This window comes from Acetivibrio cellulolyticus CD2, from assembly GCF_000179595.2.
Lineage (GTDB): Bacteria > Bacillota > Clostridia > Acetivibrionales > Acetivibrionaceae > Acetivibrio > Acetivibrio cellulolyticus.
In genome coordinates this window covers 416,946-474,616 of sequence record NZ_JH556657.1, presented here as the reverse complement: position 1 = coordinate 474,616, position 57,671 = coordinate 416,946, and the positions used below count along the sequence as shown (strand labels likewise).

The 57,671-nt window shown below is 36.0% G+C and carries 53 protein-coding genes, 1 pseudogene, 2 CRISPR repeat arrays and 1 other annotated feature (1 of these 57 only partly in view); of the genes and pseudogenes, 9 read left to right on the top strand and 45 right to left on the bottom strand.

The window, feature by feature from the left end; genetic code table 11:
- Together ACECE_RS0214115 and ACECE_RS0214110 are read left to right on the top strand one after the other, a co-directional pair.
- Positions 1-2, top strand: partial view of a D-alanyl-D-alanine carboxypeptidase family protein gene (locus ACECE_RS0214115; protein WP_010248343.1) — a 2-nt sliver only. The gene continues 1,288 nt to the left of window position 1, outside the view; a 2-nt sliver of its 1,290-nt coding sequence is all that appears in the window; its start codon lies beyond the left edge, outside the window; the stop codon is cut by the window's left edge — 2 of its three bases fall inside, at positions 1-2.
- A 151-nt stretch (positions 3-153) separates the two neighbouring features.
- The gene (locus tag ACECE_RS0214110) at positions 154-1,887 is read left to right on the top strand and encodes an AMP-dependent synthetase/ligase (protein WP_010248341.1); all 1,734 of its coding nucleotides are present in this window, start codon (positions 154-156) and stop codon (positions 1,885-1,887) included.
- A gap of 172 nt (positions 1,888-2,059) precedes the next feature.
- On the opposite strand, the gene rsfS is transcribed toward ACECE_RS0214110, so the two are convergent.
- The 19 genes from rsfS to ACECE_RS0214015 all read right to left on the bottom strand — a co-directional run bounded on the left by rsfS (position 2,060) and on the right by ACECE_RS0214015 (position 23,189).
- The gene (gene rsfS, locus ACECE_RS0214105) at positions 2,060-2,437 is read right to left on the bottom strand and encodes a ribosome silencing factor (RefSeq protein WP_010248338.1); all 378 of its coding nucleotides are present in this window, start codon (positions 2,435-2,437) and stop codon (positions 2,060-2,062) included.
- A 4-nt stretch (positions 2,438-2,441) separates the two neighbouring features.
- Entirely contained in the window at positions 2,442-3,011 is a 570-nt protein-coding gene (locus tag ACECE_RS0214100) for a LytR C-terminal domain-containing protein (protein ID WP_010248335.1), read from the bottom strand.
- Positions 3,012-3,121: 110 nt separating this feature from the next.
- On the bottom strand, positions 3,122-3,688 hold the full coding sequence (gene yqeK / locus ACECE_RS0214095; RefSeq protein WP_010248332.1) for a bis(5'-nucleosyl)-tetraphosphatase (symmetrical) YqeK: 567 nt from the start codon (positions 3,686-3,688) through the stop codon (positions 3,122-3,124).
- 55 nt (positions 3,689-3,743) lie between these two features.
- Positions 3,744-4,364, bottom strand: a complete 621-nt coding sequence (gene nadD, locus ACECE_RS0214090; protein WP_010248330.1) for a nicotinate-nucleotide adenylyltransferase — start codon at positions 4,362-4,364, stop codon at positions 3,744-3,746.
- A gap of 7 nt (positions 4,365-4,371) precedes the next feature.
- A complete protein-coding gene (locus ACECE_RS0214085) occupies positions 4,372-5,334 on the bottom strand; it encodes an ROK family protein (protein ID WP_010248328.1) in 963 nt (320 codons plus the stop codon).
- An 83-nt stretch (positions 5,335-5,417) separates the two neighbouring features.
- A complete protein-coding gene (locus ACECE_RS0214080; RefSeq protein WP_010248325.1) occupies positions 5,418-7,694 on the bottom strand; it encodes a glycoside hydrolase family 3 C-terminal domain-containing protein in 2,277 nt (758 codons plus the stop codon).
- A 263-nt stretch (positions 7,695-7,957) separates the two neighbouring features.
- Complete coding sequence (gene purD / locus ACECE_RS0214075; RefSeq protein ID WP_010248322.1) at positions 7,958-9,217, bottom strand: phosphoribosylamine--glycine ligase; 1,260 nt, start codon at positions 9,215-9,217, stop codon at positions 7,958-7,960.
- A gap of 180 nt (positions 9,218-9,397) precedes the next feature.
- A complete protein-coding gene (gene purH, locus ACECE_RS0214070; RefSeq protein WP_010248319.1) occupies positions 9,398-10,942 on the bottom strand; it encodes a bifunctional phosphoribosylaminoimidazolecarboxamide formyltransferase/IMP cyclohydrolase in 1,545 nt (514 codons plus the stop codon).
- A gap of 19 nt (positions 10,943-10,961) precedes the next feature.
- Positions 10,962-11,588, bottom strand: a complete 627-nt coding sequence (gene purN / locus ACECE_RS0214065) for a phosphoribosylglycinamide formyltransferase (protein WP_010248317.1) — start codon at positions 11,586-11,588, stop codon at positions 10,962-10,964.
- Positions 11,582-12,604 carry a phosphoribosylformylglycinamidine cyclo-ligase gene (purM, locus tag ACECE_RS0214060; protein ID WP_010248315.1) on the bottom strand — a complete coding sequence of 341 codons (1,023 nt, stop codon included), beginning with the start codon at positions 12,602-12,604 and terminating at the stop codon, positions 11,582-11,584. The genes purN and purM overlap by 7 nt, the downstream gene beginning before the upstream one ends.
- Before the next feature lie 95 nt (positions 12,605-12,699).
- The gene (gene purF / locus ACECE_RS0214055; RefSeq protein WP_010248312.1) at positions 12,700-14,142 is read right to left on the bottom strand and encodes an amidophosphoribosyltransferase; all 1,443 of its coding nucleotides are present in this window, start codon (positions 14,140-14,142) and stop codon (positions 12,700-12,702) included.
- Between the two features lie 37 nt (positions 14,143-14,179).
- Positions 14,180-14,695: a 5-(carboxyamino)imidazole ribonucleotide mutase gene (gene purE, locus ACECE_RS0214050; protein WP_010248310.1), complete on the bottom strand. Its 516-nt coding sequence runs from the start codon at positions 14,693-14,695 to the stop codon at positions 14,180-14,182.
- 40 nt (positions 14,696-14,735) lie between these two features.
- Entirely contained in the window at positions 14,736-16,133 is a 1,398-nt protein-coding gene (locus ACECE_RS0214045; RefSeq protein ID WP_010248309.1) for an NCS2 family permease, read from the bottom strand.
- Positions 16,134-16,363: 230 nt separating this feature from the next.
- Positions 16,364-17,359, bottom strand: a complete 996-nt coding sequence (locus ACECE_RS0214040) for an AEC family transporter (RefSeq protein WP_010248307.1) — start codon at positions 17,357-17,359, stop codon at positions 16,364-16,366.
- A 258-nt stretch (positions 17,360-17,617) separates the two neighbouring features.
- Positions 17,618-19,153 (bottom strand): glutamine-hydrolyzing GMP synthase, encoded by a 1,536-nt coding sequence (guaA, locus tag ACECE_RS0214035; protein WP_010248306.1) that lies wholly within the window; start codon positions 19,151-19,153, stop codon positions 17,618-17,620.
- Between the two features lie 108 nt (positions 19,154-19,261).
- Complete coding sequence (locus ACECE_RS0214030; protein WP_010248304.1) at positions 19,262-20,197, bottom strand: TIGR01212 family radical SAM protein; 936 nt, start codon at positions 20,195-20,197, stop codon at positions 19,262-19,264.
- A gap of 17 nt (positions 20,198-20,214) precedes the next feature.
- Positions 20,215-21,528 (bottom strand): nickel pincer cofactor biosynthesis protein LarC, encoded by a 1,314-nt coding sequence (larC, locus tag ACECE_RS0214025; RefSeq protein WP_010248302.1) that lies wholly within the window; start codon positions 21,526-21,528, stop codon positions 20,215-20,217.
- 20 nt (positions 21,529-21,548) lie between these two features.
- Positions 21,549-22,295, bottom strand: a complete 747-nt coding sequence (larB, locus tag ACECE_RS0214020) for a nickel pincer cofactor biosynthesis protein LarB (protein WP_010248300.1) — start codon at positions 22,293-22,295, stop codon at positions 21,549-21,551.
- 18 nt (positions 22,296-22,313) lie between these two features.
- A complete protein-coding gene (locus ACECE_RS0214015) occupies positions 22,314-23,189 on the bottom strand; it encodes a Rossmann-like and DUF2520 domain-containing protein (RefSeq protein WP_010248297.1) in 876 nt (291 codons plus the stop codon).
- Positions 23,190-23,564: 375 nt separating this feature from the next.
- Here ACECE_RS0214015 and ACECE_RS0214010 point away from each other — a divergent pair, with 375 nt between their 5' ends.
- Entirely contained in the window at positions 23,565-26,561 is a 2,997-nt protein-coding gene (locus ACECE_RS0214010) for a hypothetical protein (RefSeq protein WP_010248295.1), read from the top strand.
- Between the two features lie 78 nt (positions 26,562-26,639).
- On the opposite strand, the gene prfB is transcribed toward ACECE_RS0214010, so the two are convergent.
- Both prfB and ACECE_RS0214000 read right to left on the bottom strand, forming a co-directional pair.
- Positions 26,640-27,750, bottom strand: a protein-coding gene (gene prfB / locus ACECE_RS0214005) for a peptide chain release factor 2 (RefSeq protein WP_205410185.1) whose coding sequence is annotated in 2 segments (ribosomal slippage) — positions 26,640-27,674 and positions 27,676-27,750 — 1,110 coding nt in all. Because the reading frame shifts where the segments join, the coding sequence is not laid out codon by codon here.
- A gap of 244 nt (positions 27,751-27,994) precedes the next feature.
- Positions 27,995-28,666 carry a helix-turn-helix domain-containing protein gene (locus ACECE_RS0214000; protein ID WP_010248289.1) on the bottom strand — a complete coding sequence of 224 codons (672 nt, stop codon included), beginning with the start codon at positions 28,664-28,666 and terminating at the stop codon, positions 27,995-27,997.
- 258 nt (positions 28,667-28,924) lie between these two features.
- Between ACECE_RS0214000 and ACECE_RS27570 the strand changes: the two genes are divergently transcribed.
- Complete coding sequence (locus tag ACECE_RS27570) at positions 28,925-29,077, top strand: aspartyl-phosphate phosphatase Spo0E family protein (protein WP_010248284.1); 153 nt, start codon at positions 28,925-28,927, stop codon at positions 29,075-29,077.
- Positions 29,078-29,163: 86 nt separating this feature from the next.
- On the opposite strand, the gene ACECE_RS0213990 is transcribed toward ACECE_RS27570, so the two are convergent.
- From ACECE_RS0213990 to ACECE_RS32085, 8 genes are all read right to left on the bottom strand, one after another.
- Complete coding sequence (locus ACECE_RS0213990) at positions 29,164-29,982, bottom strand: Cof-type HAD-IIB family hydrolase (RefSeq protein ID WP_010248281.1); 819 nt, start codon at positions 29,980-29,982, stop codon at positions 29,164-29,166.
- Between the two features lie 12 nt (positions 29,983-29,994).
- The gene (locus tag ACECE_RS0213985) at positions 29,995-31,161 is read right to left on the bottom strand and encodes an aminotransferase class I/II-fold pyridoxal phosphate-dependent enzyme (protein WP_010248278.1); all 1,167 of its coding nucleotides are present in this window, start codon (positions 31,159-31,161) and stop codon (positions 29,995-29,997) included.
- Positions 31,158-31,637 (bottom strand): Lrp/AsnC family transcriptional regulator, encoded by a 480-nt coding sequence (locus ACECE_RS0213980; protein WP_010248275.1) that lies wholly within the window; start codon positions 31,635-31,637, stop codon positions 31,158-31,160. The genes ACECE_RS0213985 and ACECE_RS0213980 overlap by 4 nt, the downstream gene beginning before the upstream one ends.
- Before the next feature lie 142 nt (positions 31,638-31,779).
- Positions 31,780-32,067 (bottom strand) — a binding site (T-box leader).
- Positions 32,068-32,154: 87 nt separating this feature from the next.
- Positions 32,155-32,721 (bottom strand): membrane protein, encoded by a 567-nt coding sequence (locus ACECE_RS0213970; protein WP_010248272.1) that lies wholly within the window; start codon positions 32,719-32,721, stop codon positions 32,155-32,157.
- A 273-nt stretch (positions 32,722-32,994) separates the two neighbouring features.
- Entirely contained in the window at positions 32,995-33,324 is a 330-nt protein-coding gene (trxA, locus tag ACECE_RS0213965; RefSeq protein WP_010248269.1) for a thioredoxin, read from the bottom strand.
- A 116-nt stretch (positions 33,325-33,440) separates the two neighbouring features.
- Complete coding sequence (locus ACECE_RS0213960; RefSeq protein WP_051033560.1) at positions 33,441-33,743, bottom strand: metal-sensitive transcriptional regulator; 303 nt, start codon at positions 33,741-33,743, stop codon at positions 33,441-33,443.
- A 180-nt stretch (positions 33,744-33,923) separates the two neighbouring features.
- Positions 33,924-34,325 carry a putative ABC transporter permease gene (locus ACECE_RS0213955; RefSeq protein WP_026073843.1) on the bottom strand — a complete coding sequence of 134 codons (402 nt, stop codon included), beginning with the start codon at positions 34,323-34,325 and terminating at the stop codon, positions 33,924-33,926.
- Between the two features lie 82 nt (positions 34,326-34,407).
- Complete coding sequence (locus ACECE_RS32085; protein WP_268871017.1) at positions 34,408-34,542, bottom strand: hypothetical protein; 135 nt, start codon at positions 34,540-34,542, stop codon at positions 34,408-34,410.
- A gap of 219 nt (positions 34,543-34,761) precedes the next feature.
- Between ACECE_RS32085 and ACECE_RS0213945 the strand changes: the two genes are divergently transcribed.
- Together ACECE_RS0213945 and glgP are read left to right on the top strand one after the other, a co-directional pair.
- Positions 34,762-35,316 carry a DUF3267 domain-containing protein gene (locus ACECE_RS0213945; protein ID WP_010248261.1) on the top strand — a complete coding sequence of 185 codons (555 nt, stop codon included), beginning with the start codon at positions 34,762-34,764 and terminating at the stop codon, positions 35,314-35,316.
- Positions 35,317-35,584: 268 nt separating this feature from the next.
- Positions 35,585-38,152: an alpha-glucan family phosphorylase gene (glgP, locus tag ACECE_RS0213940; RefSeq protein ID WP_010248257.1), complete on the top strand. Its 2,568-nt coding sequence runs from the start codon at positions 35,585-35,587 to the stop codon at positions 38,150-38,152.
- A gap of 186 nt (positions 38,153-38,338) precedes the next feature.
- Here glgP and ACECE_RS27565 read toward each other — a convergent pair whose 3' ends face one another.
- A complete protein-coding gene (locus ACECE_RS27565) occupies positions 38,339-39,373 on the bottom strand; it encodes an endonuclease Q family protein (RefSeq protein WP_010248255.1) in 1,035 nt (344 codons plus the stop codon).
- A 431-nt stretch (positions 39,374-39,804) separates the two neighbouring features.
- Here ACECE_RS27565 and tnpA point away from each other — a divergent pair, with 431 nt between their 5' ends.
- From tnpA to tnpC, 3 genes are all read left to right on the top strand, one after another.
- Positions 39,805-40,125 carry an IS66 family insertion sequence element accessory protein TnpA gene (tnpA, locus tag ACECE_RS27560; RefSeq protein WP_010243567.1) on the top strand — a complete coding sequence of 107 codons (321 nt, stop codon included), beginning with the start codon at positions 39,805-39,807 and terminating at the stop codon, positions 40,123-40,125.
- A complete protein-coding gene (gene tnpB / locus ACECE_RS0213925; RefSeq protein ID WP_010243264.1) occupies positions 40,119-40,493 on the top strand; it encodes an IS66 family insertion sequence element accessory protein TnpB in 375 nt (124 codons plus the stop codon). Before tnpA ends, tnpB begins: the two co-directional genes overlap by 7 nt.
- A gap of 139 nt (positions 40,494-40,632) precedes the next feature.
- A complete protein-coding gene (gene tnpC / locus ACECE_RS0213920) occupies positions 40,633-42,258 on the top strand; it encodes an IS66 family transposase (protein ID WP_010248253.1) in 1,626 nt (541 codons plus the stop codon).
- A gap of 114 nt (positions 42,259-42,372) precedes the next feature.
- Here tnpC and ACECE_RS0213915 read toward each other — a convergent pair whose 3' ends face one another.
- From ACECE_RS0213915 to ACECE_RS31500, 15 genes and pseudogenes are all read right to left on the bottom strand, one after another.
- Positions 42,373-43,548, bottom strand: coding sequence for an endonuclease Q family protein (locus tag ACECE_RS0213915; protein ID WP_010248251.1), 1,176 nt, complete (start codon positions 43,546-43,548; stop codon positions 42,373-42,375).
- 610 nt (positions 43,549-44,158) lie between these two features.
- Positions 44,159-44,407 (bottom strand): ATP-binding protein, encoded by a 249-nt coding sequence (locus tag ACECE_RS0213900; RefSeq protein ID WP_083878631.1) that lies wholly within the window; start codon positions 44,405-44,407, stop codon positions 44,159-44,161.
- A 109-nt stretch (positions 44,408-44,516) separates the two neighbouring features.
- Positions 44,517-45,074: a CRISPR direct-repeat array (repeat unit 30 nt; unit sequence GTTTCAATTCCTTATTTGTTAGGTCACAAC).
- A 446-nt stretch (positions 45,075-45,520) separates the two neighbouring features.
- Positions 45,521-46,252 (bottom strand): DUF6602 domain-containing protein, encoded by a 732-nt coding sequence (locus ACECE_RS0213895; RefSeq protein ID WP_010248244.1) that lies wholly within the window; start codon positions 46,250-46,252, stop codon positions 45,521-45,523.
- 167 nt (positions 46,253-46,419) lie between these two features.
- Positions 46,420-47,504: a CRISPR direct-repeat array (repeat unit 30 nt; unit sequence GTTTCAATTCCTTATATGTTAGGTCATAAC).
- Between the two features lie 196 nt (positions 47,505-47,700).
- Positions 47,701-48,570, bottom strand: coding sequence for a CRISPR system precrRNA processing endoribonuclease RAMP protein Cas6 (cas6, locus tag ACECE_RS0213890; protein ID WP_162862546.1), 870 nt, complete (start codon positions 48,568-48,570; stop codon positions 47,701-47,703).
- Positions 48,571-48,667: 97 nt separating this feature from the next.
- Entirely contained in the window at positions 48,668-49,183 is a 516-nt protein-coding gene (locus ACECE_RS0213885; RefSeq protein WP_010248241.1) for an SAVED domain-containing protein, read from the bottom strand.
- A gap of 28 nt (positions 49,184-49,211) precedes the next feature.
- A complete protein-coding gene (locus ACECE_RS0213880; RefSeq protein ID WP_010248238.1) occupies positions 49,212-49,733 on the bottom strand; it encodes a hypothetical protein in 522 nt (173 codons plus the stop codon).
- Between the two features lie 4 nt (positions 49,734-49,737).
- Complete coding sequence (locus ACECE_RS0213875) at positions 49,738-50,589, bottom strand: RAMP superfamily CRISPR-associated protein (RefSeq protein WP_010248236.1); 852 nt, start codon at positions 50,587-50,589, stop codon at positions 49,738-49,740.
- Entirely contained in the window at positions 50,573-51,379 is an 807-nt protein-coding gene (csx7, locus tag ACECE_RS0213870; RefSeq protein ID WP_010248233.1) for a type III CRISPR-associated RAMP protein Csx7, read from the bottom strand. Before csx7 (ACECE_RS0213870) ends, ACECE_RS0213875 begins: the two co-directional genes overlap by 17 nt.
- A 10-nt stretch (positions 51,380-51,389) precedes the next feature.
- Entirely contained in the window at positions 51,390-52,154 is a 765-nt protein-coding gene (gene csx7, locus ACECE_RS0213865) for a type III CRISPR-associated RAMP protein Csx7 (protein ID WP_010248230.1), read from the bottom strand.
- Positions 52,154-52,624, bottom strand: a complete 471-nt coding sequence (locus ACECE_RS0213860; RefSeq protein WP_010248226.1) for a hypothetical protein — start codon at positions 52,622-52,624, stop codon at positions 52,154-52,156. Before ACECE_RS0213860 ends, csx7 (ACECE_RS0213865) begins: the two co-directional genes overlap by 1 nt.
- Complete coding sequence (locus tag ACECE_RS0213855) at positions 52,625-53,797, bottom strand: hypothetical protein (protein ID WP_010248224.1); 1,173 nt, start codon at positions 53,795-53,797, stop codon at positions 52,625-52,627. It abuts the gene before it with no gap.
- Positions 53,790-54,353, bottom strand: coding sequence for an RAMP superfamily CRISPR-associated protein (locus ACECE_RS0213850; protein WP_010248222.1), 564 nt, complete (start codon positions 54,351-54,353; stop codon positions 53,790-53,792). Before ACECE_RS0213850 ends, ACECE_RS0213855 begins: the two co-directional genes overlap by 8 nt.
- Positions 54,353-56,314: a Cas10/Cmr2 second palm domain-containing protein gene (locus ACECE_RS0213845; RefSeq protein WP_010248219.1), complete on the bottom strand. Its 1,962-nt coding sequence runs from the start codon at positions 56,312-56,314 to the stop codon at positions 54,353-54,355. The genes ACECE_RS0213850 and ACECE_RS0213845 overlap by 1 nt, the downstream gene beginning before the upstream one ends.
- A gap of 848 nt (positions 56,315-57,162) precedes the next feature.
- Complete coding sequence (locus tag ACECE_RS30210; protein WP_040428546.1) at positions 57,163-57,357, bottom strand: ATP-binding protein; 195 nt, start codon at positions 57,355-57,357, stop codon at positions 57,163-57,165.
- Between the two features lie 133 nt (positions 57,358-57,490).
- A pseudogene (locus ACECE_RS31500) lies at positions 57,491-57,671 on the bottom strand (site-specific integrase); the annotation flags it as partial.

Below are 57,671 nucleotides of genomic sequence, written 5' to 3'. Positions count from 1 at the left end.
AAATGAGGACTTTTGCAAAAATAATTTGACAAGATTGAATGTTATATATAATAAAAAACTTATATATATATTATATGTATACCACATTTTTGGCTTTTAAGATCTTTTATATATTTAGCCCTTAGATTATGTTGGAAAAAGTGAGGTTATAGAATGCAAACAACAAAAAAAATTGAAGTAAGACCCATAAAAAACCTTAAGGATATGATTGAACAGAGTAGTCGCCTTTATGGTACTAAAAATGCTTTTTATGTTAAATCAAATGATCAAAGCTATGAGGGAATAACTTTCAATGAGTTTAAGAATGACTTGGACTCTCTAGGCACTGCACTCCTAAATCTTGGTCTTAAGGATAAATTTATCGCTCTGATTAGTGAAAATCGGTATGAATGGTGCTTAACTTATCTTTCTACTGCAAATGGTGTTGGAATAATAGTACCCCTTGATAAGGAACTTCCTCATAGTGAGCTTGAAAACCTCTTAAATAGGTCAAATGCCTGTGCTGTTGTTTATTCTAACAAATATCATAACCTGTTAAAAGAAATATCCTTTAATCTACCCGGGCTAAAGTATTTTATTAATATGGACGCTGAAGATCATACTGATGACAGCTTTCTTTCCCTAAAAGCACTTATTGCAGAAGGAAAAAACCAATTAGAAAAAGGAAATTCTGGATACATAAACTCTAAAATTGATGAAAAAGCTATGAGTTTCCTCATTTTTACTTCAGGTACAACAGACCTTGCCAAAGGCGTTATGCTTTCTCACAAAAATATATGTTCAGACCTTATGTCTGTTACTTCATCAATATACTTTGACAGTACCGATTCGGTTTTATCTATATTGCCGCTTCACCATACTTACGCTTGTACTGTGGATTTTCTGACTATAACCTACTACGGTGCGTGTATATCATTTAATGAAGGATTGAAACATATTAGCAGGAATTTAAAAGAAACCTCTCCAACAATACTTATTTTGGTGCCTCTTATAATAGAGAACATGTATCAAAAAGTGTGGGCTCAAGCCTCAAAAGATAAGAAGCTAAAATTCAAACTCAAACTTGGACTTTCAATAAGTAACTTTCTTTATAACAATTTTAAAATTGATATCCGCAAAAAGCTATTTAAGCAAATAATTGATAATCTAGGCGGAAGAGTACGGCTTATTATTGCTGGTGCAGCCGGAATAGATCCTGTAGTATCAAAAGGTTTTAGAAGCTTTGGCATCACTATATTGCAGGGATATGGCCTTACAGAAGCATCCCCTATTATTTCAGTTAACAGAGAAAATCTCTATAGAGATGATTCAATAGGTCTCCCACTTCCAGGCATAGAGGTAAAAATAGTTAATCCTGATAAAGATGGAATTGGTGAGATAATAGTAAAGGGTGGCAATATTATGCTAGGCTACTACCAAAATGAAGCCGCTACTCAAAAAGTATTGAAAGATGGCTGGCTCTATACTGGAGACCTGGGTCGTATAGATAGTCACGGATTTATCTATTTAACCGGAAGAAAGAAAAATGTTATCGTTACAAAGAACGGAAAAAACGTCTTTCCAGAGGAAGTTGAATCTTATATTAATAAGAGTCCATATATCAAGGAATCCCTTGTAACCGGCAAAAATATAGATGCAAATGGAGAAACTATAGTTACAGCACAAATTGTAATTGACTTAGATATCATAAAGGAAAAGCTTGGCACAGATACTCCCTCAGAGGAAGAAATATACAAACTTATCAAATCGGAAATTAATCATGCAAACCATAACATGCCGCTTTACAAGAGGGTTCAAGATTTTACTATACGCGAAAACGAATTTGCCAAGACTACAACAAAGAAAATAAAACGTTATCTGGAAAAGCAACCCTTCTTTACAGAATAAATATGCCTTTCATAAAACAAAACAGGTTTACCCGTGAAAAGCTTACTTTTGGGATAAACCTGTTTTTAATTTTCGAATTATACTGGATAGCAAAAAAAATATGCATGAACAAACAGATGAAGTACAATGTTAATATTATAAATACCTACAAATTTGTAAGTTTAAAATTGCTCTATCTACGCATAACGCCGTCAGACCACAATCTTTCAAGATTATAGAACGCTCTATCCTCTTCATGGAAAATATGAACAACTACGAAATTAAAGTCAAGCAGAATCCACCTTGCACTGTTATATCCTTCTTTTCTAAGAATTTCGACATTCTGTTCCTTCATTTTTTGCTCTACTTCATCAGCAAGAGCCTTAATATGCGTTGTTGAAGTACCGCTGCAAATTACAAAATAATCTGCAATAACTGTAACCTCGCTTATGTCTATACTTCTTACATCCTTTGCCTTTTTATCTGTCAAAATCTCGGCAATCTTTTGTGCTATTATATTTGAATCCACTAACTCCACCCTTTCAAAATTATCTTTAGACTTTAAATCCATTTATTTAAGATTTATAATCATCACCTAATATTACTAAAATATCAAACCTTGACTGAGGATCAAGTTCCTTCCTGACCTTTTTAATGTCCAGCAAATTCTTAATCCATTCCCCTGAAACATTTTCTTTTTTCTCTATTACAACCGAACTTATACTTTTTAGAGAGTTATCATTTCCAGCGCTTACAACAAATCCGTTTAATTCAAGTGCTACTCTTACCTTTTCTGCAAGTCCTGATATTCTAGTGTAATTTATAACCTTTACACTTATATCTTTATTTTTTATTATTGCCTCGCCAACTGCTTTCATTGCTTCCTTATCGGAAGAATCTGTCGTCTCAACATTTGCTATCTTAAAATTTTCCTCTTTTATGTCGGCTTTGCTATCAACATTCTTTTCCGAAGCGGTAGGTGTAGGAACAGGCTCTACACTAACTTCCTTGGACTTACTTGAAAAGACATTATTAAATATGACTAATGCTGCTATTACAGCTGCAATTAGCACACCTGCAGACAATATAATCCGCTTAACGCTTTTTACTCTAACCTTTCCAAGTCCTTTTCCCTTAGCTACCATATTGCAGCAAACCTCCACAAGTTCCACCAAGCAAAATCTCATATGTTTTGAGACCATCCAATTTTTGAAACATTTGCTTTGCAAATACCTAAAATGAAAAACTCAACAGTTTATTCTATATTCTTCATAACGTAATTCCATGTGTCTATTGTATCTATCTGAATAAGTTCTCTTTTTTTAACCAGATGTTTTATAATACTCCTCAGAGAAATAACCATTCCCTGGTCAAGGTCAGCAAAAACAACCTCCCTAACTTTTTCAACACCAGGGAAATCCCTTCCAGGCTCAATATAATCTGCCAGAAAAATTATTTTATCTAAAGTGTTCATATTCTTGCGGCCTGTAGTATGGCAGTTGATAGCTCCAAGAATTTCCTCATCCTCTACTCCATACTCCGCCCTTGCTACTACTGCACCAACAGGTCCATGGAGCAACTTAGGCTCCAAAGCACATATATCATCTACCTCAATATTATGCTCCTTACACAGTCTTAAAACTTCTTCCTTTTTTATTTCCCTGGCACAATCATGAAGGATACCTGCCAACTCTGCCTTTTTCACATCAACTCCAAATTTTGATGCTAGTTTAACGGCTGTCTCCATAACACCCAATGAATGTTTAAACCTTTTAGGTGATAAAACCTTCTGAAGCTTGTCTCTAATTTCATCTATTGTCATCAATCAATACCTCTTTTAAAAACTAATGCAAACCTTCAAGCTAAACCTGACTCTTCTAATCAATATATAACTTATTTTCTTTAATATAAGCTTCTACGGTGTCAGGAACAAGGTATTTTATTGACCTTCCTCCTTTTATCCTGTTTCGGATTTCAGTAGAAGATATCTCTATAAGAGGAGTATCTATAAAATGAATTCTGGCCGAGAAAGTATCTCTAAGGTATTCCATTTGCTTGTTAAAGCCTTCAGAATCGTTTCCAGGCCTCAAAACAGCAATGAACTCACATATATTAAACACGTCCTGATAGTTTCTCCATGTAAGCAAATCATTCAATACATCTGCTCCAATTATATAATATAACCTTGCACTCTTTCCATAGATTTCACTTAAATTTTTCAGAGTATCGATGGTATAAGTATAGCCCCCACGTTCAACCTCAATCCTGGACTCAACAAAATAAGGGTTATCCTTTACAGCCTGCTGAACCATATTAAACCTGTGTTCCGCACTGGCAACATTACTCAAATTCTTATGCGGCGGCATGCCGGAAGGAATAAAAAGCACCTTTTCAAGTCCAAACCTATCTCTCACCATCTCAGCAACAATCAAATGACCATAGTGTATAGGATTGAAAGTACCTCCTGAAATGCCTATCTTTTTTGCATTGTCCTCCACTTGATCACTACCCTTTTTTCCCTTTAATAATGGCTAAAGAACCGTAAATAATGGCATCATCTCCAAGTGCACTCCGGACAATTTCCGTACCATTGAGGATCTCAGGCAATGTAAATCTTTTTACATAGTCCTTTACTCTAGGCATTATAAAATCACCAAGAGATTCCAAAACCCCGCCTCCAAGCACTACCATATCAGGGCCAAAAATATTTATCAGATTACCTGTACCTGCTGCAAGATAGTAAACAGCCCTATCCATAACTTCCAATGCAAGACTGTCTTTTGCATCTATAGCTTCTTTTAAATCTTTACTTTTGATTATAGAATCTTCTCCCAGCAAGTCTTTTAGTATTGTTTTTCTTCCTCTTTCAATCTGCACCTTAATTTCCCGGGTTATCGAAATTTTACTCGCATAAGCTTCAAGACAACCCCTCTGACCACAGTTACAATATGGTCCTTCTGTATTTAAGCTCATATGCCCAAGCTCTCCGGCATCATGTCTTTTTCCAGTAAAAAGTTTATTATTTATTATAAGGCCACCACCAACCCCAGTGCCTACAAATATACCCACAACGTTTTCCTTTTTAACTGCCATTCCGTATTTCCACTCACCAAGCATTCCCATATTGGCATCATTTCCAATATAAAAGGGAATACCAAACCTTTTTTCCATTACTTTCTTTATATCATAGTTTTTCCACGGAAGGTTTGGGGCATATATTATCTCACCCGTTTCTTCATTTATAACGCCTGGCGCTCCTGCTCCTATTGCCGCTATCTCATTCTTATCTGTTCCCGATTCTTTTATAAGCTCATCAACTACATCAATTATTCTTTCCTCAACCTTTTCTAATCCCTTATCTACCTTTGTTTTTTTCTTTACTTTGAATGTTATATTGTCCTTTTCGTCTAAAATGGCTCCAAGCACCTTTGTACCGCCAATATCAAGACAAATATGTTTCTTGCCCATTTGATCAACTCCATCCTTCGAATAATCAGCAAGCTATATAAATATGATTGTACATAAAATTTAACCAATCTTCAAGAAATACTTCAGCTATTCCCCAGCACTTTTATAAGTTCATCCACCATATCTTTGGTTATTTCCCCTCTACTGAAGCCAGGTAATGCTCTTAAAGGTGTATATTTTACCATCTCTGTTACAGTACTTTTCTTAGTCTCTTTCAACCCTTTTTCCATTCCGAACTTTTTCAAATATTCATACATAACTCCATTTGCTTTAATTAATCCGTCAGGATCCCCAATTATATCTCCAACTGTTGAATTTATATCATATTTCCTATTTATCTTTATTGTAGAATTAACCCTGACAAGACCTTTTAGTACAATTTCCTGTGAGGACTTTCCAATAAGTATCTCAAAATCTCCCGTTTCTACATACCAATCCTTGATTTCAGTATTATAATAGGCAAACGCTCTTTTGTTCAGAGCAAAAGTTACTGTCTTCTCTTCACCTGCATCAAGTTCAACCTTCTCAAAACCTTTTAGCTCCTTGTCAGGTCTTACAACACTTTTTTCAACATCTCTTACATATAGCTGAACGATTTCTTTCCCACGTACTTTTCCGGTATTCTTAACCCTTACACTTACATTTAGTACATCAGTATCGAAAATCTCATTTTTACTCAACTTTATATCGGTGTACTCGAAATTTGTATAGCTAAGTCCAAAGCCAAACGGAAATAGAGGTTTTATATTTTTTGCGTCATAATACCTGTATCCTACAAATAGCCCTTCCCTGTATTCAACCCGATCTCCCTCTCCCGGAAAATTTAGATATGAAGGATTATGACTAAGCTCCACAGGAAAAGTTTCAGCTAATTTTCCACAAGGGCTGAAATCACCGAATAGCACATCCGCTACAGCATCACCTGTCGCCTGACCGCTAAGGTAAGTTTCCAATACAGCTTTTACCTTGTTTATCCACGGCATTTCTATTGGTGAACCATTACTTAGTACTACAATTGTCTTGCTTTGCACTTCTGCAACTGCCTCAATAAGTTTAATATGATTTTCAGGTATTCTCAAATGTGTCCTGTCATATCCCTCTGATTCATATTCTTCAGTCAATCCTACAAATACAACGGCTACATCTGATTTTATAGCAACTTCCTTTGCCTCGTTTATCAACTTTTCATCTACAACGTCATTTTCTGATTCATATCCCTGTGAGTAGTTTATTTCGGCCTTTTGCCCCACTGACTTTATTATTCCGTCATATGCACTTTCGAGCATAATCGGTCTGACATGAGAGCTGCCACTACCCTGATACCTTGGCTCCTTTGCAAAAGCTCCAATCAACGCTATAGTACCTTCTCTTTTTATAGGTAAAATGCTATTTTCATTTTTCAACAGAACCATAGACTCTCTTGCAGCTTCCCTTGCCAATTCGTGATGAATTTTCTTATCAAAAGTGGCATTTGCCTTTTTATTATCAACAGCCCTGAAGGTTATTCCCAATAATCTTTCTACCGCCTTATCAAGAATTTCTTCGGACAATCTGCCGTTTTTAACAGCATCTACTATTTCCTTATCTCTCTCTCCACCACTTGAAGGCATCTCCAACTCCAGACCGGCTTCAAGTCCAGCTACCCTATCATTAACTGCTCCCCAATCCGATACTACAAAACCATCATGCCCCCATTCATTTCTCAAAACATCGGTAAGCGTATACTTATTTTGAGAGCCAAATTCGCCGTTGATCCTGTTATAAGAACACATAACAGTCCACGGCTTTGACTGCTTTACAGCACCTTCGAAGCTTGCAAAATAAATCTCCCGCAGTGTCCTTTCATCAATAACCACATCAATAGTCATTCTTCTATGCTCCTGATTATTGGCACAGAAATGCTTTAATGATGCACCAACCCCCTGGCTTTGCACTCCCCTGATGTGGCTGGCAGCTATTTCAGTTGAAAGGTAAGGGTCTTCAGAAAAGTACTCAAAATTTCTTCCGCATAGGGGTGAACGCTTTATATTAGCCCCGGGTCCTAGAAGTATATAAACACCTTCCGCCTGGCACTCTTCCCCTAATGCTATTCCAACCCTTTCTACAAGTTTTCTGTCCCATGAACAGGCTAATCCAGACGCAGTAGGAAAGCATGTGGCCGGAATACTATTATTAATGTCAAATAACTCTTCTACACTCTCATCTTGCTTCCTTAATCCATGAGGGCCATCAGTCATCATAATTGAAGGTATTCCGAGCCTTTTTACAGCCTTAGTATTCCAAAAATCCAACCCGGAACATAAACTGGCTTTTTCTTCAACAGTCATTTTGCTAATAATTTCCTTAATACTCTTATCCATACCCTTCCTCCTAATCGCATAGTGAACAAAGAAACGCTACCTTGTTTCCTTTAAACCGAAAAGCATTACAAGACTAAATTTATCAATCTCATCTCGTCAGTACTCTGAACTTCCATATTATTCTTTTCTTTATCTGCAATTACTATTCCTGCTTATTTACGATATAAAAATTCAGTATTATCCCTTAATATTTCTTTGACTTCATACAAAAAAAGTGCTCCGGCAGATCATCCAATCTACCAAAGCACTTATATGTTTTCCTTTTACTTAATGCCTATATCTTTTCTGTAGTGCATATCTTTAAAACTTACCTTTGCAACACCTTCATAAGCCTTTTTGATTGCCAGATCAAGGTTGCTCTCTACAGCGGTAACTCCTAAAACTCTGCCGCCTGCAGTATAGTACTTTCCATCCTCAAATTTTGTGCCGGCATGGAATACAACTGTGCTTGAATCTTTTTGTGCTTCATCAAGGCCTGTTATTTCATAGCCTGTCTGATACTTCTGAGGGTATCCGCCCGATGCCATAATAACACACACAGCAGCATTATCTTCCCACTCTATATTAACTTCATCAAGCTTTTCATCTATTATGGCATTGAAAATTTCGATTAGGTCAGTCTTTAGCCTTGGAATTACAACCTGAGTTTCAGGATCTCCAAATCTTGCATTGTACTCAAGAACCTTCGGTCCTTCACTGGTTACCATAATTCCGAAATACAATATTCCCTTAAACTTTCTGTCCTCTTTATTCATTGCATCCACTGTCGGTTTGAATATTTTCTCCATACAGTAATCTGCCATTTCTTTGGTATAGATTCTGCTTGGCGAGAAAGTACCCATACCTCCGGTATTAAGACCCTGGTCATTATCTAGTGCCCTCTTGTGATCCTGTGAACTCACCATTGGCTTAACCGTTTTACCATCAGTAAAAGCAAGTACAGAAACTTCAGGTCCTACCATGAATTCCTCTATTACAACCTTGTTTCCTGCTTCTCCAAATGCCTTATCCTCCATGATATTAACAACTGCTTCATTCGCTTCTTCAATATTCTGAGCAATTATAACACCTTTACCCAAAGCTAATCCATCCGCTTTTATAACTGTAGGGAATTTCTGAGTTTTCAAGTATTCCAATGCATCACTGCTTTTATCAAAGACTTCATACTTTGCTGTAGGAATGTTATATTTCTTCATAAGATCTTTAGCAAAAGCTTTGCTGCCTTCTATTATGGCAGCATTTTTCCTTGGTCCAAATGCCCTGATTCCCTCTTTTTCAAGGGCATCCACCATACCTGCTGCAAGCGGATCATCGGGTGCAACAACAACCATATCTATACTCTTTTCCTTTGCAAAGCTTACCATTCCATCTATATCCATAGCCTTTACAGGCACACAATTTGCAATAGCTGATATTCCACCATTTCCAGGTGCACAATAAAGTTCCTTTACCTGCTTGTTCTGAGCTATTTTCCATACAAGCGTATGTTCACGTCCACCGCTGCCTACAACCAAAACCTTCATCATACCACTCCTTAAATAAAATCTCAAAGGTGTTTAAACCTAGATGCCTATTCCATAAGTACACCAATTTTCCCAAGAACTAAAGATTCTTCGCAACTTTCTTTGCACAATATGGTGCAAACCTATCAGGGGATAAGCTTATAAAAAGCTATCCCCTGTAGCAGTAAATAGCATATTAAATTAGTGCTTAAAGTGTCTCTTTCCTGACATTACCATAGCTATACCATACTTATTGCAGGCATCTATAGATTGCTGGTCATTCACAGATCCGCCTGGATGAATTATTGCAGTAATGCCTGCTGCTGCAGCTGCTTCTACACAATCAGGGAATGGGAAAAATGCGTCGGAAGCCATAACAGCACCTTTAGCACGCTCTCCAGCATATTCGATTGCAATCTTTGCAGCCATTATTCTGTTAGTTTGGCCAGGGCCAACTCCTAAAGACTGTTTGCCTTTTGCAAGAGTTATGCCATTGGACTTGGTATGTTTTACTACCTTCATCGCAAAAATAAGGCTTTCCAACTCTTCCTTCGTAGGCTTCTTATCAGTAACAAATTGTAGCTCATCAACATTCAAAAGCTCGTTATTATAGCTTTGAACCAACAAACCGCCTGCAACCTTTTTCATATCGTATGTACCGGCTGGGAGTTTTGCTGAAATATTGTCTAACTGCAGTACTCTGATGTTCTTCTTCTGAGTAAGAATCTTCAGCGCTTCTTCTGTATAAGAAGGCGCAATAACAATTTCAACGAATATCTTGTTGATTTCCTGTGCTGTTTTTTCATCAATTTCTCTGTTTGCAGCAATGATTCCACCAAATATTGATACGGGATCCGCTTCATAAGTTTTTACATAAGCGTCATAAATATTATCGGCACTTGCAACTCCGCATGGATTTGCGTGCTTAACTGCTACAACTGAGGGCTCGTCAAATTCCTTCAAAAGGTCAAGAGCTCCATTGGCATCATTGATATTATTATAGGACATTTCTTTACCATGAAGCTGTTTTGCTGAAGATATACATCCGATATTTGCACCTATTTCTTTGTAGAAAACAGCCTTCTGATGAGGATTTTCTCCATATCTCATATCCTGAACCTTTTCAAAAGTAAGTGATAAAGTTTGTGGGAATTCCTCTTCTCCAACCTTATCCCTCAAGTACTTTGCAATCAATGTATCATAGTGGCTTGTGTGCTCGAATACCTTTGATGCAAGCTTGAATTTAGTCTTTACAGAAATCTCTTTTGATGACTTAAGTTCATCTATAACCATCTGGTAATCTTGAGGATCAACAATTACAACTACATCCTGATAGTTCTTTGCTGCTGCACGAAGCATTGTAGGTCCACCTATATCGATATTTTCGATAGCTTCTTCCAATTCAACATGTCCTTTTAGAATAGTTTGTTTAAATGGATAAAGGTTTATAATAACCATATCTATAGGGTCTATTCCAAGCTCTTTTATCTGTTTCATATGTTCAGGATTACTTCTCATTGCAAGAAGTCCGCCATGAACCTTTGGGTGGAGAGTCTTTACTCTTCCATCAAGGCACTCAGGGAAACCCGTAACATCAGAGATGTTTATAACATTTATACCTGCATCGCTCAATGCTTTATGGGTTCCACCAGTGGATATAATCTCCACTCCTATACTTGAAAGTTCTTTTGCAAGATCAACAATTCCGGTTTTGTCAGATACACTTATCAACGCACGCTTAATCATATTATCACTCCTAATATTTTTAATCTAAAATTTTGACTCTTCTGCCTTCAATAAATACCTTGTTTTCAGAAATCAGCTTTATAGCCTTTGGAAGTATGTCCCACTCTGCTTCCTCCATCACTCTTTTCTGTAGAGTTTCTGGGGTATCATCCTCTTTTATACAAACTGCTTTCTGCAGGATAATTGGTCCTGCATCAGCCTCAAGTTCCACAAAATGTACTGTTGCACCTGTCACCTTTACACCATACTCAAGTGCTTTAACATGAGGTGTCAATCCATAATACCCTTTACCGCAAAACGATGGTATGAGTGCAGGATGCACATTGATTATCCTGCCCTCATACCTCTTTATAAACGTTTCACCAAGTATGGAAAGGAATCCTGCCATTACTACAAGCTCTACACCATGGCTCTCAAGGTGAGAAATTAAGGCAAGGTCATATTCCTCTATCGAAGGGAAACTCTTTCTTGCTATGCACACTCCTTCAATATCGTGCTTACGTGCCCTTTCCAGTGCGTAAGTATCAGGTTTGCTGGATACCACCGTAACAATGGAGCAATTGCTCAAATAGCCGTTTTCCAACTTATCAATAATTGCCTGGAGGTTTGTGCCCCCACCCGATACGAGTACGCCTATTTTCAGCATATTTCTACCTCAGACTTTCCGCTTACTATCTCTCCGATTATATAGGCTTCTTCTTTTTCTCTGTTCAAGTAGTTTACTACTTCGTTTGCAATTTGGCTGTCTACAGCCATAGCAAGACCTACACCCATGTTAAATGTATTGAACATATCCTTATCGCTTACATTCCCAAGACTCTGTAGCAAATTGAATATAGGAAGGATAGGCCAGCTTCCTTTGAATATCTTAATTCCCAATCCTTCAGGAAGCATTCTAGGCATATTTTCATAGAAGCCCCCGCCTGTGATGTGACATATTCCTTTTATATCAAATTTATCTTTCAAGTCCAATATAGTCTTTACATATATCTTTGTTGGCTTTATAAGCTCTTCCCCAAGTGTAGTTCCTAATGCTTTAACCTCTTGTGATAATTTTTCCTTGCTTGGAGCTAAAACCTTTCTTACAAGAGAATAGCCGTTGCTGTGTATTCCTGAAGACGAAATACCTATAAGTTTATCTCCTGCTTTAATTCTTTTTCCGTTAATTACCTTGCTTTTATCAACTATACCTACTGCAAATCCTGCTACATCATAATCTTCATCAGGGTAGAAGCCCGGCATTTCCGCTGTTTCCCCTCCAATTAGTGAACAACCTGCCATAACACATCCGTCAGCTACACCCTTTACAATCTCAGCTACCTTTTCAGGCTTGTTCTTGCCAAGAGCAATATAGTCCAGGAAAAATAACGGTTCGGCTCCGCTGCAAGCAATATCGTTTACACACATAGCAACGCAGTCAATTCCAATTGTATCGTGCTTATCCATCATAAATGCAATTTTTAGTTTTGTACCAACACCATCTGTTCCCGATACTAAAACCGGTTCCTGATACTTGTCCTTATTTAGTGCAAAAAGACCCCCAAAGCCACCTATATCAGTGAGCACCTCAGGTCTGAACGTCCTTTGAACATCTTTCTTCATCAGTTTAACGCCTTCATATCCAGCTTCAACATCAACGCCGGCATCTTTATAACTACTCATTACCCTACCCCCAAAATTTATAATTTTATCAAAAACCCAAGGGCATTTAGCCCCATCGATATTAGCAAGTTTGCTTCACCTATTTGCTAGTATTATCATCCACAAGAAAACTTGGTTCCCTCTTCCGGTACTTCCATCGGATAATCTCCCCTGAAGCATGCGGTACAAAAACTACATTTTGAACCAATAGGAGTCTGTAATACACCTTCAACGCTAAGATACCCCAAGCTGTCTGCTCCAATCAAATCCCTTATTTCTTCAATATTATGCTTGGCCGCAACCAGCTGTTCTTTTGAAGAAATATCTATACCAAAGTAACATGGGAATTTTAGCGGAGGAGAACTTATCCTCATATGAACTTCCTTTGCTCCTGCATCCCTTAAAAGCTGTACAATTCTTCTACTAGTGGTACCTCTAACTATCGAGTCATCTATCATTATTACTCTTTTTCCGTCTATTGCATCCTTTAAGGCATTGAGCTTAATTTTTACGCCCTTTTCTCTTTTATCCTGATCAGGTTGTATAAATGTTCTACCAATATATCTGTTCTTTATAAGTCCAACACCATATGGTATTCCCGATTCCCTTGAATACCCCATAGCCGCTGTCAATCCCGAATCGGGAACTCCTATTACCAGATCGGCATCAACAGGATAATCCTTTGCAAGTCTTTTCCCTGCCTCCAGCCTTGATCTGTAAACACTTGCACCATCTATATAACTGTCTGGTCTTGCAAAATAGATATGTTCAAATATGCAAAGCTTTGATTCTTCTGGAGCTTTTGTCTGAACAGAGGTTAAACCATTCTTATCAATTAATACAATCTCACCAGGATTTACATCTCTTACATAACTGGCCCCAACCGCATCTAAGGCACAAGTCTCTGAAGCTAAAACATAGGATTCTTCCAACTGTCCAATACAAAGCGGCCTTATACCAAAAGGATCTCTGACTCCGATAAGTTTTTGGGGAGTCAATATAACCAGTGCATATGAACCTTTGATTTCATCCATCATTTTAACAATAGCATCTTCAATTCCCGAGGTTTTAAGCCTGCATCTTGAAATAAGATTAAGTATTACTTCCGAGTCATTGCTGGATTGAAAGATTACTCCATCTCCCTCAAGCTTTTCCCTAACCTCCGATGCATTGACAAGATTTCCATTGTGTGCAAGTCCCATGTGCCCATTCTTATATTTGATAACCATAGGCTGAGCATTATCTCTAAGACTTGCTCCCGTAGTTGAATAACGTACATGTCCAATGGCACTCTGCCCTTTTAAGCTCTTTATTGTTTCTTCATTGAAAATTTCGGGTACAAGTCCCATATCCTTATGATACGCAAATTCACCATTATTATTAACTGCAATACCTGCGCTTTCCTGGCCTCTGTGCTGCAATGCATACAAAGCATAATAAGTTAATCGGGCACTATCTAAATTATCTCTTCCAAATACTCCAAAAACGCCGCACTCCTCATTAAGCTTATCAAGCCTGAAATCCTTGTCATCAAAGATCTCGCAGCATATACTATTCATTTGTTTACCCTCATCATAGCAACTCACGGCAATTCTCCTATAACTCTTTAATCTTCTGCTGAAGCGCTTCGTTCTTATCTTCGACCTTTTTAGCAAGTTTCTTCTTATATTCTTTCATCTTTTCCCTAAGTTCAGCATTGCCGATTGATAAAATCTGTACTGCAAGCAGTGCTGCATTATCAGCACCATCTATTGCAACTGTTGCAACAGGTATGCCGCTTGGCATCTGGACTATTGACAGTAAGGAATCCAAGCCATCCATTGTAGAGGATTTTATAGGTACTCCTATTACTGGAAGCGGTGTAAATGCAGCAAGTACACCTGGCAAATGAGCAGCTTTTCCAGCTCCGGCAATAATTACTCCAAAGCCATTTTCTTCTGCACTCTTTGCAAATTCTGCTGCTTTGTCTGGTGTTCTGTGTGCTGAACACACCATTGCTTCAACCTCAACTTCAAACTGTTTCAGAAGCTTAATACAGTCCTTTAAAACTGAAAAGTCCGAATCACTTCCCATGATAACAGCAACCTTTGGATTATTTTTTGTTCTAGTCATTATAAAAACCTCCAGCCCTAAAATTTATAAATTAAAACATTTAAAATGCTCTAAAAACAAAGTCAGCTACAAAAAGTAATGTAACTATATATAATAAAGGATGCACTTCTTTAGCCTTTCCACGTGCAACTTTTGAAATTATATAAAACAAAAACCCTGCAGCTACGCCATTTGAAATACTGTATGTAAATGGCATAATAACCGCTGTAAAGAAAGCCGCTGCAGCCTCTTCAAATTCTTCCCATTTTACCTTGGTAATTGACTCCATCATCAATACACCCACTACAATTAAAGCAGGAGCAGTTGCTGCAGAAGTTACCATTCCTGCAAATGGAGCAAGAACCAAAGCCAGTAAAAAGAACATTGCTGTAAATACCGAGGTCAACCCGGTTCTTCCACCAGCACTTATTCCGGCCGCACTTTCAACATAAGTAGTTGTATTGCTGGTTCCAAGTAAAGACCCTAGTGATGTTGCAATAGCATCTGCAAACAATGCCTTATCCATTTTTGATTTTATTCCCTTACTCTTATGAAGCTCTGCTTCATCCTTCTCATCAAAAATTCCTGTTTTCCTTCCTGTTCCGAGGAATGTACCGATAGTATCAAATGTGTCTGATAAACTGAAAGCAAGCACCGTACTCAAAACAATAAAAATCTTCGATGGATCGCTAAACAACCCTACTAAATCAAGCTTAAATAAAGTTGGTGTTATTGATGGAGGAATAAAATTCGCCAGACTTAAATCAGGTCTAGGTGTCACATTTCCGATAAACAGACCAAGAACTGTTGTTGAAATTATCCCCAGCAAAATCGCACCTTTTACATTTTTCAGCATTAATACTACAGTTATAACAAGCCCAATAAGTGCCAACTGAGAAACCGGATCTGTAAAATTAACAATTGCAGGAACAACATCTTTTGCAACGACACTACCGCCAGGTAATGTAGCAGTTATATTCTGACTCTCTGAAGTAAAATTCAAAAAATGTGCCTGCTTAATTCCAATATAGGCAATAAAAAGGCCAATACCTCCGCTTATAGCATATTGAAGCGTTTCCGGTATGGCATCTATTAGCATCTTTCTTATTCGTGTTGCAGTTATAATGATATTTATGACACCGCAAATAAATACAATTGCCAAAGCCTGTCGCCAATTAAATCCCAATGCACCACATACGGTATATGTAAAGAAAGCATTTAGCCCCATACCCGGCGCTTGTGCATATGGTACATTAGCATACAATCCCATAACGAGGGTTCCTATTACCGCAGCTAAAATTGTAGCTACAAATACAGCACCAGTGTCCATACCTGTACCACCCAATACTGATGGGTTTACAAAGATAACATAAGCCATTGTGACAAAAGTTGTAAGTCCGGCAACAAATTCCATTTTAACAGTTGTACCGTGATCTTTAAGCTTGAATAGCTTTTCCATATACAATTACCTCCTGTAAATTAATAAATATTTATTTAATTCCACCTTTATTATTTCACAAAAAAACCGGAATAATGAAAAAAACAATCAAGTAAAACAGCTTTCGGCAAAATTTGAAATCTACACAAATAATACTACCAAACATGTATGAATCTTGTCAATGAGAACGGCGAAAAATTCCGAACATTATCAAGGCGAAACACGAATAATATTCGTATTTCGCCTTATCACTATTTTATTAAGCTTTGCATCCAATATACAATCAGAGGCATAGTAAATATTCCTAATATTGTCGTAATAAATACATTTTCAGTTGCTGATCTGTAGTCTGATCCGTACTCAGCCGCCAGTGCAGGAACTATTGTTCCACAAGGCATCGCGAGTTCCAGTATTATAACATACCTGGCAATAGGGTCAATCGACTTACCAAAAACCGCTAATATGAACATTGCCAAAACCGGCAGAATAATCAGTCTGAACAAAGATAAAACAAAAATGTGCGCCCTTTTAAGCAAGTCCGATACTTTTTCAATTTTAGTCTCCGATAATATCAAACCTATAAAAAGCATAGACAGCGGGAAAGTAGTCGACCCCAGCATATGGAAAGTATCGTAAATAAAACCGCTTACATTAGATAAATATGGTATGTTATTTACTGATTCTCCTAGAATTGTCTTGATAATTAAAACAATCAATCCTAAAGACAAAGCTATTGTGTTACCGTTAATCATCCGTTTGAGGTTTTCCTTCAAACTGGACTTCTCGTGTTTATTAACCAGAAATATGCCAAGAGTCCATAAAAGAGTATCATTTACAATACCAAAGATAACTGCATAAAAAAGTCCGTCATCTCCATATAAAGAACTCAGCAACGGAAATGCAAGATAGATAACATTGCCAAACATTGAGTGCATTTTATAAATATTTGATGTAGCCTCTTCAAGCCTCATAACTCTGCTTATAAGACCCCCAAAAACAAATGCAATCAGCAAAAATATAATTCCAAGCAGATATACCCAACCAATGTTAGATATTTTTTTAATATCAAGTTCACGTCCCGCCAAAGTGATAAAAATCAGGAGAGGTGCTGTTAATTTTATAACTACTTTAGATATGACCGTACCTGCATTTTCTGCAAGGTATTTTGTTTTTCCAGCGATAAACCCTATTAACCCCAACAAAGTCAATATGGATATCTGGTATACTATTATCATTACTTCTTTCATTGTTACTGCTCCCCATTGGATTTATTAGGGAATAGCTGAAATATTACTTCGAATTTTTCTCAGGGCCTATTTAGGTCAAACAGGGCGTGGAGTGAAATTATAGCCGAAGTTATATTTTCAGCCTTCCTAAATAAAAATCTCAGGGGCATTTAGCCCCATACGATTTTAGGATCTTTAATTCCCAATTTATTAAAGTAAAATCTAAAAATATTATACTTTTAAGCCTGAAGCTTAATTTACATTGTGATATACAGTAAACTACTCCCACTCAATAGTTGCAGGTGGCTTACTTGTAACGTCATACACTATCCTGTTAATATGTTTTACTTCATTTACTATTCTATTTGATATCTTCTCCAATAAATCATAAGGAATACGAGCCCAATCAGCAGTCATGAAGTCAGTGGTAGTCACTGCACGAAGCGCAAGTGTATAATCATAAGTTCTTTCATCTCCCATTACACCAACACTTCTCATACCTGTAAGAACTGTAAAGTATTGATTGATCTCTTTATCAAGACCAGCCTTTGCGATTTCCTCTCTGAATATATGATCAGAATCTCTTAAAATTTCAAGCTTTTCCTTGGTTATATCGCCAATTATTCTTATAGCTAATCCCGGTCCTGGGAATGGCTGTCTCATAACAATTTCGTCAGGAATTCCAAGCTCTGTACCTACTCTTCTTACTTCGTCCTTGAATAGGTTTCTCAATGGCTCGATTATTTCCTTAAAGTCAACATAGTCAGGAAGTCCCCCAACATTGTGGTGACTTTTTATAACAGCCGCATTACCCAATCCGCTCTCAATTACATCGGGATATATAGTTCCCTGAACAAGGAAATCTACTGCTCCGATTTTCTTTGCCTCTACTTCGAACACTCTTATAAATTCTTCACCAATGATCTTTCTCTTTGTTTCAGGATCAGTTACTCCAGCCAGCCTGTCCATAAATCTATCTTCCACATTAGCTCTTATGAGGTTTATGTCGTATTGATTTCTGAACACTTCTTCAACCTGATCTCCCTCATACTTTCTAAGAAGACCATGGTCAACAAAAATACAGGTAAGCTGCTTACCGATTGCTTTATTTATTAAAACTGCCGCAACGGAAGAATCAACTCCTCCAGACAATGCACATAAAACCTTTTTATCTCCAACCTTTTCCTTTATTGCTTTTATAGACTGTTCAACAAAGGATGACATCTTCCAGTCACCGGAACATCCGCAGACATTGAAAAGGAAATTATTTAAGATATCTCTGCCTCTTGGAGTATGAAGAACTTCAGGATGAAATTGTACTCCATAGAGCTTTTTTTGTGCATTTTCCATCGCCCCGGTTGGACAATTAGCAGAATATGCAGTCTTTACAAATCCTTCAGGCATTTTTTCAACAAAATAGGTGTGACTCATCCAACAGGTAGAATCCTTGTCTATACCTTTAAACAGTGGGCTAGATAGATCAAAGCTAATGTCTATTTTTCCATATTCGCGGGAATCTGCTTTTTTAACCTCACCGCCAAGTACATAGCTCATGAGCTGCATACCATAGCATATACCCAAAACCGGAATGCCTAAAGAAAATATCTCTTTCTCGCATATAGGCGCATTAGGGTCAAGAACAGATGCTGGACCTCCGGTAAAAATTATTCCTTTAGGATTCATTGACTTTATTCTATCTATAGAAGCGTTATAAGGAATTACTTCACAATAAACGTTTGCCTCTCTAACTCTTCTTGCTATTAGCTGATTATACTGTCCTCCAAAATCAACAACCAAAACTAACTCATTATTCAAGATAACAACTCCTTCAATAAATATGATGTCTAATTATATCTAAATTTAATATCCAATGCAAAACAAATATTGTATTGTCATATAATCAAAATTCCCATTAGAATATTATTAAAAAAGACATGTTTTTCCATTCAGATAATTAAATTTTCTTCCTTGATATCTGTTCTCATCCATCATTTTCTTCTCAATCATGTCATGCAATTTCCACCAGCTCATCCCCCAGTTGCAAAATAGACTCCGCTCCTCAGGTGCTCGCCCAATAAGTCTCTGAACTATTATTGATGGATCGAGATATTCCAGGAATGCTATTGTCCTATCTATATATTCCTCGAATGTCACCGGAACAATCTCTCCTCTAATATACCTATCTCCTAATTCAGTGCCTTTGAGTATATACAGTGAATGACACTTGACCTGATTTACCTTAAGTGCCGAAAGTATTCTTGCACCCTCAATTGTATCGTCCATTGAGTCCATGGGAAGATCTAAAATGTAATGAGCACAAGTTTCAAGTCCATAATTTCTGATAGATAATACTGCATCAATAAATTCCGCCAGAAGGTGGCCTCTGTTTAGTTCCTTCAAAGCGTGATAATTAACAGTTTGAAGCCCCAGTTCAATGACAATATCCATACCTTTCTTAATTCTAATTTCACTAAGGAAATCCAAATAACTCTCCGGCACGCAGTCAGGACGCGTCGATATATATATAGCGACAATATTATCTTGGCAAGCCTCCAGTATATATTTCTTAAAATCATCTAACGGAAGGTAGGTATTTGAATAATTCTGAAAGTACGCAATAAACTTTTCCGATTTATAATTTTCGCCAATATATTTTGAATTCTTGCCGAGCTGCTCGCTCACACTCAAGAAACTTGGCAGGTTTTCAAACCCGGCTCCCTCTTCTCCACAGAAAGCACAACCCTTAGAACTTATTCTGCCATCCCTGTTAGGGCATGTAACAGGCAAATTTAGCGGAAGCTTGTAAACTTTCGTCCCATACTTATTCTTTAAAAAATCTGAAAACTTATTATACAGCATTATAATTCCTTTATCTCCTAAATACCTTTTTTATATACAGCATTATAAACCTTCCAGAGCGGTATATCATTACTTATGGCAATTTTCCTGCAATCCTCATATTCCGGCGCAAACTTCTTAAAGTCTCCAAAACTAGAAACCTTCACCCCAACTTCACCAAACTCCGTATTCACCTTAACTATCTCCCTGTCCATTGTATACCTCTCTGAGATAGTTTTTCTTATCCCTAAAGATGAAGTTTCCTTAAGAATTGTATCCACAATAACCTGTTCCGAATCCTTTTTGCACAATGCCGTAAGTACAACAGCAGGGCGGTTTTTCTTCATATAAACCGGAGTATAGAATACATCCAATGCCCCCTGTTCAAAAAGTTTATCCATCACAAACCCAAGCACTTCCGGGCTCATATCATCAATATTTGTTTCAAGGACAATTATCTCCTCTCTGGTGTCAGTCATTTCAGCCATAGTTCCCAGAATACATCTCAGTGCATTCAGCCGTCCTGTATCCCGCTTTCCTCCTCCATAGCCAACCTTGTTTACCATGAGTGCAGGCATACTTCCAAAGTCCTCTGTAAGGCACTTTATAATTCCAATCCCCGTAGGCGTAACAAGTTCGGTATTTATATCCTCTGCAATATAAGGAATATTACCATCGGTAAGCATTTCCATAACAGCAGGTACAGGAACAGGAAGTCTCCCATGACGACATTCAATAAAGCCTGTCCCATCATGAAGAGGAGAAGAATAAACTTTATCTACTCCAAGCAAATCAAGGCATATAGCCGTGCCTACTATATCTACAATTGAATCAACAGCTCCCACTTCATGAAAATGTACTTCCTCAATAGCCTTGTTATGCACTTTAGCTTCCGCTCTTGCAATTTCTCTAAAGACTTTTTTACTAAAATCCTTTACAGTATTTTTTAGATCACTTGCATCTATCAGTATTTCAATATCCTTTAAATTTCGGGCATTGTGATCATGATCATGTTGATTTTGATGTTTTTGGTTGCAATGCTGCTGATGCTCATGGTCATTGTGGAAATGTCCAACAGAATTATTATGGCTACAGTGGTTCAAGTTTTCACTGTGCCCTTGTTCATTTCCTTTGCTATGTATTGTTTGAGAATCTTCATCTAAAATAACATCAACATCAGTTACAGTAATTGAGTTTTTAACCTTTCTCTCTATAACAATGTCATATCCTGAAAGGTTTAACTTGCCTAATTCCCTTCTAAAATCCTGTGCGTTAACACCAAGGTCCAGAAGCGCCCCCAGCACCATGTCTCCACTAATACCAGAAAAGCAGTCAAAATATAATACTCTCATATTAAAAAGTCCAATCCCTTCTAGAGTTTATTAATCATTGCCGCCAGAAAGCCTGCTCCAAATCCATTATCAATATTCACTACTCCAATACCGGTTGCACAACTATTAAGCATCGTGAGCAACGCAGACAAACCTCCAAAATTTGCCCCATACCCAACACTGGTTGGAACTGCTATCACAGGCTTATCAACCAAGCCGCTGACAACACTTGCAAGCGCCCCTTCCATTCCTGCTACCACAATAACAACATTGGCTTTCATAATAATATCTGTTCTGGCAAACAACCTGTGAATACCAGCGACACCAACATCATATATCCTTTCAACCCACTGTCCCATAGTTTCACATGTGATTGCTGCTTCCTCTGCAACAGGTATATCAGATGTTCCAGCCGTAACTACAGCAATCATCCTTTGGGATTTTGGTATATCCCTCTTTTTAACAACAACAATTCTCGCATCCTTATAATAAACAGCATCCTCTGTTATCTGACGTATACTTTCAAAAACTTCCCGTGATGCTCTTGTAGCCATAATATTATTGTTCTTTTGCATTAGTTTTTCTACAATCATCTTAATTTGCTCAAGAGTCTTGCCCTGGCAGTAAATAACCTCAGGATAGCCATTCCGTAGATTTCTGTGATGGTCAACCTTTGCAAAGCCCAGATCTTCAAATGGCAGCTTTTTGAGGTCATTAAAAGCCTCTTCTACACTTAGCTGTCCATTTTTAACATCTTCAAGCATCTTTTTCAACGATTCTGCATCCATTTTATCTTTCCCCTTTCGCTATCCCTTATTTCCAAGCACCCCATTTAACCTGAGCACATCTTCTTCATTAAGATTACCTTTTTTTAGAGCTATATCAACAGTTTCTCTTCCAAGCAACCTGTATATATCCTCAACCTCTGGAATTTCATATGAAAGTGACTTAAGGTGCTGCTCAACAACCTTATGGTCTCCTCTAGAAATTGGCCCTGTCAGAGCACTAATATATCCAAGCCCTTCAATATTATCCACTGTATTCTTCAAAAGAGGCATAAAAGCATTAACTGCTGCATCTTCATTCATGCCTGTCCTAATAAGCATTTTAAACATAATGTGAAAAAGTGTAACTGTGTAATTTGATATGATACATGCAGCAGCATGGTATAAAGGTTTATGTTCTTTGCTTATAAAGATTAATCTGCCATTTAATCTGCCAACAATCGTTTCCGCACATTCCCCCGCCTCATTGCATCCTTCAAATCCGAAAAAACAGTCATAAAGCTTTTCCCAGCCATTTTCCCTATCTGCAAAAGTCTGTATAGGATGAAAAGAACCAGTAAATGCTCCTAAATTCTCTAAAGGCTTTAACACCTCCGTAGTCAAAGCGCCACTAACATGAAAGAAAACTTTACTTCGAATCAATTCCGGCTCAAAATGCGATGCAATTCTTAAAGCCATATTCTCTATATCATTGTCCGGAAGACAAACAAAAATAACATCAGACTTTCGGACAACTGTACCCAAGTTGTTTGCTACATCTATATTTAGTTTCCTGCAAAGTAATTGACATGATTCTTCACTTTTACTGTAAATTCCGCAAATACAAAATCCAGCTTTACTTAACGCTATAGCTAAAGCGCTGCCAAGCTTTCCTGCACCAATTATTCCCGCATTCATTTTCAAAAACCCCCTCACAAGCTAAGCCAATTACTTTTTTAATAATACCACAAACCAAAATATATATACAGGTTCGTCTTAAAACTTTATTGCCATAATTTATTATATTAACACTCCATATTTACACTTTTATGGATATAACACCAACCTAACACTAAAGTTGTCTTAAGCATTTATTTCACTTATTTTACAATCAGTTTACGCTTATTGTCTAGTACCCAAACTTCTGATATGATACATATATAAAATGTTAATTTGGGAATGCTGAAAATACAGCTTTGGCTAAAATATATAAAGTTTATTTTAAATTCGACATCCAAAATAATTCTTAAATAAAAATACATGTATAATCATACATATCGAGGTTGTGTTATTATGAAAAAGGTAGTTTTTGTTATTCTTATTATGTTGCTAACTGTAGTATCTGCAATAAATACATATGCTGGAAATTCATTAAAGTTATTCTACAATGAAAATTTCTTCGACTTGAGCCAGGAAATTATTGTTCGAGGCAATGAGTTCTTTATTAATGCAGAAGAGCTTACTGCTGTAATTGGCACAGCTTGCAAAATTGACCCCTCGAATACGGCTCTGACCTTAGAAAATAACAATTTAGTAAAGAATTTTGAAATAAAAAAATATGACTACTCTTTAATAGAACCGACCTCTATTACTCACAATCTACCGGAACTAATTTGTGATAAAGTATACTTTCCTTTCAGTTTTATAACGAAGGAATATAACGTTAACATAAAATATGACCAAAAAGCAAATATTCTTTATTTCTTTCCAGAAAACGGTAAATTAGATACTTTCACGAACAAAAAATGCAATTATACTTTGAATATACCAGATAATCTTTACTTTAATCTTGATGATTCCTATGATAATTTTGATGCTAGTTCTGTTTCTGTGATAAACAATGACAATACTTTTTCTGCTTCAATTATCTGTGATGTTGTGAACAAATCCTCACTAGAGAACATGCGATTCCTTTTATCTGATTATACTTCTTCAGATAGTGAGATGTTTGACAGCATTGTAGAGTATAAGCAAAGTTATTTTCGCTCCCTTTTGGATTCATACAAAAATGAATTTCTTTTCGGCAATCTGGATAGTACTCTCAGTGAATCAAATATTAAAATTATTAAGCAATACACAGAGAACTTGTTTGGACAAGATTCAAATATTATTTTGTTTAATACGATAACTTCCAGCAAATTTTCAAGTATAGAGGATGTTAACATAATTATAACAATACCAGCTTATATTAATAAGTCAATATATTCACTGACCTTCACAATGGAAAAGGGTGCTCTTAATGATAGCAACATTAATAATATACTCCAATTAATAAAAGGGCTATCTATCACAAATCTTCCTACACAGCAGAGTGTTCCTGAAGTTCTTCATGACAACACTGCAATTAGTGCTGCAAACAGCGGTATATACCCTTCCTTATCAGCATCTGAAATCAAGTATACTGTTTTGGAAGATCCCTTAAACCTTTATAAGATCAAATATCCATCCAATTTCGTACCTTATTTGCAAAACAATTTTATTGATAACAATAGCTATAGAAGTTTTAAAATCGACCACAATAACTTTATTTCAATATCAGTAGAACATTCACCCGCAAATCCAAATAGAATTTTAAAAAAAATTAATGCTCTCAAGTCTTATTATAATGATAAAATAAAAGTCAACAACATTAATAATCAAAATATAAATGGCAAGGAATTTATTGTTCTTAACTACGAAACTGATAACAACAATAGAAAAGAATATATAACTGATTACTTTATAGCCAATGGACTCCGGTTTTATACGATAGAACTTAACAGCCTGATACAAAAGCCATCAGAAAGCATTTCAAATGAGTTTCTTAAAATAGTATCGTCTTTTGAGTTTACAACACAAGAAAATAGCAATAACACCAATAGTAATATCTCATTTGTGAAGTTCTCAAATGATCGCAAAGGATATTCAATATTCTATCCTGACGACTGGAGTATTCAGGATAACTCGCAAGATATAAATTATGACAGCTTTGAAATTACCAATCCAAACTTTTCAGGACCTTTAGATATAGTTATAAATGAATCAGAATACACATCAAACCTCACTGCTGCAGAGTTACTAAGGTATACGACCGGCTATGATTCCAGCAGTCTGGATAAATATTTTAAAAACTACATAGCACCTTACACAGGTAAGACTTTTAAGGTATTAAAAAGCAGTATCGATGCATATAATGACTTTACTATGATATATAAACTGGTAAATTATCTTGATGAAGGTGACAGATACAAAATGTGTTATTCCATTGATATTGTCAGGGACAATAAGATTAACTCATTGTATATTTCCGCTAGCGAGTATCTTTTTCAGGATGGTGTTTTAGCCGATAGGGATTTAAATTATATTTTGGATTTTATGAGTAAAAGCTTCTGTATCGAGGATACTAAGGAATACAATAAAAGCTTGCATTCGAGTGACAAGCGCAATAATAAAATAATATTTATTGAAAACTTCTTCAAGGATGCTTTAGGCAAATCCACAGTTGTTACTTTCGCTAAAAACCTAACCTCTGAAAAAGATGTGCTTATTTATATAAACAATAGCGACGAAGCTGGTGCTTACAGGCTTGTTTTTGATTACACCAACAAGAAAATTGAAGTCGCCAGCCGTGTTCTAAACCCTGAAATAGCAAAGTCTGCTGAAGAAAAGCTTCGAAATATCTTTAAAGGAAAGTATATACAAGATATATCAGTAAATTTCAACGATATGACTATATCAATTAAGTACTCAGACACATTGATTTCTGAACCAACAACCAAAGTTTATTACCTTCAGGTAACACCATCTAAAAAGGATTTTAGTATCGATTTTGTTAGAAAGTTTAATACTGAAAGTATAAAGGAAGAATGCCAGAACTTTCTTGAAAATTATCTTTTGAATGATGTTCAAGTATATTTCCCTAAAAGTTTTAATTACTTGAACGAAAATTGGAACAAGTATTATTACGAAAAGATCTTAATTCCCATTTATGCAGAATCTGATGGACAATCAGGTTATTTCTACCTAGAGGTTGACCCGGTAACCGATTGTACCAGAATATTGAAATATATTTCAACTAACGACCTAATACAAAAGATCGAAGATTATTATTTCATGACTGACTCTGATCCTGATATTGAAGTTTTGGATTATTCAACTCAAAGCGGTGATAAATTTTGTTTTAATGTATCAACCAGTTCTAAAACTGGCAAACGTTCAAACCAAACAATCTATATTTCCTTTGATGAGAAAAATCAAGACTTAACCTGCTCCCCACAAGATCTGTATTTCTCCGGAATTCTTATAGAGTAAAAAAAGGAAGTTAAAAAACTTCCTTTTTTGATGAATCCGCCAAGTAGAAGTATAAACTTCATCACACTTAGATAAGCATTAAGATTCTGAGTTAGAAAATACAAGGTATGAGTTTATAAAGCCATCTAAATCTCCATCCATTACATTGTCAACATTTATTTGCTCATAATTAGTCCTGTGATCTTTAACAAGCGTGTATGGACAGAACACATATGATCTTATCTGACTTCCCCATGCTATATCCATTTGAATTCCCTTTAAATCCTCTATCTTTTCTTTCTGCTCACGTTCCTTAATCTCGAGAAGTTTTGATTTTAACATTCTCATTGCTGTATCCTTATTTTGGAACTGTGACCTTTCAGTCTGGCAGGCCACAACTACTCCCGTAGGAATATGGGTTATCCTTATAGCCGATTCAGTTTTATTAATATGCTGACCTCCCGCACCACTTGCCCGGTAAGTGTCAATTCTTAAATCATCAGGGTTTATATTAACTTCAACATCATCGCTAAGCTCTGGCATAACATCGCAAGATGCAAATGACGTATGTCTTCTTCCAGAAGCATCAAACGGAGAAATTCGTACAAGTCTGTGTACACCTTTCTCAGACTTTAGATAACCATAAGCATTCTCACCAATAACATTTATAGTCACACTCTTGATTCCAGCCTCTTCCCCATCTAGATAATCAAGAATTCTTACTGTAAAACCTTTACTTTCACCCCATCGCGTAAACATTCTAAGAAGCATCTGAACCCAATCCTGAGCCTCAGTTCCCCCTGCCCCCGCATGAAGTGTTAATATCGCATTATTCTTATCGTAAGGACCAATCAACAAAGTTTCCAGTCTCAGTTCCTCAAAGTCCTTTTTAAACTTTTTAAAGCTATCTTCTACTTCAGTAAATACACTCTCGTCATCCTCTTCCAATCCAAGCTCACATAGCGTCTTAGCATCTTCCCATTCCTGAGTAAGCCTATTATACCTTTCCAGCTTCTCTTTCATTGTTTTTATTTTTTGTAAAACCTTTTGTGAGTTTTCAATATCATTCCAAAAATCCGGCTCGGATGCTTTCTGTTCCAACTCCTCAATATCGTTACTCATTCTAGCGATGTCAAAGAGAAGCCCCCATTTCTTTTAAAGTATTCTCAAATCCATCAATTTCCAATCTTAACTGTTCGAGCTCCAACAACTTTACCAACTCCTTGAATAATTTTTGATATCATAACATAAAAAAACTCGGGTATATTTAGTCCCGCTCTATTTTAGGAGATTTGCTCCGCAAATTCCTCAAATAAAATATTTCTAATTTTATAACATTAACAGTTTATTGTCCACATATTCTAATATAATGAGTAAAATAACACTTCCACTTTTTTGCACGGCTATTTAGCATTAAGAAATAGCTGAAATATTGATTCTGATTTTTCACGTAGCTAACCTGTATCTTTATTACTCTTGATACTCTCCAATAGCGGCTTCAATACTTCAACCGGAAGTCCTGCCTCTTGAATCTCTTTTGCAAGCTTGATATAAGAAATGCTGCTTTCCTTTAAAATCCAGTTCTTCATGTCATCACTAAATATGTCCAATGTAGTAGGAGCGTCCTCATTTTTCTCCGTCTGCTTTTGTTGACTGACTTCCAGCAGATAGAGCTCCTTTTCCTTTTCATAGCTTTCAGGAGTATTATAGCTATAAAAGAATGTGTCTCTTACTTTTGCATACTTAGCAAGAATCTTGATAGTACCGACAAAAGGCATTCTTTCTCCCTTTGCATACAACTCCAACATATCAGGAAAAATCAAAGCTCCAACTTTAATACTGATATCCTGCGAAAGCTCCTTATATGTAAAATTCCCTTTTATCAAATCAATATTATTTCCCACTGTAAGAGCGTTTAAGTCTCTACAATTTGCTCTACCTAAAATGTAGTCAATAGAAACTCCGAAATAATCGGCAAGCTTTTTTAGTATTTCATAATCCGGCTCTCTTTTGGCAAGTTCATAGGAAGCAACCGCCTGACGCGTAATGCCTAGATAGTCGGCTATATCTTTCTGAGATAACCGGCTTTGTTCTCTAAGTTGTTTAAGCATCGACGCAAAAGACATTTTTTCCCACCCCAAGAATCAATTTTAGTATATTTTACCTGTATATTTATAATAATGCAACAATTTGATTACATTTTTTTGTATTTTTTATTGACAGCAACAAAGTGTTGCTATAAAATATGTATGAAAGTCAAAGGAAATGCTTTGCAGATTTATTTTATCACAGTAGATTGTTACTATACAAGTTTTTGTTTTAAATATATTAAAAAAAGCATGGCCATGCTTAATAAATCATTTTTGTTTTTGGAGGTCGATGCCTTGAGTAGAATTGAAAATCTGAGAGAACAGTTGCATAATGTTATGGACTGCGGCGACGATTGCGAAATATTAGCAACCAGCCAGGAACTTGATACGTTGATTGTCCTATACATGAAGCTTCAGTTGAGTACCCGAAGCAATTACGTCATTTAAGTATGTTAGAAAATAAAATGTAGCGCTACAAATTATTAGTTAATCCTGCACAATTTTATATATACACTTGAAATTCGTACTATGAACTATAGTACGAATTTTTTTATTCCATAGGCAACACCATTTTCATTGTTCGAAAGCGTTACGAAATCACAAATTTTCTTTATACTATCCTCTGCATTACCCATAGCTATGCTGAGACCTGCATATTTAAGCATCGAGTAATCGTTCTCATTGTCGCCTATTGCAATTATTTCTTCTCTTTTTACAGATAACTTTTGGGAAATAATTTCCAAAGCTTTACCTTTACCTACACCATAATTTAAAACCTCAAAATTATCATAATTAGAGCTCACCACTTCAACAGTCTTAATATTATCTACAAGTTGTCTAGCTCTCATCAAGGCCTCTGATTCAGAAGACATTACAACAATTTTAGCTGGACTTGCACAGCTTTGGGCAATTATGTCCTTAACAGATTCAACTACTTTAACATCAATGCGGAAATCCCTTCTTAAGTCCTTGCTCTTAATCATATAATACAATGCTGAATAATCAAGTTTTTCCGCATACATAACGTCATCAATGTAGGTATGAAAATAAATTCCTTCACTGTGCAATATATCAATGACCCTATTACAATCTTCCTTGGATAACAGGTTGGCATAATATACTTCATCTGTTTTAAGGTCCCTAATAACAGCACCATTGCATACTATCAACGGCTCTACTAAAGATACCTGTTCCGCATATATTTTTGCTCCGGGATAAATTCTACCGGAGCAAATAACAACCTTTATACCCTTTTCAATTGCTAACTTAATACATTTCTCATTTTCTTTTGAAATTTCCTTGTTGGAATTAAGCAAAGTCCCATCAAGGTCTATGGCTATCATCTTGTACATTTAATCTAATCCTTATCTACTTTTTTCAACAAACCTATTTATTCTTTTTAATGCCTCAACTATATTTTCCATTGAGTTTGAATAGCAAACCCTGACGAATCCTTCCCCACTGTCGCCAAACGCTGAACCTGGTACAACAGCAACCTTTTCTTCCTTTAGCAAGGTCTCACAAAATTCGTTCGAACTCATTCCTGTAGACTTTACGCACGGGAACATGTAAAATGCTCCAAAAGGCTCAAAACAGTCAAGTCCTGCATTTCTAAAACCATCGAGCATTACTCTTCTTCTCCTGTTATACTCACGCCTCATAGCCTGAACATCTTCGTCTCCCTTTCTGAGAGCTTCTATAGCTGCATATTGTGCAGTTGTTGGAGAACACATTATTGCATATTGATGGATCTTATACATGGCAGAAATGAGATCAGGATGTCCACAGGCATATCCAAGTCTCCAACCTGTCATTGCATATGCTTTTGAAAATCCATTTATATAAATAGTTTTTTCCTTCATCTCTGGATAGCTTGCAATCGATACATGTTCGCATTCATAAGTAAGCTCTGAATATATTTCGTCTGAGAGTACAATTATATTTTTGTCTTTTAAAATTTCGACAATCTTATCAAGATCTTTCTTTGTCATCACTGCACCCGTAGGATTATTAGGAAATGGCAATATAAGAACTTTTGTCCTTGAAGTTATTGCCTTTTCAAGAAGTTCAGGAGTCAGCCTGAACTGGTCTTCAGCACGCAAATTGATCAAGACAGGTGTTGCTCCCGTCAAAACCGTACAAGCCTTATAAGCTACAAAGCTAGGCTCTGGAAGTATTACTTCGTCACCCGGACCAACAAGTGATCTCAATGCAAGGTCAATAGCTTCACTTCCTCCAACAGTCGCAATCACTTGAGTTTTAGGATCATACACTAAACCGTATCTTCTCTTCAAGTAGTTGCATATTTCTTCCCGAAGCTCCATAAAGCCAGAATTAGGCGAGTAGTGAGTATGACCTTTTTCAAGTGAATATATACCTGCTTCCCTAACACACCATGGAGTAACAAAGTCAGGCTCTCCTATACTCAAAGATATAGCATCTTTCATTTCATTAACCAGATCAAAGAATTTTCTTATACCGGAGGGCGGCAGATCCCGCACAGTCGGCAATAACATATCCCTCACATTCATAATATCACTGCCTCCCTGTCGTCCTTATAGTCCTCCTCAAAAATAACGCCCTTATCCTTATATTTTTTCAATACGAAATGAGTAGCAGTACTGAGCACTGAATCTAAAGGAGATAATTTTTCTGCAACAAACAGTGCTACTTGCTTCATTGTTTTACCTTCTACAATTACAGTCAGATCAAATCCACCCGACATAAGGTAACATGCTTTTACCTCAGGAAACTTGTAAATGCGCTCCGCAACCTTATCAAACCCCTGGCCTCTTTGAGGTGTAACCTTTACTTCTATCAAAGCTATTACACTTTCTTTAGAGGTCTTTTCCCAGTTGATCATTGAAGTATAACCCAGAATTACATTGTCTTCCTCATATTTTTTGATTGCAGCTCTAACTTCTTCAACACTTTTATTTAGCATTACCGCTATTTGCTCATCAGTCGCTTTACTGTTCTTCTCTAATATCTCCAAAATCTCTTCCATAATAAATACCCTCCTCGATTAACTTTAATATTATAAATACTATGTATCTACTAAATTATGCCCAACTTGCCATATTTGTATTTCTAAACAAATTTAGATCATCTGCACTTTCTGAGGCATTAAAAAAACTCCCCCACCCCTTGAAAGGGACGAAGAAGTAATCCGCGTTACCACCCTAATTAACACCATAATGGTGTTCTCTCCATTCAATATCAAATTATGCATTAAACTTAACAAATGCAATTTTAATACTGACCCTTTATAACGTAAGGAAACGTCATCCTCTATTATTAGACCTTGTATAAGTGGTCATCATTTCTCAAGGTGAAACTAAAGGGCTGCCTTCCATATAATCATTTGCCGATCTTTCACCTGACACCGGCTCTCTTTGAAAATTCAAATATGTACTCTTCCCTGTCATCGTCTTTTAAATATTAAATTATTAGAAATAATTATACTAAATAAAATATTTTTTTACAATATATTATTTTTGAACTTTCTACATTTGTTTTTTGCTCTATTTCTCTTCTGAAGTAGAAGCTGCTTTGTTAGCAAACTCTTCCATTATTTCATCAAGGATATCTGCAGAGTTGTCATTAGTTTCTGCCTTTTCAGACTTTGTCTCAGTATCAAAAGAACTATATGTCTCTCCTGCAGACTCAAACACCTTATTGAGTTCTTCCTCATATTTCTTCAAAACCCTAGAAACATCCTGTTTTAATGTCTTGATTTCCTGTTTTATATCTACAAGCTTTTCCTTTTCCTTTTCTGTCAAATCGGAAAGCTTCTTTCTCTCCTCAATTGATTGATTCCTTGCTTCCTCTAATATTGTCTCAGCTTTTTCCTGAGCTTTGATCAGAACCTCAGCAATTTTAGCTCTGTCTTCACCTACTTGATCAGTCTTCCTGGCTATATCCTCATATTTGATTCTTAACTCTCTGCATTGATTTTTCAACCCTGCTATTTCATTTTCTTTCTCTTTGAGTTTATCATCAAATTCCCTCAATATCTTTTCAATATAAGAATTAACGTCTGATTGCTTAAAACCAAAAAGCGATGTACCAAATCTTTTTTCTCCTGCCATTTTTGGTTCCTCCTATTTATCCCAAAACATTATTAATATTTATAATTGTACAAATATATTATTCAATACCATTTTTCAAAATCCTCCTTTTTTATAAAAAAATATATTAATATTTTCAACAAAAAATAAAAACTCCGGGACATCGCGTCCCTGTATTTTTGACTCTTTCACTTCCTTAGAAAGAAGCCTAATAAAAAAACCACACAATTGTTTTGTGCGGCTTATCTACAGTTCATTTTTTATTGTTTCAGTGAACTAACTGCTTTGATTAAACTATATGTGCTTATCAATAAGTGATGATAATTCAGATTTTGATCTGGCACCAACAACTTTTTCCACTACATCCCCATTCTTGAATATCATAATTGTTGGTATACTCATAACTCTAAATTTAGCAGCAAGTTCATTCTCGTCCTGCACATTTAACTTTGAAATCTTTGCCTTCCCATTATATTCACTTGCGAGCTCATCCACTATTGGACCTACTGCTCTGCAAGGTCCACACCATGGAGCCCAAAAGTCAACTAAAACCGCCTTTTCTGATTTCAATACTTCCTGTTCAAAATTATCCTTCGTAATGACAGTAACATTTTCACTTGCCATAAGTTTTCCTCCTAAATAAGTATTATTTTCAAAGCTATTTATACGAAACCAAGTCATAAAAAGACTAATAATTAAAAGGTTATTATATTTTTACCCAAATTTGAATAAGGGAAACACTAATCTACAAACTTTAAAAATTTTTGTATTGTATCTACAAGTTCGTCAAGGACCTCTTCCTTGCTTTCACCATCTAACGCATTCTTTAGGCAAGTCTTTGAATGCCTTTGAAGTATTATCCCGCCAACCTTATTTGTAGCCGCTCTCACAGCTGCAACCTGAGTAAGGATATCTACACATTGCTTATCCTCTTCGATCATTTTATGTATGCCCTTTATTTGACCTTCAATCCTTCGAAGTCTCTTAAGAATATCTTCTTTAGACTCACAACACTCATTATCTGCTAAATTGTTTCCCACCATCATTCCTCCTATACTCTGTATGGGTATAAAACAATTATAACTGCTTTCCATATAAACTACAATAGCCTTGTAAAAGATTAGCTATGGCTTCATCACCCAACCATAGCTAATTTTACTTAAGATTAGCTGAAGTTATGTTTTCAGCATTCCTTAACCCTATACACCATTACAAAGTATCTATCATACAATTTTTATAGAATCTAGTGCTTTATGCATACGTTCAAATAATAACCCGGCTGCAAACCATGCAGGCGCAAAATCTATTCTTACAAGGTGGTCAATAGCGAACGGTCCAGAGTAATACCAAGGATAAACACCTAATATATTATATAGAATTATTCCGCTTGTGTACTCTATACCCCATATAATTACTACCCATAATAGCCCTCGAACCTGCCACCTCCATCTACTCAACACATCATGTATGGGTTCTAAGAACACAGCGCAGCCATATATTAACAGCATCCAAAGGTTTGTATATCCTTGCAATGTCAGGTCGCCTGTTATTAACGAATGCATCCCAGTCCAAACTATTTCCATGCTCCATCCGGCAAATCCATAAATAAAAAATCTTTTAATCATAGCTATATTTTTTTCAAAATACATAATTTTAGTATAGAAATAATTTGATAAAATAGAAATTGGTTGTAAACAAATCCATATTTTATTTGACTTTTCCTTCACCTGACTGCTTCTTTATTTCATTTTCACTCTTTTTATAAAACTCCTCTATATACTCCTTATTCTTAGGAAGATTATCATCCCAAGGTTCTTTCTTCTTTTTGTTATCCTTCATCATATTCACCTCCTATTACTTTTCCTTTAATATCAATACTTTGTGTCTAAAGGCACTCTTAAGCCAATTCATCCTTTAGTATATCCAAATTTAAAAAAGTAAAAGATAAATCACACTTAAAAAAATAACTCAAAGAAAATTTTCTTATGTTAAATGTATAAGTTTCAAGTTAATTGCCAACTATAGGTACTGTATTTTATAGATATAAGGAACGATGTGATTATGACTAAAGTAGCAGAATTTAGACTAAACAAAAAAAACTCTTTTATATTTAATATGCTCTCCCTCATAATTTTTATTATAGGGTTTGCTATTGCAGATATTATCCCAACTGAATCCAGCGGGTTAATGAAAATTGAATACTTAACGGAAAATAATAATATCTTCTTTGTGTTTCTAGTCCCCTTTGCCGTTGTATTAGCCCATGAACTAATGCATGCTGCTGCATATAAAATATTTGGCGCAAAATTAAAATTTGGGTACAAACATTTTAGTATATATCTTACCGATATATCAGGAACTCTATTTACATTGCAGCAAATGACAATAATTATGTTATTTCCCCTAGTTAGCCTTACAGCGATCACAATAATTGTTGCCAATATATTACAGCAGAGATTGTTTTTATTTTTATTAGCCATACTAATTAATGTTGCCGGATCTATTGGTGATATTCTGCTGCTAACCTATATACTATTTAAAGGAAGGGCTTGCAGAGTAAAAGATGAAAAAAATGGATTTAGCCTCTATAAGGCAAATACACAAAGTTCATCATAATATAAAACAAGAAAATAATAATAATTTAATTTTTTTTTAAAAAACCTCTACCAAAAGAGTAAAATTTGTGATATTATTTTTGGTAAGAATCTAGGTAATCTTATCCAAAATTAATTAAAGTCTATATGTTTCACATACTTTTTTTGTAGTTCATGTTCATGTAATAAAATTATTGCTATTTTTTCAGTAAGAACGTAATAAAATATTTATGTTATTTATTATTGAAATTCGGATAATAATATAGCATATAATCAAATGGAGGGATCCTATGTATCTATTTGGAAAAATAACCGTAACAGCAGTAATACCAGAGGAATTATCTAAATTAAGGGACATTGCGTATAATCTATGGTGGTCTTGGAATTCTGATGCAATCGACTTATATAGAGAAATTGACCTTGCCCTTTGGGAAAAACTGGACAAAAACCCTGTCAGGTTTTTGAAGGAAGTAAGCCAGAAAAAACTAGAAGACAAAGTTCATGACAAGGATTACATGGAAAGGTATCAAAACGTTGTTAAGAGCTATAATTCATATATGGATGACACTAATACATGGTTCAATAGAACTTACCCGGATAAAAAAGATCATATGGTAGCATATTTTTCCGCTGAGTATGGCCTTAATGAAGTTTTGCCAGTATACTCCGGAGGTCTTGGTGTGTTATCCGGAGATCACTGTAAATCAGCCAGCGATCTTGGTATACCATTTACTGCCATTGGCTTATTCTATAAGCAGGGTTACTTCAGCCAGCATATAAACAGCGAGGGATGGCAAGAAACCATATTTAATGATTTGAATATTTCTAACCTTCCGGTAAAACCAGCTTTGAATCAAAAAGGCGAGCAAGTTCAAATTAGTGTCGAATTGCCAGGAAGAGTCGTCTACGCCAAAATATGGCAGGTTAAAATCGGACGTGTGAATCTGTACTTAATTGATACTGACGTTGAACAAAACAGCCCACAAGATAGAGTTCTCACAGCGAGGCTGTACGGCGGCGATCAGGAAACAAGAATACAGCAGGAAATCTTCCTTGGAATTGGAGGCGCAAGAGTACTCGATGCACTGAATATTAAAGCAACAGTTTTCCATATGAACGAAGGCCACTCTTCATTTTTAGGCTTGGAACTTATAAGAAGGCTCGTTCAGGATAAAAAACTGCCCTTTAACCATGCAAAGGAAGTAGTGTCCTCATCTCTCATTTTTACGACGCATACGCCTGTTCCTGCGGGAAATGACGTATTCCCTCTTGAGATGATAGACAGATATTTTGGTAACTATTGGCCTTCTCTTGGAATAAGCAGACATGAATTTTTAGACCTCGGTCTAAAAATCGGTGACCACCAGAACTTCAATATGACTGTTTTAGCATTAACACTTGCAGGTCAGAAAAATGGAGTTAGTGAGCTTCACGGAGCAGTATCAAGGAACATCTTTAAAAATGTTTGGCCTGGAATACCTGAAGATGAAGTGCCTATCGGACACATTACAAACGGTATCCATACTCTTACGTGGTTATCCCCAAGTATCAAATTCCTATATGACAAATATATGGATAAAGACTGGAAGGATAATCTTTATGACAGAAAAGTTTGGGATAGCGTTGATAAAATCCCGGATGAAGAGCTATGGAAAACCCATTGTGTTTTAAAAACAAAAATGATAGGGTTTATAAGGGAAAAATTAAAACAGCAAAGAGCCGCCAATGGTGAATCTATTGAAAGCATCAGGCAGGTAGATAGCTTACTTGATTCTAATGCTTTAACTATAGGTTTTGCACGAAGGTTTGCAACTTATAAAAGGGCCAATCTCATATTCAGAGATTTGGCACGTATTCAAAGGATACTTAATGATCCAAACAAACCAATGCAGATTATTTTTGCGGGTAAGGCACACCCTGCAGATGGTCCTGCACACGAAATAATCAAGCATATTAACGACATCGCAAGGCAGCAAGGGTTTGTAGGAAAAGTTATACTCGTTGAGAACTATAATATGACTCTTGCAAGAAACATGGTGCAGGGAGTTGATATCTGGCTCAACAATCCGAGAAGACCTCTTGAAGCAAGTGGAACAAGCGGCCAGAAAGTTTGTATAAACGGTATTATCAACTTCAGCGTTTTAGATGGCTGGTGGTGTGAAGGATATAATGGCAAGAATGGTTGGTCCATAGGTGACGACACCTTCTATGATAACGAACATTATCAGGATAACGCTGACAGTGAATCTATTTATAACACTCTTGAAAAACATATTCTGCCTCTGTTCTATGACAGAAATGAAAATGGAGTTCCTGAAAAATGGGTTGCTGTTATGAAAGAATCAATAAAGACAAACAGCAGTTTATTCAGCACACACAGAATGGTTCAGGATTACACCACGAAGTATTATGTCACTTCGATGGATAGGGTTAACAAAATTGTATCCAGTAAATACAAGTCTTCTGTTGATCTATCGGATTGGAAATCACAGGTTGAGAAGTTCTGGCCCCAGATTCAGATACTGGCTGATAAGTCATCCCAGCAACTTAGGGAAAAGAACTTTATATCAGGTGAAAATATCAAGATCAATGCCTCTGTTTATCTGGGCACTCTAGATCCTTCAAGTGTCAAAGTTCAGGTATATTATGGAGGTATAGGTAAGAATAACAGTATTGAAAACCCTGAAATTGTCGATATGAGCCTTGAGGAAAAGAATAGCGACGGTACTTACAGTTACGCTGCAAGTGTTAAACTGTTTGAAGGTGGAGAATATGGTTATACCTTTAGGGTAATACCATATCATCCGGATCTGCTTAACCCGTTTGATATGGGGTTAGTCAGATGGATTGTTCAATAGGCAATAAAATTTTTAGCAGCATTTAACTCTAATCAATTTTATAATATTGCTGCTTATATTTCTTAAATAAAACAGCTGTCATCATTAGGCAGCTGTTTTCATTTTAAGAATTATTGAAATCAATCATGGCTAAACAACCCTGAATTTTTGATTTAAAAAGCAAAACTTAAAGTTTCTGTTACTTTCTCATTTCTCAATTTTCCCATAAACTCCCCCTCCACCAACCTCTATATTCAATTTCCCTTCCCTTGAACGGATTATGTTAGTCGCAACCTCTTCTTTAACAACATGAGCCAACTCTTCAAAAGTAGCCTCATGTATAATCTTCATTTCACTCCCGAAATGCTTTATCAGCTTGTCTATAGTTTTGGGTCCAACCCCCGGCAGGAAGTCTAATGGTATCTGATAGTTATACGGCGCTCTTAATCCCATCTCCGGTTCGCTTCTATCCCTAATAATATCTAATCTGTCCTTTACTCCTACTACAACGCTATGTCTTTCAGAAACCGGGCATTTTAATACTGGCGGCTCACCCCCAATAACACGGTCACAGACCAGGCAATAAGTTCTATGATATTTTCCCAGTTTGGGATCGAGTCCGTAGTTTGCTTTTACTCCTCTACCATCAATACCTTTTAGTGCTTTCAACACCTCACTAAAGTTCGGAGCTTCCATGCTGAAAATATTATACTCCCTGCCCATCTTAATAAGGGAATGTGCATCTGAATTGCTGATGAATGACTTTCCATCAAGCTCGCTAAGCTGGCTGGCCATCATTGAATCTGCACTAAGCCCTAACTCAATTGAAGGAATCTTTTCAAAACAATCCGGTTTGAAAATTTCAAGCAAGCTGTCGCAACAGTTCCCATAAAAACCCTTATGCGGAGTAAACGCATGAGCAGGTATAAAAGTGCCACCATGATCTTCTACAATGTCAAACAATTCCTGTCCTGTAAGCCTGCTCATGGAAGAACATAAATGTATATTTTTTATATGCTTGCACATATCCCGAGAAAAATCTTTTATTGCCTTCAATGTTGGAAAGAAACATAGAGAATGTGCGCTGCATCCTTTTTCTTCATGAGTTTCTATCTCAGCCCCAAGCAACAAGGTCTGTCCCTCCCTGTATTCCATTCCACCTTCTTTCATTTCACGAAGTTCACCTTTTCCAATCAGATTGTCTATATCCTCAAGAACATAAGGTGATATAGCATCAACCACCCCGATTATCTCTATACCTTTCCACCCGCTAACCTCCGTTAGTCTTATGTGTAATATTGTCTAAAGTATTGTTTTTACTGAATTAAAATAAGTATTCTACGCTTACCTAGTTTTACACACGCTTTTGAAGAAGTAAACATCAACTTTTGAATATGGTTGTAAAAAAATGTATAAAATGTTGACATTTTTTACACACTACTTTTGTATTCTTTTAAGCGAATTTAGTAAATTGTAATGTATTGGAATTAAATAGCATATTTATCATAGATGCATATCTAATCTTACCTATATAGAATACTGAAATACTATCATACATATTTCTAAAAGCTTGCACTTTTAGTAAGTGCTTCAAAACATACCGTAGTGTAATTAACAACTACTTCTGTTATGCTTTCTGATATAAAACTCATGAAGTCAGGAGGCATTTTAAAATGGCACAAAGAAAATCCGAGACAATATGGAAGCAGACAATTTTAGATTGTAAAGCCAGTGGCTTATCTGCTAGGCAATGGTGTGAAAAAAATAATATAAAATTGTCAACCTACAAATATTGGCTTACAAGACTCAATAAGCAAAAGAACTCAGCAACAGATATATGCTGGGCAGAAATGAAAATTCCAGAAGAAGTGATAAGGCATCCGGGTTCTGCTTCCATCACAATACGGTATGACAATTTTGTATTGGATATACACGAAAAGACTGATCTTCAGTTGCTAGCAACAGTGTTAAAAGCACTGCGTTCAATATGTTAGGCGGATTTACCCAGGGAGCTGAACATATCTACATAGCCTGTAATTCCACAGATTTTCGGAAGCAGATTGATGGATTGGTGGCGATTGTGAATCTACAGTTTAAACTCGATCCATTTTCAGACAGCTGCGCTTTCATCTTCTGCAATAAAAGAAAAACAGCTATTAAAGTTTTGAGATATGATAAAAATGGGTTTATCCTTGCCAGCAAGAAGCTTTTGGAAGGAATGAAGTTTCAATGGCCCAAGAGCCCGTCGGAAGTAAAAGAGATTACATTACAGCAGATGGAATGGCTCTTTCAGGGACTTAATATAGAACAGAAAAAGGCACATTATTCTGTTGAAATGAGTGCCGAAAAAACCTGTTATTAGGGTTGGTGAATATGCCGAAAAAACGGCTAAAAACCCGCATAAAATCAGCATTTTTTTGCCCATTAATATCTCCTAAAATATAGAAAAAGGCATTAAAAAGTGGTATACTTAAACCAGATAAAAAAGGACGTGTATACCATTGACAGAACATGAAGAACTGGAAATGCTTCGGGCTTTAGTTGAAAAACAAAAGCAGGAACTTGAAGCAAAAGATAAGATCATTCAAAAACAAAATATCCAGCTTGAGAACATGATTCAGGCTCTCCTGCACGCTCGCAAGAAACTATTTGGTAGCCCTTCTGAGATTACCAGACAGACAGGCGAACAAATAAATCTGTTTGAAACAACGCAGGAACTGGCAGCGGAATTATTTAAGGAACAGAAAAAAATAACCGTTCCAAGCCACCAAAGAACTGCCAGACAGCCTGGTGTCAGAGTTGAAATGCTTGTAAATATTCCGAAAGAGGTGGAGGAATATATCATTCCTCCGGAAGAAAACTGTTCCGAGTGCGGAGCAGAACTGAAAGTCATTGGTAAAAAGCTTGTACGCACAGAAGTGGAATTTATTCCGTCAAAACTGAAAGTAGTACAGGTTCTCCAGGAAGTTGCTAAGTGTACCAACTGTGGAAATGAAGGTAGCGAAAATCCCAAAGACCATTTCCAGAAAGCTGCGGTTCCAACTTCAGTTCTGCCACACTCCATAGCAACTGCATCCCTTGTGGCACAAGTCATGTATCAGAAGTTTGCAATGGGGATTCCTTTCAACCGTCAAGAGAACGATTGGTACCGTATAGGTATGGTGCTACCAAGATCTAATATGGCAAACTGGACGATTCGGTGTAGTGAAGAATGGCTGGCTCCGATTTACAACCGGATTCATGAGGAGCTTTTAAAATGCGAAGTCCTTCACATGGATGAAACAAGAATCCAGTGTAATAAGGAAGAAGGCAAACAAGCTAGCAGTGATTCTTTCATGTGGGTCATGCGAAGTGCAGCTTGTGAAGAGATCAAGGCAGCTTTCTTCCACTATTCCAGAAGCCGAAGCGGTGATGTTGCAAAGCAACTATTACAAGGGTTTCATGGATATCTAACCACGGATGCGTATAGTGCTTATGAGAAAGCGGAGAACATTAAAAGAAATCTTTGTTGGGCTCATTGTCGACGCTATTTCATAGAAAGTATTCCGCTGGACAATAAAGGAAAAGAGATCTCGGGTTCCAAAGGAGCTGAAGGAAGGGAATTCATCAATCTTCTCTTCAAACTGGAAGATGAGATAAAGGAACTGTCATATGACGAAAAGAAAGAGAAGCGTCAGGAGGCGTCACGTGCCATTCTTGATGCCTTTTGGTCATGGGTTGAAGAGACCTCTGCAATTTCTACTACAAATGAGAACCTGACAAAAGCTCTAAATTATGCTAAGAATCAAAAAAAGTATCTTGAAACATTTCTAGAAGACGGAAGGCTTCCCATCTCCAACAATCTTTGCGAGGCAAATATCAAACCATATGCCGTAGCAAGAAGAGCCTGGCTTTTTGCTGACACTCCAAAGGGAGCAACTGCTAATGCGATCCTTTATACATTGGTGGAATCTGCTAAAGCAAATATTTTGGATGTGTATGAGTATCTAAAATATATCCTTGAAGCAATGCCTAATACAGATTTTAAAAACCACCCAGAACTTCTGGACAAGTACCTGCCTTGGTCAAAGGATTTACCGGAAGAATGCAGGCTGAATCATAAACATAAAAAGTGCTTCAAAAAATGACACCATTAGCTTATCGCAATGATCGTGATATAGCTAGACGTCATCTTTTGAAGCACTTACGCACTTTTATGTTTGTAAAGTTCTTAATCCATTATAGATCGATTGATTTAGTTATCAACGTTCTATCCTTCCGTAAATTCCTCCGCCCCCAACTTCAATACCAAGTTTACCCTCTCTTCCAAGTACAATATTTTTTGCTATCTCATCATTCACTACTTTTGAAAGATCATCATAACTTGCATCGTGAAGCACTTTCATTTCACTTCCGAAATGGTTCACTAGCTTGTCAATAGTCTTTGGTCCGACCTTAGGTATAAACTCTAATGGTATCTGATAGTTATACATCGCTCTACCATCCATTTTAGGATTATAACGATCCTTTATCATTTCGAGTCGGTCTTTCACTCCTATTACTACTTGATGCTTATCTGAAATAGGACATTTAATCACAGGAGGCTTACCCTCAATAACTACATCACAAGTTTGACAGTATGACCTATGATATTTCCCCAGCTTAGGGTCTAGTCCGTAATTTGCTTTTACTCTTCTTCCGTTTTTACTCCTTAAAGCTTTAATAAGCTCCTCAAATGTTGAGTTTTCCATTTCAAATATATTATATTCCCTTCCAATCTTCGACAAGGAGTGGGCATCAGAATTACTTATAAATGATTTTCCATCTAATTCACTTAGCTGGCTTGCCATCATAGAATCTGCACTAATCCCAAGTTCTATAGCCGGCATTTTTTCGAAAGATTGAGCATTGAATATATCATGCAACGAATCACAACAGTTGCCATAGAAGCCCTTATGTGGTGTAAAAGCATGTGCCGGGATATATATACCTTCTAGTTGGTCTACAATGTTGAATAGATCCTGTCCAGTTAACCTACTCATTAAACTAGAAACCCTTAAATTTTTTACATGCTCGCTCATCTCATTTGAAAATTCCTTTATTTGCTTTAATGTCGAAAAAAAACATAAAGAGTGTGCGCTACAACCATGTTTCTCATGCGTTTCAATCTCAGCGCCTAGTATAATGGTCTGTTTTCCTCTGTACGCCATGCCCCCCTCATCCTTTTCAACTAGTTCAGCTCTATAAATCAAGTCATCAATATCCTCTAAAACGTAGGGATTTATGCAGTCAACGACTCCTATAATGTCTATACCCTTTCTATATGATTCATATACAATATTCTCAAAAGTTAAATTATTTGCTGTAGCCTTTTTTATTTCTTTACCTTTTGAAGATCGTCCAATATGGGCATGTAGATCAACGTAGTATGTGTTCATCTATGAACCACCTTTATAAATACTTTTTATATACATTTTATTATAACTAATTATTTAAACTATATAACCCTACTATTGTTTTTCTTATGATCATGATATGAATTTTCTGGATTCATCGGAGTATTAGCTATTGCTATGAAGGAACACACGCTAGCGTGGGTCGTGACCATTAAGATAACGATAAAGTATGGCAGTGAACCGATAGTTGAAAAATTTGAACATATCGAAAGTTGTCCATTACCACCAAATTACCAGAATTATGTGAAATGAAAAGATAGCCTTCCCAATAAATATTTGTTTTCATCGTTTGATGGGATGAAATGAAATGCAAAAGGTAAAGTCGTGGGAGAAAATCAGGTCTAATATGATGGAAAACGCTGTTGCTGATGGTAGGATGGAATATGCTTATTGAGTTTTCTACTATATAAAGAGTTTAATTGTTCTCCATATTTAGCCATAAAAAGTCTTTATCCAGATAAAGATTGGACAAAACTGAGAAGTAAATTTAAAAAGGTAGTAACTGATATTGGCATGGCCGCAAGTTATAATGTTTCTCAATCTATGCCGCCCTGGATGCCCTCCACCAAATCGAGTCATATTTGAATCGCATTTAGCAATAATATTTTTGATAAGACGCTATCAAAAAAACAATGATAACCGAAGATGTCAGAAAAGACCAGTTATTATTGAGCCATGATTCCCGATGAGCAAGCCTGTAACTGTCACCGTCCATAGCAAATATCTCACATTTGTGCACCAACCTGTCTAACATTGTAGTTATCACTGGATCACCCATAAATTCTCCCCATTCAGAGACAACCTTATTTGATGTCAAGATGATTGATGTTTGCTGGTATATTGGTTTACCACCCCAAACAGCATATTGGCTTCACTTCTACACGCCCGCAGGGAGCGCAACTTTTTTATATACAGTTAGGTCACAACAGGCAGCAAAAAGAAAGCAAAATGTTTCAATTCCTTATTTGTTAGGTCACAACTATAGGAGGCGCCGCTTATGGCTTTAATTCTTGGTGTATAGTTTCAATTCCTTATTTGTTAGGTCACAACGGGGTTATAGGCTCGTATGGTAATGGTGGCACTATGTTTCAATTCCTTATTTGTTAGGTCACAACCGTAATAAGCGCAATAAAAGCCTTTCAACTTGCGAAGTTTCAATTCCTTATTTGTTAGGTCACAACAATAATTACCTTATGACAAATAACCCAGAATACGTGTTTCAATTCCTTATTTGTTAGGTCACAACCGGGGAGAAGCAGAAGATGTATTATCAAGAATGGAGTTTCAATTCCTTATTTGTTAGGTCACAACACTACTAACTATTCGTTATATCTGGAATAAGATTCAGTTTCAATTCCTTATTTGTTAGGTCACAACTTTAGATTATAGTAACCATAAAATGTATTTTCCGTGGTTTCAATTCCTTATTTGTTAGGTCACAACTGTCAAAATCATCTGTAAATGTGAACACTTTGGATGTTTCAATTCCTTATTTGTTAGGTCACAACCAATATCAAAACTACATTTCAAAAGTCAATATTATCTGGAAGTCTTTTTTCTAGACATTTCAAGACTTTTTTCCAACCAATGTCATCCTATTCCAATTTTACTATAAGAAACTGTACAATATTCTATTTTCAAGGTCCATAGCCATATATACTAAAATTAAGGTTGGAAATTTACCAGACTATACTTATATTATTCTATGTCTTGTACTCATATTTTCCAAGCCCCATAGAGTATCCCTTAACTATATATAGTATACTTCGAATATCTATATACGTCAAAAAATCCTTAAATACTACTTCGCCCATAATTCCGCACCTTTTATTTCTGCTTGAACAACTTATTGCTGATAACACCAGTATTAAGGTATGATTCTTAACAAATCTACAATATTCCTATAATCATGTTTTTGCTCAATAAACTATCTACTCATCTAATTAATAATGTGTTATATTGAATCTAGTGATTCAGCATAACACATTATATCAATAGCTGGAGTTGTACCTACCTTTTGTAATTCCATCAAAAGATTTAAAAAGAAAAAAATTAAAGATTCTTCGTTGTTGCTCTTTTGAATTGATATACTCTTATCATATATTACCTTAAACGCACCATCTTTAAGGGCGCACCCAATATCAAGCGACTGACTAGGTTCCAAACCCATTATTACACTTTCAAAGCTATCCCCTAATGGCGGATTCCATGAACTTGTCAATGTAAGTATGCCAGATAATATTTTCAATGGCTGTTTAGGCTCATATTTACCTCCTGCATGATATATATTTGTCGATGTTCTATGTAATGATCTAACACTTTCTGCTTTTTCTCCAGCATACTTAATATAGTCTTTATTAAGTTCCTGTTTTACTTCGAATATTGCATAAACACTTTCAGCAGGAATATAGATAGCACCATCTTGGTTAAATACAAAAGGTGAATATTGTTGATCGTATATAACGACATCAATCTGATCACTAATATTCCCTTTACAGTCTATTATAAAAGCTTTTCCCACATTATATCTCTTTGGCAAATATGCTTTTAACCATTCAATCCAATTTAACTCTGAAGCATCTCCTTTTGTTCCTGGATGAATGATAGACTCCCTATTAGCCATTAACCTTGAAGTCATTTGTTTCTGCAATCCTAAAAAGTGTTTTTTTAAATCAATCTTATCCACACTAAATCACTCTCTTCTAAAAATATTTGATAATTTTTAAGTTACTTCAGTTCCTTATATGATAGGTCATAATGTTTTATTAAGGCATATAAGAAAGTTAATGTTATGCTTCAATTCCCTATATTAGGATACCTCTTAAAGACTTCTATAACAGTACTTCTTTGGATGTTATAATTCCTTATATTTTAGGTCATAACGGAGAACCTTATCAGACTGTTACACAATCTGTATAGTTTAAATTCCTTATACGTTAGGTCATAACTCTGGAAGATACAGTTACAGAAGGCCTAAACTTCAAGTTTCAATTCCTTATATGTTAGGTCATAACCCAATAGAGCTTTGGTCAAAATATAAATCTAGAATGTTTCAATTCCTTATATGTTAGGTCATAACTTTAATAAAGCTGATGTAATAACCAAAATAGCAATAGTTTCAATTCCTTATATGTTAGGTCATAACAATTACTATACCTGGAACATTGAGCTTTGCATGAAGTTTCAATTCCTTATATGTTAGGTCATAACAGGATGATTGGTCTGGATATCGTTGTACTGTTTTAGAGTTTCAATTCCTTATATGTTAGGTCATAACGATGACCCTATCAAGAACAGACAAGAAGCAGACAGGTTTCAATTCCTTATATGTTAGGTCATAACTCGCAAGGAATACCTATTAGGTAAAGATTCCTTGGTTTCAATTCCTTATATGTTAGGTCATAACAGTGGGGAATTATGAGCATAGAGCTCCAAAATGCAATGTTTCAATTCCTTATATGTTAGGTCATAACTCTTTAAATTATTATCAATTTGAATTATCATTAACGTTTCAATTCCTTATATGTTAGGTCATAACTCCTATTGTGGAATTACCACCTGTGGGATAGTCGTGTTTCAATTCCTTATATGTTAGGTCATAACTTTGATACAAAATACATAAGACCATTAATGGAAAGTGCGTTTCAATTCCTTATATGTTAGGTCATAACAAATGATGTTCGAAGATATAAGCTGTATTTGACTGAGTTTCAATTCCTTATATGTTAGGTCATAACTCGAACATCATTTATATTATGTTTAAATAAAAATAAGTTTCAATTCCTTATATGTTAGGTCATAACAGACAAAGCTACCAAATAAGCCAAGTAATGCAATAGGGTTTCAATTCCTTATATGTTAGGTCATAACAAAAGAACAAATTCAGAATTTGTTAACAATGCAAACGGGTTTCAATTCCTTATATGTTAGGTCATAACCAATATCAAAACTGCATTTCAAAAATCAACATTACCTGGAAGTCTTTTTTTGTAGGCATTTCAAGACTTTATTCCAGCCAACATCATACTATTATAATTTTACTATAAGGATCTGTACAATATTCTATTTTCAAGGTCCATAGCAATATATACTAAAATCAAGGTTGGAAAATTAGCAGACTATACTTTTACTATTCTATGTCTTGTACTCATATTTTCCAAGCCCCATAGTGCATCCCTTACCTATATGTAGTGCACTCCCAATATTTATATAAGGCAAAAAAGGTGATAACTTTCCCTTAAATACTACTTCGCCTACAATTCCACCCATTTTAACTTTCCCTTGAATACGGCTTGAATACCTTTCCCAATCGTGCCATTCTGTATTTAACCTCTTAACTGCAATAGTTCTTGACTTTTCCAACAAATCCTTATAGTTAATTTGCCATTCACCACCGCAGTAACAGGAAGCAAGCATGGACATCCTTCTTAAAATATTTCTTAAAAATATTTCAAAGTTTAGACTATCATACATCTTTCCATCAAGTCTGAACCTAAATGGAGTAAGGAATTTCACAGATACCTCATCCACCTTACCTTCATATGTTTTGTCTTCCCATTTTGTTAACTTCACAGCAGTATGATCAAATACTCCGTTTATAAAAATGCTTTCACCAGTATCAAACCTTTCAACCCCTTCAAGTGCAAACTTTTTCCTACTGACTCCAAGGCCATTAACAGCCATCCCATTTACTGCAAAAATAAAATACGGTAAATATGAAATACCATCTCCTATAAAAATCAGATTGAAGCATAGATTTTCCCCAGCATAATAATCTCTTTTGCAATCCATAGGCGGCTCAATTATGAAAGGGTTTGGAAGGGCATTTGTCGCTTTTCCCCACCCATCGTGTTCATTTGTAACACTTGAAAACACTTTTGTGTAGCAGCATAGATGTGTGTTTGCACATTTCCTGCAATCGGCCTGTTTAGGAGACATACAAGAAAGCTTTTTTAACTCCCTGCCTATGGCTCCCCTCAGGGTAGAGCCTAAATAAGCGGGCAAAATACAGTCCTCCATACATTTCAGAGTTACTTTTAATTTTATGTATTCAAGCTTATTCAGCTTTATTTCTTCTTTAGATAGCACCTTTAATCACCTTTCAATTTGGCCTTTGAATCGGGCCCCAATTTATATAGTCCTTATTCGTTGTAGTATCCCTTTGATAAAATATAACAGGACAGCAATTCTTAAATTCTACTCCAAGCATAGCAGATAAGGCAAGCGGTCCTCTAGCGAAAAGATGAATATGCCGTGTGCCTTTAGACATAACCTTTTTTTGAACTGCCCTTATTTTTTTTAGCAGGTCATCTATATCACTTTCAGTTACTATCTTTATGTAGGAAACATGAAATATGTTCTCCTTCGGATAGCTCTTGAATTCAGGCTGATCATACATCCAAGATTCAACGCTTTCACGCATTGATACATCTTTATCACCAACATCAATAATCACTACGCATGATTTTTCCCTTGGGTTGGATCTTCTTATATTCTCTAAGTTTTTTTGCCTATTCCTTTTTTCGGTTACAAGAATGAATAATGACAAGGTAACCGGTATTACAGAAATAATAGATGCAATCGAAGCAATATTACCAATGTTTTTCCATATATCCATATTGTTAAACCCCCGGATTTAAATAACTCTAATTTTTTTGAAATTTCTTCTGCAATAAATTAAGCATTTTATCCATATCATAATCTTTAGCAGGTTCTTCCTCAGCCTTATTAGTGTACCTTGTTGTATCATCTTCCGGTCTCTTCTTTATCTCTGCTTTCAACCCACAAGAATAAGCAGTATTAGATGATACTTTTTTGCTATACTTTCTAGCTATTCTTCCTGCCCACCCAAGGACATAAGCCAGTTCTTCCGGGTCTAATTCCCTTAATTCAGCATTTTCCCATTTAATCTCCCCATTTATCTGTTTTATTTTCAGCCACTGGCTAACAAATTCCTTAAATCTTGCCTTAGCCGCTGTCTTATCGTTATTTCCACCGCCCAAAATATCTAAATTATCCAGGTAGAGTATCATCAGTTTTACAAACTCACTGGTATCCTCATTGCCGCTTAATCTTTGGGCTATATTAGCAACTTTTCTTATTGTTCCCTGATCACCAAATTCGGAAAACCTTAATGCAGTTTCAAGAAGTCCCCTTGTTTTATTCATCTTATCAACCCCATAATGATAATATCCTATTATCAAAGCTAAGTATTTCACAAAGCTTTTTCTTATTTTGTTCTATCCTTGTATCACTAGCTCCATAACTCTTTGCATACATTGAAGGATCAAAATCTTCACTGTCCAATACAGCCCTCTTGACTTTAAAAACGCAGCTTCCGAAAAAGCCTGATTTATTGCCTCCTACCTTTGGCTGAAAACTTTCATCCAACCCAAGTGCATAACATAAAAGCTCAAGCTGCTGTTTTAGAAGGCCATGAAATATTATCTCTCCTGTAAATACTCCGCCTTTGGTTACGGTCTCAACAGCTATTTTAGTATTTTCAAGTATTCTGTAATCTCCATGTCTGTAAAACTTGATACCTCTCAGCTTTCCATCTTGAGAGTAATAGATATCCTTATTTTCTATATGTGGATTCATTTGAATAGGTATCCTTATTATGTCCTGCTCTCCTTTTTCAAGTACAAAATCACCAATGTTCACTCGACTTCTAAGTTTCATTTTCCCGAAGGTATTGCATACAATACAATTGCAGTTATCGGATTTATACGGTAAATCTTTTTTTATTCTTTTACCCACATCTATACAACTGTACGAGACAGCCTGGCATATAGTTCTGAGCATACCTTTTATCGAGCTGCCGGGAATAACTGGTTTATCTAAAAAACGAATAAAACTTTTATATAAAATTTCATTCTCCGACTTTTCAAAACCGGACCCGACAAACACCGGTGAAAGGGTTTCCATCTCAAGAACTAGCTTACCAGTATATTCTCTTTCAGTTTTTTCTGTATCAAATGGTGAAGGCCCAAGTATATCTACAAAATCATAAAATATGCTCATTGTTAAACTTCACCTTTCCTGTTTCATTTTCAGAAAATGTAACACTTTTTAACTTCTCCTCTATTTCGTCTTTGCTCATTATCTTTTCTTTATAGAATTGCCCTGGTTCGGCAGCCCCGTATTCCCTAACAGAAAAAGTTATACTGTTAGCGGACATCCTTCCAAAACCTCTTGAAGTTACTCCACCAAATGTTACATATCCTTCATTAATGTCCTCAAATACCTGAATTAAAACTTTTAACTGCCAGAGGAAAAAATTCTTAATAATTATTTCTGCTTCAAATGTACCTGCCTCCAAAACCTCAGGTTCAAACAAAGCACTATCCTTTGCTGCTCCTGTAACCCTGTCTATTCCTACATTATATCTATTTGCAAGTTTGACAGTATCTTTTTCCGGGTAGGCATCCTTAAATTCGATCCTGCTCTTAATGGACATGTTTCCGAACAGCTTGCATGCGTTACAACTTTCTTTGTATTTATCCTCGACCTTCATTGTATATTTATTGTTTCTATCTAAATTACCAATTTTGGATGAACAACTGTCGTAATAATTTTTCGAGACAATTTTACAACTACCGTTCAGAAGCTTTTCCACTCTGCTCCGGAATACACCTTTTATACTGCTTCCAGGTATGACAACGTTATAATCATTATTATGAAAACTTCTTACAAACTTAACACTAGGAAGCATAGGGTCAAGATCCATATTCTCTCCAGATCTTATCAAGACAGGTCCTTCGGCTTTTAATACAAATTTGATTTTACACTCATTTACCAGTTCCCTAAACATTGTATACCTCCTAGCATTCTAAGTTATAATGCTTAAAAATTGTACCCGCGTCTATATTTTTTCTGTCAGTATCTATTAATTTTATCTGTCCAAGTCCTCTTGAAGTCATTCCTCCTATAGATATGTCACCTTCTTCAAGTATTTTGATTAAAAGTTCTACTAATTTTTTCTGTTCATCTTCAAGGTTTTCTGCAATCATATAAAACTCAAACCTTATACCTGCTGGAACAATCTGAAATCCGTACTTTGCACCCCTACTGGCTGTACCGGTATCCCGGTCCATACCCACGCCATCACGCCGTTCATAGTTCACTTCCGTATCCACGCAAAGCATGTCCTTTATTTGTAACTTCGCCGCAATATGACCGTTTCCAAATAATTTACACACGTCACAGCTCATTGAATATATTTTTTCTGCATAGTCCCGGTACCTTTTCTGTGTGTTGTCACCGGATTTTCTTATCTCTTCCTTTATAGCTTTTACATTACCATCCTTTGAAATCTTCTCATAACAGTTTCTACTGTCATCCAGTATATTGCAGCTTCTCCATTTGCCTTCAAAAGCCGGGTTTGCAAGTATAGCCTCAAGTCTGCTTCTCAGCACACCTTTAAGAGAAGAACCGGGTATTACAGGAAGCCCCCTTGAGTCCTTCAGGACAGGTGAATCAACCTGTACAGGGTCAATACTATCCTCACCTACTCCGATATGAATAGGCTTCAACGCAACTATATTACCCTTTATCACTTCTCTTGATTTAAAAACATCAAAAAGCATTACCTATACTCCCCCTTTCCTTTACTCTTTTCGTTGCCCTTCTTATTCTCTTTACATAGTACATTAGCTTTCCAGTGCATATATCCGAAAAAGAGTTCAAGGTTTTTCAAAACATCCACTTCCGAGGACTGCTTCTTTATGTTTTCCATGTATCTAACGATTACTTCGCCACAAGTTATGAAGCCTGATTTTGCAATGTTTTTATCCCAGAAATAATATCCTTCTGGGTCTAGACTCAATGCCATGCCTGGTTTTGCAATGTTTTTATCCCATCCGTTTCCTTTAGATTCCTTATACTCTATTAAAAGCTTTATTTCCTCATAGAAATCTGCTTTGGCACACAATTCTGCGATAGACCTAAATTGTGACTTTCCAAGACTATCTTTTCCGTCATTATCTGAAATGCAATCTTTTATATCCGTTTTTGATGCCAGTTCTTCTACATATTGAATCAGAGTCTTCTTATCCATCTATATCCCCCCCTTAACATGCAATTCGTTGCATATTTCTATCTCACCAAAGCCATCATAGGTATCCTTCCCTATTCCTTTCGTTTCCATCGAAATAAGAGTTTCTACTATATCTTCCAGCCTTTTTTTAGTAGACATCAAAACGGACGTGCCTTTCTTAGTAAAAACACAAGGTTTTCTTTCCCATTTTTCCAATTCTTTTGATGTATCGTACCCCTTATAAATATCTTGTTCAGAAAAAACCTGCTCAATCTGGAATCCACAAGGATTATCACCTAACACCAGTCGTTCCCATATTTGCTTGTATTCCCTGTCGCTTAATGGTGTATCTGTACAAAGCTCTTCAATTCCAAGCTTTGCATCACTCCTAAAAAGTATGGGTATGTACGACTTTTCTGCATCTCGAGGTAATTTTGTTCTTATATTTTTATTAAACTCTCCTAGTAATTCAATAAGATTTTTTCTTTCCGGTTTGTCCTTGACACCCATAATCTTCACATGTCCAAATCCAATTGATGTATACTTGCCAACATAGAGCATTTTACCAGGATTTAAATTTAAGCTTTCGAAACCTTTTATTTCACCTTCATAAATAATTCCACCTTCAACAACATTGATTGAGTGAAGACTGGCATCAAGTGCAGTCAATGTATATTCATCAAGAGAAGTCCGCGTAAAACTATATCTCCCAGGAGTACACTTTTCTTTTCCATGTCTGAACCCATTTGCAAACTCCATCCTCCCTAAAAAAGCTGTTCCGGAACCCTGTCGGTTTATTTTCATGCATTCTTCACATTCTGATGTTTCAACTCCTGTAAGAATATCTTTAAAACCATGATCCATATATGTTTTACACTTCTTTGAAGTTAATGGAATAATATCATAGCCTTCTGGATAAAAAAATGAAATACGAATGTTTGAAAATTCCCTGCAGGCGTTATTGAATTTGCATCTACTGCAACTGGTTTCATCCCTGACATAAACATAGTTATATCTGCCTAGCTCATCTGGCTTTCTGTGATCGTACAGAGGACAGCTTAAAAGTATGTACTTCGCCAAAGCCGCTCTCATTACATTTCCAGGTATATAATCAAGAGATTCAAGCACATTGTCGGCTAATCTCTTTCCACCAACCATAAGGGGCTCTTCAAGCCTGATACTAACTTTACTCAAGAATCGTCACCTCCACATCAACAAAGCCCCATCCTCGGCTTTTACCTTTTCCAATTGATTCAATCATCTTAATAGCAGCTATTAACTGTTTTTCATAATTGATAGAATCTCCAGAATAGTAAACTTCCAAATCACCTTCAAATGATCCATTATCAATAACTTCGGTAAATGCCAGAGAACCATCCCTGGCAACTCTTCTGAACCTATCTATTGCCACAGTAGACCTGATACCGAAAGTATCCAGATCCTTCTCTCCGTTATACTTTAAATTTTGTATATATATTCTGGATGGTTGATATCCAGCTTTTCCAAATATCGAACACACAGGGCATTCACACCAGCTAGTGCCAGATTGTTCATTGTTACAGCACTTATCCGGCAATAAGCTTTTAAAATTGCTTCTTATTTTACCTTTTATAGTTGATGCAGGAATGAACGGTTCAATCCCTACCTTGGCAGACTTCGTTATTCCATCACCGTTATTACCTGAGCTTATATGTAAAGGTGATCTAAGTTTAAACCTTACTTTGTAAATCTTGCTTATTGGATTCGTCATTAATTTTCACCCCCACAAAAGTCCCACATTTCAAGAATATCCCTCCATGGAGAAAATGATCTGCCATCTTCTAAAGAAGATACTAATATGCCATTTTCAAACTTAAGTCCAGTTATTGACTTTATATTATTATTGATATTGTTTTTGTTTCTTACTTGATTGTAGCTATAAAAGAGCTGCATCTCCAACTTTGACTCGGCTTTCTCAAATGCCCGTAAAAGGCCATTCAAACTACTTTTAACTCTTTTATTTTTTAGTTCCTTTACTAGATTAACCATATCCATAGCCCGCTCCAAGTTATATGGTAGTAAGGAATATTTTACTTCGCCACAATTGCCCTTGTCAGACATATCCTGATTTGCTGTCTGTCCTATATCGTTAATGACCACAAAATCAAGACTTCCGTTACAGCAGGCTTTATCAGTTCTTACAAGATTTTTGGCATTCTTCATTTTTTCTTCAGCTTGCTCCACCATTAATCGAATTGGAGTCTTGTATTTTCCAATACAAATACCAGCAGATAGGGTTGCTGAATACCTCTGCTCATTTTCCTCTGACGATAAGTTTTTAAACTCATTGTTGAAAGTTTGGATCATTCTCGCCGTAAATTCGATAGAATCTTTTCCAGGAACTATTACAAAAATATCGTCCCCTCCAATAGCAACAACCTCAAATTTATCTGGGTAGAATTCATATAACGATTTAAATAATGCTTTTTGTGCAATCTGAGAAGTCCTTCTACTAAAGAACATCATATCTGCCAAATTTTCAATATCCCTGACAATAGCCCCCATATTGTTACCATCGGCATATATTACCGATACGTAACCTTTATTATCCTTTAAATCATCAATGGATTTTTGAGCCCATTTTATATCTTTACCTGTAATCTGTTTATATTTCTTTAAAATCCCCTTTTTCATTATCGCACCAGTAAGATGCTTGTGCATACAGCTTCCACAAGCAGTTATGCCTTCAAATGATTTTATTAAGTACTCTGCCTCTCTCACTGCACAAAGTTTGCATTTTCCTCCTGGTGATATACTAACATTTTCAAATTCAATCTTTTCATCTTCAACATAAAAAAATCCGTCATTAAAAAACTCACTTTTGGGGCGAATTGTAATATAAATTTTATGTTTTTCCCTTTCTAAAAGCCTTTCTTCAATCTCATACATTGTGCTTTTATAATTAATAAGTAAATCTTCCAGTTTTATTTCTTCACTTAAATAAAATGCATTTTGAGCACCCATTGTATACTGATGAAAAGTTCTTTCAAGTTCAAGATAAATGTTTTCGTCAGCCCAACTTGGTAAAACAGCAAATACATTCCCACCACCGGAATAAATAAGGCATTCCTCTATAAAACGTTTTCCAATTATCTCAGGTATCTTTTCCTCTCCAACATAGGTTAGAAGTGTACTGGCTCCTCTAATATCTTTCAAATCATTATTTTCAAGATAATATTTTTTTATTTTATATGGACCACCCTTTAATATTTTTATATAAACCGATTTATCAAGGCAGTCACTACATTGTGTTACAATTTCAAGTGCTTTCCATGCTTCAGGGAACTTATCCCTGGTACCACCAAAGAATGCTTTGTAACTTTCTTCTCTTAAGGAGTAAATATCGGCATTGCCATTTCCATTGTAGAGATAAGAAAATAAAACAAAAAGCCATGCCGCATCTCTCAAAGTAATCTTCGGCTCAGTTCTTCCATCATAATACGGAAGTAAATTTTGAACTCCTTCTGTATTAAGATATTCAACAATCATATCTGCATTTTTTAAGTCAACTTTTTTTTGAATTAGTGAAAGATATTCATTATATTCTTGATGTGTTAAATAGAACTTGGTACCTGTTATTTTATCAACCCATTCAATTCTGTCATCAGGTAATTCATGCTGAATATAGTTAATGTTATTTTCGATAAAGGCTTTCCAATGAAACATTCTCATGTAAATCCCCCTCAAGTAGCTGTAAGGTAAAATAAGACTGATATAGATAGTATAATATTTCTTCTTTAAAACATTATGAAAGCTGTCATATTCAATTGACAGCTTTAACTTATATTGTATATAGTTTACTATAACATTTACCTTTTGTAAATATTTCTACAAAATTCCTCCAGTAATTTGTCGGATTTACTTCACCTAAAAGCATATTCTGTAGTAATTTAGCAAAATACTTTTGTACTTTACCTTTTTCATAACATTTCAATCAAGGATATTTAAATCTTGCTACTATACCATAATATCCCATGCACCAGTTTTGCTCTGCCATTTTCACATTCAATTATGTTATCCTACAAAATCCTAAATTAATGCCTGTGAGATCATGCTTTCTTGGCCAATAGTCTGATCTTAAAAATTCCAGTTTAAATCCCTATTGTCAGGTCATAACTGGTACAGACCCAAAAGCAACTATTCCTGTAATGCTGTTTCAATTCCCTATTATCCGGTCATAACTCGGTATTAGTATGCTTCCTTTGTTTATTCACAAGTTTCAATTCCCTATATTGGAATCGCTATCGTAAAAGTGCTCCACTCTGGTGCACCTTTACAGCTTAATAATGCTGCATAAAATGACACCACCACTAATGCCTTTATTCATTGACGTTCAGCAGTTAACTAATGTATTGTGAACATTATACAATCACAGCTTTCAATTCACAATAAATATTTTTTTAAATATCAAGGTACTAAATTGAAAGGTATTTTTGAGGGCCACTTTTCTTTTCTCATGAAAAGAAAGAATACTTATCTACAAACAAAAAACCGACTCGCATTTGAGCCGGTTAATCCCTTCATTTTCTGCCATCTTTTATTCGATATCCTTCTCCATTCATATTTAGAATGGTCGATCTATGTACCAGTCTATCCACTAAGGCGGTTGCCATTATTGAGTCTCCAATAAAATCAGGCCATTTGGAGAATTCCAGATTACTTGTAACGATAGTGCTTCTTACCTCGTATCTGGCGGCAAGTACCTGAAAAAGCAGATTTGAGCTACGCTGATCTAGTGTAAGGTACCCAAGTTCGTCTTATGAGAAGTATAATATTATGCAAAGTTGAGAGTAAAACCCCTAATAAATCATATGAAAGCTTTCTCTGAACTTTGCATAATATATTAAGCTAAATGATAGATTTAAGCCATTCCATCATTTCTTTCTTCTGTCTTTCAGAATATTTTTCAGTAGGAAGTACATTTGGGCTAACTGCCTCAATAGCTTTACGTTTGATTTCGGGGTTCGATTTTTGCGTAAATTTCTGTCGTAACAACAGAAGCATGGCCAAGAAAATCTCGAATATAAAT

Coding starts and splice junctions, on each gene's coding strand:
- ACECE_RS0214010 (WP_010248295.1), top strand. CDS start 23,565: ATGAAAAAGGTAGTTTTTGTTATTCTTATTATGTTGCTAACTGTAGTA.
- ACECE_RS0214080 (WP_010248325.1), bottom strand. CDS start 7,694: ATGGATAAGAGTATTAAGGAAATTATTAGCAAAATGACTGTTGAAGAA.
- rsfS (WP_010248338.1), bottom strand. CDS start 2,437: ATGGATTTAAAGTCTAAAGATAATTTTGAAAGGGTGGAGTTAGTGGAT.
- ACECE_RS0213845 (WP_010248219.1), bottom strand. CDS start 56,314: ATGAGAATGTTTCATTGGAAAGCCTTTATCGAAAATAACATTAACTAT.
- ACECE_RS0214030 (WP_010248304.1), bottom strand. CDS start 20,197: ATGCTGTATAATAAGTTTTCAGATTTTTTAAAGAATAAGTATGGGACG.
- ACECE_RS0213960 (WP_051033560.1), bottom strand. CDS start 33,743: ATGGTGGGAAACAATTTAGCAGATAATGAGTGTTGTGAGTCTAAAGAA.
- ACECE_RS0213880 (WP_010248238.1), bottom strand. CDS start 49,733: ATGAATAAAACAAGGGGACTTCTTGAAACTGCATTAAGGTTTTCCGAA.
- tnpB (WP_010243264.1), top strand. CDS start 40,119: ATGTTAGGCGGATTTACCCAGGGAGCTGAACATATCTACATAGCCTGT.
- ACECE_RS0213860 (WP_010248226.1), bottom strand. CDS start 52,624: ATGGATAAGAAGACTCTGATTCAATATGTAGAAGAACTGGCATCAAAA.
- purD (WP_010248322.1), bottom strand. CDS start 9,217: ATGAAGGTTTTGGTTGTAGGCAGCGGTGGACGTGAACATACGCTTGTA.
- purM (WP_010248315.1), bottom strand. CDS start 12,604: ATGAGTAGTTATAAAGATGCCGGCGTTGATGTTGAAGCTGGATATGAA.
- ACECE_RS0213885 (WP_010248241.1), bottom strand. CDS start 49,183: ATGGATATATGGAAAAACATTGGTAATATTGCTTCGATTGCATCTATT.
- ACECE_RS0214110 (WP_010248341.1), top strand. CDS start 154: ATGCAAACAACAAAAAAAATTGAAGTAAGACCCATAAAAAACCTTAAG.
- ACECE_RS0213850 (WP_010248222.1), bottom strand. CDS start 54,353: ATGACGAATCCAATAAGCAAGATTTACAAAGTAAGGTTTAAACTTAGA.
- ACECE_RS0213990 (WP_010248281.1), bottom strand. CDS start 29,982: ATGTACAAGATGATAGCCATAGACCTTGATGGGACTTTGCTTAATTCC.
- purE (WP_010248310.1), bottom strand. CDS start 14,695: ATGACTAGAACAAAAAATAATCCAAAGGTTGCTGTTATCATGGGAAGT.
- ACECE_RS32085 (WP_268871017.1), bottom strand. CDS start 34,542: ATGATGAAGGATAACAAAAAGAAGAAAGAACCTTGGGATGATAATCTT.
- csx7 (WP_010248233.1), bottom strand. CDS start 51,379: ATGTTTAGGGAACTGGTAAATGAGTGTAAAATCAAATTTGTATTAAAA.
- larC (WP_010248302.1), bottom strand. CDS start 21,528: ATGAGAGTATTATATTTTGACTGCTTTTCTGGTATTAGTGGAGACATG.
- yqeK (WP_010248332.1), bottom strand. CDS start 3,688: ATGACAATAGATGAAATTAGAGACAAGCTTCAGAAGGTTTTATCACCT.
- purH (WP_010248319.1), bottom strand. CDS start 10,942: ATGATTAAGCGTGCGTTGATAAGTGTATCTGACAAAACCGGAATTGTT.
- ACECE_RS0213985 (WP_010248278.1), bottom strand. CDS start 31,161: ATGAATGTGAGGGATATGTTATTGCCGACTGTGCGGGATCTGCCGCCC.
- tnpA (WP_010243567.1), top strand. CDS start 39,805: ATGGCACAAAGAAAATCCGAGACAATATGGAAGCAGACAATTTTAGAT.
- csx7 (WP_010248230.1), bottom strand. CDS start 52,154: ATGCTTTTTGATGTTTTTAAATCAAGAGAAGTGATAAAGGGTAATATA.
- ACECE_RS0214045 (WP_010248309.1), bottom strand. CDS start 16,133: ATGGAAAAGCTATTCAAGCTTAAAGATCACGGTACAACTGTTAAAATG.
- glgP (WP_010248257.1), top strand. CDS start 35,585: ATGTATCTATTTGGAAAAATAACCGTAACAGCAGTAATACCAGAGGAA.
- trxA (WP_010248269.1), bottom strand. CDS start 33,324: ATGGCAAGTGAAAATGTTACTGTCATTACGAAGGATAATTTTGAACAG.
- ACECE_RS0213945 (WP_010248261.1), top strand. CDS start 34,762: ATGACTAAAGTAGCAGAATTTAGACTAAACAAAAAAAACTCTTTTATA.
- ACECE_RS0213970 (WP_010248272.1), bottom strand. CDS start 32,721: ATGGCAGGAGAAAAAAGATTTGGTACATCGCTTTTTGGTTTTAAGCAA.
- ACECE_RS0214000 (WP_010248289.1), bottom strand. CDS start 28,666: ATGTCTTTTGCGTCGATGCTTAAACAACTTAGAGAACAAAGCCGGTTA.
- ACECE_RS0214100 (WP_010248335.1), bottom strand. CDS start 3,011: ATGGTAGCTAAGGGAAAAGGACTTGGAAAGGTTAGAGTAAAAAGCGTT.
- ACECE_RS0213980 (WP_010248275.1), bottom strand. CDS start 31,637: ATGGAAGAGATTTTGGAGATATTAGAGAAGAACAGTAAAGCGACTGAT.
- ACECE_RS0213875 (WP_010248236.1), bottom strand. CDS start 50,589: ATGAGCATATTTTATGATTTTGTAGATATACTTGGGCCTTCACCATTT.
- ACECE_RS0213955 (WP_026073843.1), bottom strand. CDS start 34,325: ATGATTAAAAGATTTTTTATTTATGGATTTGCCGGATGGAGCATGGAA.
- ACECE_RS0214015 (WP_010248297.1), bottom strand. CDS start 23,189: ATGAATGCGGGAATAATTGGTGCAGGAAAGCTTGGCAGCGCTTTAGCT.
- larB (WP_010248300.1), bottom strand. CDS start 22,295: ATGGATGCAGAATCGTTGAAAAAGATGCTTGAAGATGTTAAAAATGGA.
- ACECE_RS0214085 (WP_010248328.1), bottom strand. CDS start 5,334: ATGGGCAAGAAACATATTTGTCTTGATATTGGCGGTACAAAGGTGCTT.
- ACECE_RS0214040 (WP_010248307.1), bottom strand. CDS start 17,359: ATGAAAGAAGTAATGATAATAGTATACCAGATATCCATATTGACTTTG.
- purF (WP_010248312.1), bottom strand. CDS start 14,142: ATGAATAGTATATGCTGCGAGATCTTTGATGACAAGGATTTCAGGCTT.
- purN (WP_010248317.1), bottom strand. CDS start 11,588: ATGCTGAAAATAGGCGTACTCGTATCGGGTGGGGGCACAAACCTCCAG.
- ACECE_RS0213915 (WP_010248251.1), bottom strand. CDS start 43,548: ATGAACACATACTACGTTGATCTACATGCCCATATTGGACGATCTTCA.